The 48470-nt window shown below is 70.2% G+C and carries 56 protein-coding genes and 1 pseudogene; 48 read left to right on the top strand and 9 right to left on the bottom strand.

The window, feature by feature from the left end:
• Positions 1-58 precede the first annotated feature (58 nt).
• The 31 genes from AOK08_RS14860 to AOK08_RS14710 all read left to right on the top strand — a co-directional run bounded on the left by AOK08_RS14860 (position 59) and on the right by AOK08_RS14710 (position 23390).
• A complete protein-coding gene (locus tag AOK08_RS14860; protein ID WP_055526029.1) occupies positions 59-238 on the top strand; it encodes a hypothetical protein in 180 nt (59 codons plus the stop codon).
• Between the two features lie 148 nt (positions 239-386).
• Positions 387-806 carry a hypothetical protein gene (locus AOK08_RS14855; RefSeq protein WP_055526028.1) on the top strand — a complete coding sequence of 140 codons (420 nt, stop codon included), beginning with the start codon at positions 387-389 and terminating at the stop codon, positions 804-806.
• Between the two features lie 173 nt (positions 807-979).
• A complete protein-coding gene (locus AOK08_RS14850; RefSeq protein ID WP_055526027.1) occupies positions 980-1234 on the top strand; it encodes a MerR family DNA-binding transcriptional regulator in 255 nt (84 codons plus the stop codon).
• A 1-nt stretch (position 1235) separates the two neighbouring features.
• Positions 1236-1526, top strand: coding sequence for an HNH endonuclease (locus AOK08_RS14845; RefSeq protein ID WP_055526026.1), 291 nt, complete (start codon positions 1236-1238; stop codon positions 1524-1526).
• Positions 1527-1528: 2 nt separating this feature from the next.
• Entirely contained in the window at positions 1529-1813 is a 285-nt protein-coding gene (locus AOK08_RS14840; RefSeq protein ID WP_055526025.1) for a hypothetical protein, read from the top strand.
• Positions 1810-2037, top strand: a complete 228-nt coding sequence (locus AOK08_RS14835) for a hypothetical protein (RefSeq protein ID WP_055526024.1) — start codon at positions 1810-1812, stop codon at positions 2035-2037. The genes AOK08_RS14840 and AOK08_RS14835 overlap by 4 nt, the downstream gene beginning before the upstream one ends.
• Before the next feature lie 47 nt (positions 2038-2084).
• Positions 2085-2342 (top strand): hypothetical protein, encoded by a 258-nt coding sequence (locus tag AOK08_RS14830; protein ID WP_055526023.1) that lies wholly within the window; start codon positions 2085-2087, stop codon positions 2340-2342.
• Positions 2343-2345: 3 nt separating this feature from the next.
• Positions 2346-2540, top strand: a complete 195-nt coding sequence (locus AOK08_RS14825) for a hypothetical protein (RefSeq protein ID WP_055526022.1) — start codon at positions 2346-2348, stop codon at positions 2538-2540.
• A gap of 5 nt (positions 2541-2545) precedes the next feature.
• Positions 2546-2743: a hypothetical protein gene (locus tag AOK08_RS14820; RefSeq protein WP_157876678.1), complete on the top strand. Its 198-nt coding sequence runs from the start codon at positions 2546-2548 to the stop codon at positions 2741-2743.
• 14 nt (positions 2744-2757) lie between these two features.
• A complete protein-coding gene (locus AOK08_RS14815) occupies positions 2758-3033 on the top strand; it encodes a DUF4873 domain-containing protein (protein ID WP_055526020.1) in 276 nt (91 codons plus the stop codon).
• 35 nt (positions 3034-3068) lie between these two features.
• Positions 3069-3509: an AAA family ATPase gene (locus AOK08_RS14810; RefSeq protein WP_055526019.1), complete on the top strand. Its 441-nt coding sequence runs from the start codon at positions 3069-3071 to the stop codon at positions 3507-3509.
• A 303-nt stretch (positions 3510-3812) separates the two neighbouring features.
• A complete protein-coding gene (locus AOK08_RS14805) occupies positions 3813-4094 on the top strand; it encodes a hypothetical protein (RefSeq protein WP_055526018.1) in 282 nt (93 codons plus the stop codon).
• Positions 4057-5646, top strand: a complete 1590-nt coding sequence (locus tag AOK08_RS14800) for a terminase (protein WP_241826952.1) — start codon at positions 4057-4059, stop codon at positions 5644-5646. The genes AOK08_RS14805 and AOK08_RS14800 overlap by 38 nt, the downstream gene beginning before the upstream one ends.
• A complete protein-coding gene (locus tag AOK08_RS14795) occupies positions 5640-5873 on the top strand; it encodes a hypothetical protein (protein ID WP_055526016.1) in 234 nt (77 codons plus the stop codon). Before AOK08_RS14800 ends, AOK08_RS14795 begins: the two co-directional genes overlap by 7 nt.
• Positions 5870-7198, top strand: coding sequence for a phage portal protein (locus AOK08_RS14790; protein WP_055526015.1), 1329 nt, complete (start codon positions 5870-5872; stop codon positions 7196-7198). The genes AOK08_RS14795 and AOK08_RS14790 overlap by 4 nt, the downstream gene beginning before the upstream one ends.
• Positions 7195-8094, top strand: coding sequence for an HK97 family phage prohead protease (locus tag AOK08_RS14785; RefSeq protein ID WP_055526014.1), 900 nt, complete (start codon positions 7195-7197; stop codon positions 8092-8094). The genes AOK08_RS14790 and AOK08_RS14785 overlap by 4 nt, the downstream gene beginning before the upstream one ends.
• 66 nt (positions 8095-8160) lie before the next feature.
• On the top strand, positions 8161-9405 hold the full coding sequence (locus tag AOK08_RS14780) for a phage major capsid protein (RefSeq protein WP_055526013.1): 1245 nt from the start codon (positions 8161-8163) through the stop codon (positions 9403-9405).
• 68 nt (positions 9406-9473) lie between these two features.
• Positions 9474-9878 carry a hypothetical protein gene (locus AOK08_RS14775; protein ID WP_055526012.1) on the top strand — a complete coding sequence of 135 codons (405 nt, stop codon included), beginning with the start codon at positions 9474-9476 and terminating at the stop codon, positions 9876-9878.
• Complete coding sequence (locus AOK08_RS14770; protein WP_055526011.1) at positions 9878-10528, top strand: hypothetical protein; 651 nt, start codon at positions 9878-9880, stop codon at positions 10526-10528. Before AOK08_RS14775 ends, AOK08_RS14770 begins: the two co-directional genes overlap by 1 nt.
• Before the next feature lie 10 nt (positions 10529-10538).
• A complete protein-coding gene (locus AOK08_RS14765; protein ID WP_055526010.1) occupies positions 10539-11357 on the top strand; it encodes a hypothetical protein in 819 nt (272 codons plus the stop codon).
• Positions 11358-11855 carry a hypothetical protein gene (locus tag AOK08_RS14760; RefSeq protein WP_055526009.1) on the top strand — a complete coding sequence of 166 codons (498 nt, stop codon included), beginning with the start codon at positions 11358-11360 and terminating at the stop codon, positions 11853-11855.
• A gap of 14 nt (positions 11856-11869) precedes the next feature.
• The gene (locus AOK08_RS14755) at positions 11870-12085 is read left to right on the top strand and encodes a hypothetical protein (protein WP_055526008.1); all 216 of its coding nucleotides are present in this window, start codon (positions 11870-11872) and stop codon (positions 12083-12085) included.
• A gap of 3 nt (positions 12086-12088) precedes the next feature.
• Positions 12089-13075 (top strand): phage tail tube protein, encoded by a 987-nt coding sequence (locus AOK08_RS14750; protein ID WP_055526007.1) that lies wholly within the window; start codon positions 12089-12091, stop codon positions 13073-13075.
• Positions 13076-13083: 8 nt separating this feature from the next.
• Positions 13084-13599, top strand: coding sequence for a hypothetical protein (locus AOK08_RS14745; protein ID WP_055526006.1), 516 nt, complete (start codon positions 13084-13086; stop codon positions 13597-13599).
• Positions 13600-13606: 7 nt separating this feature from the next.
• Entirely contained in the window at positions 13607-14209 is a 603-nt protein-coding gene (locus AOK08_RS45730; RefSeq protein ID WP_055526005.1) for a hypothetical protein, read from the top strand.
• A gap of 52 nt (positions 14210-14261) precedes the next feature.
• Positions 14262-17999: a hypothetical protein gene (locus AOK08_RS14735; RefSeq protein ID WP_063794055.1), complete on the top strand. Its 3738-nt coding sequence runs from the start codon at positions 14262-14264 to the stop codon at positions 17997-17999.
• Positions 18000-18013: 14 nt separating this feature from the next.
• Entirely contained in the window at positions 18014-20326 is a 2313-nt protein-coding gene (locus AOK08_RS14730) for a carbohydrate binding domain-containing protein (protein ID WP_157876677.1), read from the top strand.
• A 2-nt stretch (positions 20327-20328) separates the two neighbouring features.
• Positions 20329-20769 carry a hypothetical protein gene (locus AOK08_RS14725; protein ID WP_055526003.1) on the top strand — a complete coding sequence of 147 codons (441 nt, stop codon included), beginning with the start codon at positions 20329-20331 and terminating at the stop codon, positions 20767-20769.
• Positions 20769-21362, top strand: coding sequence for a hypothetical protein (locus AOK08_RS14720; RefSeq protein WP_055526002.1), 594 nt, complete (start codon positions 20769-20771; stop codon positions 21360-21362). The genes AOK08_RS14725 and AOK08_RS14720 overlap by 1 nt, the downstream gene beginning before the upstream one ends.
• 11 nt (positions 21363-21373) lie before the next feature.
• Positions 21374-22444 carry a sialidase family protein gene (locus tag AOK08_RS14715; RefSeq protein WP_055526001.1) on the top strand — a complete coding sequence of 357 codons (1071 nt, stop codon included), beginning with the start codon at positions 21374-21376 and terminating at the stop codon, positions 22442-22444.
• Positions 22445-22520: 76 nt separating this feature from the next.
• Positions 22521-23390, top strand: a complete 870-nt coding sequence (locus AOK08_RS14710) for a peptidoglycan-binding protein (RefSeq protein WP_107100944.1) — start codon at positions 22521-22523, stop codon at positions 23388-23390.
• 5 nt (positions 23391-23395) lie between these two features.
• Here AOK08_RS14710 and AOK08_RS14705 read toward each other — a convergent pair whose 3' ends face one another.
• Positions 23396-23584 (bottom strand): hypothetical protein, encoded by a 189-nt coding sequence (locus AOK08_RS14705; protein ID WP_055526000.1) that lies wholly within the window; start codon positions 23582-23584, stop codon positions 23396-23398.
• Between the two features lie 204 nt (positions 23585-23788).
• On the opposite strand from AOK08_RS14705, the gene AOK08_RS14700 reads away from it, so the two are divergent.
• Positions 23789-24034, top strand: coding sequence for a holin (locus tag AOK08_RS14700; protein WP_198539268.1), 246 nt, complete (start codon positions 23789-23791; stop codon positions 24032-24034).
• 9 nt (positions 24035-24043) lie between these two features.
• A complete protein-coding gene (locus tag AOK08_RS46440; protein ID WP_055525998.1) occupies positions 24044-24310 on the top strand; it encodes a hypothetical protein in 267 nt (88 codons plus the stop codon).
• A gap of 25 nt (positions 24311-24335) precedes the next feature.
• Here the strand turns inward: AOK08_RS46440 and AOK08_RS48410 are convergent, their stop codons facing one another.
• Positions 24336-24458, bottom strand: coding sequence for a hypothetical protein (locus AOK08_RS48410; RefSeq protein WP_277816022.1), 123 nt, complete (start codon positions 24456-24458; stop codon positions 24336-24338).
• A gap of 548 nt (positions 24459-25006) precedes the next feature.
• Here AOK08_RS48410 and AOK08_RS14690 point away from each other — a divergent pair.
• The gene (locus AOK08_RS14690; protein ID WP_157876676.1) at positions 25007-26173 is read left to right on the top strand and encodes a hypothetical protein; all 1167 of its coding nucleotides are present in this window, start codon (positions 25007-25009) and stop codon (positions 26171-26173) included.
• A 61-nt stretch (positions 26174-26234) separates the two neighbouring features.
• On the opposite strand, the gene AOK08_RS14685 is transcribed toward AOK08_RS14690, so the two are convergent.
• Positions 26235-26780 (bottom strand): flavoprotein, encoded by a 546-nt coding sequence (locus AOK08_RS14685; protein WP_055525996.1) that lies wholly within the window; start codon positions 26778-26780, stop codon positions 26235-26237.
• A 133-nt stretch (positions 26781-26913) separates the two neighbouring features.
• On the opposite strand from AOK08_RS14685, the gene AOK08_RS14680 reads away from it, so the two are divergent.
• The 3 genes from AOK08_RS14680 (at position 26914) to AOK08_RS14670 (ending at position 29571) form a co-directional block, all read left to right on the top strand.
• Entirely contained in the window at positions 26914-28098 is a 1185-nt protein-coding gene (locus tag AOK08_RS14680) for a helix-turn-helix domain-containing protein (RefSeq protein ID WP_055525995.1), read from the top strand.
• 65 nt (positions 28099-28163) lie between these two features.
• Positions 28164-28802 carry a hypothetical protein gene (locus AOK08_RS14675; protein WP_157876675.1) on the top strand — a complete coding sequence of 213 codons (639 nt, stop codon included), beginning with the start codon at positions 28164-28166 and terminating at the stop codon, positions 28800-28802.
• Positions 28803-28962: 160 nt separating this feature from the next.
• The gene (locus tag AOK08_RS14670) at positions 28963-29571 is read left to right on the top strand and encodes a hypothetical protein (RefSeq protein ID WP_055525993.1); all 609 of its coding nucleotides are present in this window, start codon (positions 28963-28965) and stop codon (positions 29569-29571) included.
• A gap of 122 nt (positions 29572-29693) precedes the next feature.
• Here AOK08_RS14670 and AOK08_RS14665 read toward each other — a convergent pair whose 3' ends face one another.
• The 3 genes from AOK08_RS14665 to AOK08_RS14655 all read right to left on the bottom strand — a co-directional run bounded on the left by AOK08_RS14665 (position 29694) and on the right by AOK08_RS14655 (position 32332).
• Positions 29694-29939: a helix-turn-helix domain-containing protein gene (locus tag AOK08_RS14665; RefSeq protein ID WP_241826951.1), complete on the bottom strand. Its 246-nt coding sequence runs from the start codon at positions 29937-29939 to the stop codon at positions 29694-29696.
• 443 nt (positions 29940-30382) lie between these two features.
• Complete coding sequence (locus AOK08_RS14660; RefSeq protein WP_055525992.1) at positions 30383-31177, bottom strand: hypothetical protein; 795 nt, start codon at positions 31175-31177, stop codon at positions 30383-30385.
• 99 nt (positions 31178-31276) lie between these two features.
• Positions 31277-32332 (bottom strand): LacI family DNA-binding transcriptional regulator, encoded by a 1056-nt coding sequence (locus AOK08_RS14655; protein ID WP_055525991.1) that lies wholly within the window; start codon positions 32330-32332, stop codon positions 31277-31279.
• 435 nt (positions 32333-32767) lie between these two features.
• On the opposite strand from AOK08_RS14655, the gene AOK08_RS14650 reads away from it, so the two are divergent.
• The 4 genes from AOK08_RS14650 (at position 32768) to AOK08_RS14635 (ending at position 37614) form a co-directional block, all read left to right on the top strand.
• Positions 32768-34099 carry an ABC transporter substrate-binding protein gene (locus tag AOK08_RS14650; protein WP_055525990.1) on the top strand — a complete coding sequence of 444 codons (1332 nt, stop codon included), beginning with the start codon at positions 32768-32770 and terminating at the stop codon, positions 34097-34099.
• Positions 34096-35121 carry a carbohydrate ABC transporter permease gene (locus AOK08_RS14645; protein ID WP_055525989.1) on the top strand — a complete coding sequence of 342 codons (1026 nt, stop codon included), beginning with the start codon at positions 34096-34098 and terminating at the stop codon, positions 35119-35121. Before AOK08_RS14650 ends, AOK08_RS14645 begins: the two co-directional genes overlap by 4 nt.
• Positions 35118-36032 (top strand): carbohydrate ABC transporter permease, encoded by a 915-nt coding sequence (locus AOK08_RS14640; RefSeq protein ID WP_198539267.1) that lies wholly within the window; start codon positions 35118-35120, stop codon positions 36030-36032. Before AOK08_RS14645 ends, AOK08_RS14640 begins: the two co-directional genes overlap by 4 nt.
• Before the next feature lie 154 nt (positions 36033-36186).
• Positions 36187-37614: a GH1 family beta-glucosidase gene (locus AOK08_RS14635; RefSeq protein WP_055525988.1), complete on the top strand. Its 1428-nt coding sequence runs from the start codon at positions 36187-36189 to the stop codon at positions 37612-37614.
• 426 nt (positions 37615-38040) lie between these two features.
• On the opposite strand, the gene AOK08_RS14630 is transcribed toward AOK08_RS14635, so the two are convergent.
• Entirely contained in the window at positions 38041-38910 is an 870-nt protein-coding gene (locus AOK08_RS14630; RefSeq protein ID WP_055525987.1) for a spermidine synthase, read from the bottom strand.
• Between the two features lie 34 nt (positions 38911-38944).
• Positions 38945-39421: a hypothetical protein gene (locus tag AOK08_RS14625; RefSeq protein ID WP_241826950.1), complete on the bottom strand. Its 477-nt coding sequence runs from the start codon at positions 39419-39421 to the stop codon at positions 38945-38947.
• Between the two features lie 289 nt (positions 39422-39710).
• Between AOK08_RS14625 and AOK08_RS14620 the strand changes: the two genes are divergently transcribed.
• A complete protein-coding gene (locus AOK08_RS14620; protein WP_055525986.1) occupies positions 39711-41183 on the top strand; it encodes an NsdA family TPR-like regulatory protein in 1473 nt (490 codons plus the stop codon).
• A gap of 200 nt (positions 41184-41383) precedes the next feature.
• Here the strand turns inward: AOK08_RS14620 and AOK08_RS14615 are convergent, their stop codons facing one another.
• Positions 41384-41980: a histidine phosphatase family protein gene (locus tag AOK08_RS14615; protein ID WP_055525985.1), complete on the bottom strand. Its 597-nt coding sequence runs from the start codon at positions 41978-41980 to the stop codon at positions 41384-41386.
• Positions 41981-42285: 305 nt separating this feature from the next.
• On the opposite strand from AOK08_RS14615, the gene AOK08_RS14610 reads away from it, so the two are divergent.
• The 6 genes and pseudogenes from AOK08_RS14610 to AOK08_RS14585 all read left to right on the top strand — a co-directional run.
• The gene (locus tag AOK08_RS14610) at positions 42286-43284 is read left to right on the top strand and encodes a phosphatase PAP2 family protein (RefSeq protein ID WP_055525984.1); all 999 of its coding nucleotides are present in this window, start codon (positions 42286-42288) and stop codon (positions 43282-43284) included.
• The gene (locus AOK08_RS14605; RefSeq protein ID WP_055525983.1) at positions 43235-44446 is read left to right on the top strand and encodes a hypothetical protein; all 1212 of its coding nucleotides are present in this window, start codon (positions 43235-43237) and stop codon (positions 44444-44446) included. The genes AOK08_RS14610 and AOK08_RS14605 overlap by 50 nt, the downstream gene beginning before the upstream one ends.
• Positions 44437-46053: a hypothetical protein gene (locus tag AOK08_RS14600; protein WP_055525982.1), complete on the top strand. Its 1617-nt coding sequence runs from the start codon at positions 44437-44439 to the stop codon at positions 46051-46053. The genes AOK08_RS14605 and AOK08_RS14600 overlap by 10 nt, the downstream gene beginning before the upstream one ends.
• Complete coding sequence (locus AOK08_RS14595) at positions 46050-47405, top strand: AAA domain-containing protein (protein WP_055525981.1); 1356 nt, start codon at positions 46050-46052, stop codon at positions 47403-47405. The genes AOK08_RS14600 and AOK08_RS14595 overlap by 4 nt, the downstream gene beginning before the upstream one ends.
• Positions 47406-47572: 167 nt before the next feature.
• Positions 47573-47971 (top strand): hypothetical protein, encoded by a 399-nt coding sequence (locus AOK08_RS14590; RefSeq protein WP_055525980.1) that lies wholly within the window; start codon positions 47573-47575, stop codon positions 47969-47971.
• A 155-nt stretch (positions 47972-48126) separates the two neighbouring features.
• Positions 48127-48470 (top strand): annotated as a pseudogene (locus tag AOK08_RS14585) (hypothetical protein); the annotation flags it as partial.

The following is a 48470-nucleotide window of genomic DNA, read 5'->3' as shown; positions in this document are numbered from 1 at the left end:
CCCAGGCCCCGCCCGCGAACCCCACCCGCAGCGGGGCCCCGTACCCCATCCTGGACCCATGCCTGCCGCACTCAAGTTCACTGGGGAAGACAAAGACCTCACCCTCGACGAGCTCGCCGCCTTCGTCGACGCCGCCCGCAAAGCCGCCGTACCCGGCGACAACCCCATCAGGGCCCACGTCTCAACGAGCGGGAAGATCAAAGCAGTTGAGATCGCCCTCGCCCAGGACGACGACTAACCCCGCCTGCCACACCGAAGGACCACGCTGGGTAACGCCCTGTACCCGGGAGCTCCGCCGCGCCCCGTCGCGGTGGGGCTGCCCTATTCTCGCCCGCAGCGTCGGTGCCGACCGCTACGATCCGCGCACCGATGTCCTTGGGGGGACCATGCGCCGCACCACCACCGCACTACTCGCCGCCTGCCTGCTCGTCGTCGGGACGGTCGGCTGCTCGAAGTCCGGCGACGAGACCGCCAAGGACTGCGGCGCCGCACTCACCGAAAGGACCGGAGGCGAGTCCGGGGACAAGCCGACTGTCAGCGAAGCGGAGGAGCGTGTCGACGCGTTCGACAAGACGCTTGCAGCCATGGTCCGGTCCGGGTACGAGAGCGTGGCCAAGGACGCGTTCGACACGGTGGACAAGAAGACCAAGGAGGGCGGGGAAAGCAGGCCGGAGGCGTGTGAGCCGCTCTCGGAGCACGACTACACCGCGCTGCTGGCGGCCAAGGCGATCGATGGTCTGGGCTGGACGGACAAGGACGGCCAGTTCGACAAGCTCAAGATGCTGGACGGTCTGCGGGACAACTAGCGCTGGACACGTTCGTGACACCCCACGCCACGCCCGCAGCCAGCCGCAGGGGCTTCCTCCTGGACACGGAGACGATCAGCACTGCATAATCCGATGCCAACAGCACACCTGTGCCCACACACCACATAGACCCCGCCTCTGAGCGGGGTTTCCGCATGTCAGGGGGTACGCACATGCCCCAAGACGCAGAACGCGCACCCTCCCACGGCCGCGAAACCAACGACGGCACCATCTGGTTCACCATCCGCCAAGCCGCCGCCTTCATCGGCGGCAGCCCCCAGACCATCTACTCCTGGGAACGCCGCGGCCACCTCGCCAACCCCCAACACGACGAGCACGGCCGGCGCATCTACACCCAGCAGCAGATCGCCGCCGCCCACCGCCAGGCCCGCCTCAACACCGCCGCCGTACGACGCGTCGCCGCCTGACATGGCCGCCAACCCGCGCAACGGCCGCCCCTACCGCCGCCTCTGCACCAAGCAACGCGCCCTCCGCCTTCCCTGCTGGTGGTGCGGCGAAGACATCCGCTACGACATCACCGGCCCCCTTGCCGGCCGCCACCGCGACGCCTTCACCCTCGACCACGCCACCCCCCTCAGCCGAGGCGGCGACCTCCTCGATCCCGCCAACGCCCGCAGCGCACACCGCCGCTGCAACAGCGCCCGCGGCAACCGCACCGACCAGCAACGCCAGCCCGTACGCGCATCACGGAGGTGGTGACCATGGCGATCCCCAAGCGCGGCACCCCCGAGTACAAGTGGCACCTGGCGGGCGCCCTCGACGAAGCGGAAGCCCGCCGCGAGGGACGCAGCAAGGACGCCCTGGACGTCCGCTCCTACGTCGACGCCATCGCCAAGCACCACCGCGACCACGACCACGTTGACATCGCCCTCGACGTCTTCAGCGCCTTCGCCCTCGTCGGCCAGCCCCTGCGGGCGCGCCTCAGGTTCGCGCTCTGGGTCCTACGAGATGGCAAAGGCCGAGCACGCCGGAGGCCACGCAGATGACCAGCCCGAGCAGCAGCCTCCCCACACCCCAGCAGGTCGTCGTCACCGAGCTGAGGCGCGTCGACCTGATCGCCCTCGTCTTCCACCGGGACGAGATCGCCAACCAGCTACTCACAGCCATCGCCGACCGCATGCGGGCCGAGCTCGGCCCGCGCGACTGCGGCTGCGGCGGCTGCGACTCCTGTGCCCAACACGCCCTCGTGGACTGGATCGACCCGGGATAACACACCAGACGCGCCCAGACAGTGCGAGCCTCCAGGAAGCGGTGACCATGAGCTACGAGGACGACTACGAAGCCGCCCGCGCCCGCGTCGCCCACATCGTCGAACGCGGCCAACTCCACGTCCTGACACCCCGCAACACCAGATGGACAGCAAGACGCCCCGGCAGCCTCACATGGTGGCTCGGCTACGCCCTCCACCAGCCCCGCGAGTTCGCCTACGTTGCGCCACGCCGCATCGCCTGCCGCCTCGGCCAGCACAATCCCACCTGCATCGGCAGGGCCGCACCACACCCACGAAGGTGGTGAACAGTGTCCAAGGAGCTACGCGACTTCACGGTCGCGGCCACCGTGCACAGCCCGGACAACCTGCCCCACAAGGACGGCGAGCAGATGTACGCCGACGACGTGGTCGAGGAAATGCGAGACGCCGTCACCGCCGCCCTCGACGAGTGGTACCAACGGCGCGGACACGAACTGCTTGCCTGTGAACCCCTCGTCGGGTGACACACATGGCTACAGACCGCGTCACGGTCCGCCTGGACAACCGCGACGCCCGCTTCACGCCGTCACAGTCGCCCGAGGACGACGAACAGCAGGTGCAGTGCTGGCACATCGAACCCGGCACACCCTGTGACTGGAACATCTGCCGCCAGCCCGAGCGCCTCGCCGCCGGCGATCGCGGAATCGACCCGGCATCCCACGCCTGAGCCATGATGGCGCCATGACGACATACGACGGGCCCGCCACGGTCACGACAGACGACGCCGAGTACCAGGTCACCGCCCAGCTCACCCTGACCTCGGACGGCACGCTGAAGGAGTGGTACGGCTCCCTCGAAGCCCAGGACGAAGAAACAGCCTGGAACATCTTCGAGGCCGGCGTCACCAAGCTGCGCATCGGTGACGGCCGCGAAGGCACCTTCATGGCCGTGCGCTCCGGGGCAGCCCTGACTGGGCTGGACATCCAAGGCAGCGGACCGGCGCCCTTCGGGGACTGACCAGCCGCACGCGGGCCCAGAGGCGGTGACGCACCGTGCTGTATGTCGTCACCGGCCCGCCAGCCGCTGGTAAGTCCAGTTGGATCGACGCCCGGGCCAAGTCCACGGACATCGTGATCGACCTGGACCGCATCACCCGCGCCCTCACCGGCCCCGGCGCACCGGCATGGAGCCAGGACGCGATCCACCTACGCGTCGCCCACAAGGCCCGCTTCGCCGCCATGAACGAGGCGTTCGAGGTGCGCGACCAGGTCGACGTCTACCTCATCCACACCATGCCCAGCGACACCTGGCGCGCCCGCTACCAGCGTCTGGGTGCCGAGATCGTCACCGTCGACCCGGGCGAGCAAGTGGTCCGCGAGCGCGTGCGAGCGATGCGATCGAGCGCGATGAACCGCGTGGTCACCCGCTGGTACCGGCAGCACCGGGCCAGCGGAGCGGCGCCGGCCCCGGTGCAGTCGTCGCGCGACTGGTGACCCCCGGGACACCCCGCCGCACCCCCGTTACGGACTGCTACACCGAGCCCGTCGGCGGGCCGCCGCTCGCCCTGATCATGATCGGTCTCGGCCGGGCGGGAGAGAGTGGATCAAAACTTGCGGAGGAGACCGGGCGACCCAAAACGCCCTTGTCGCCCGGATCTCTCCCCGAGCCGATCACTAATCACCGTGAACCGAGTTCGGCCCAATTAGCGACCATGATCACCACTCCGGCGCCCGTCACTCTCCGTCATGATCGCCGTTCGTCACCGTCTGTGATGGTGCGTCAGATCGGAGTCGATCATGGGCGAGCCCGGAGCCAAGCGAGTCCGCGCGGGCGCCGTCGCGAAAGCGACCCAGGCCGAGCTATCTGACCTGGGTGTCTCCCCCGAGAACAACGCCTCGGCCGCCGCGTCCCTGCGCCTCGCCAAGCTCATGGACTCCACCCAGGACCCCAAGGAGGTGGCAGCCGCCGCCCGGGAGCTCCGCCAGCACATGAACGCTGTGCGAGCGCTGGCGCCTCCGAAGAACAGGGGGGACAAGATCGATGAGCTTGCTGCTCGACGCCCCCGCCACACCGCGTAACAGCCCTGACCCGATCGGCTGCCAGAGCCCGCGGATCATCTCCACCCCGCACTACCGGCGCATCGAGACCGGCCGCTGGGCCGGTGCCGAGGACCAGGCCGCCCTCGACTTCCGTTCCCCGGCCGGCCAGGAGGCCATCGAGCTCGCGGCGGACGCCGGGCTGATGCTCGATCCGTGGCAGCAGCTCGGGCTGCACCACTCGCTCGCCGAGGACGGCGAGGGCCGGTGGACATCGTTCGAGGTCGTCCAGAACGTCACCCGCCAGAACGGCAAGGGCGGATACCTCGAGGCCCGCCAGGTCGCTGGCGTCATGCTGTTCGGCGACAAGCTCGTCGTCCACACGGCGCACGAATTCAAGACTGCCCGCGAGTCCTTCCGCCGCCTGGACCAGATGATCGAGGGCTCCTACGCCCTCAGCCGCCGCGTCAAGCGCGTCGTCCGCGCGCACGGCGAGGAGGGCTTCGAGTTCCACAACGGGGCCCGCATCCTGTTCCTGGCTAGAACCGGCAGCTCAGGTCGTGGTTTCTCCGGGGACCTCGTGGTGATGGACGAGGCGATGTCGCTGCGCGCGGCGCCGATCGGCGCGCTGCTGCCCATCATGTCGGCGCGGCGCAACCCGCAGCTCGTCTACACGTGCAGCGCCGGTATCGGGGCGGAGAGCGAGCAACTGGCGCTGCTGCGGGCGCGGGCGCTGGCGGACAGTCCGTTGCCGGACGAGTCGCTGACGTACCTGGAGTGGTCCGCGGATCTGCACAAGCGGGAGTGCCCGAGGGACGAGAACCGCCGGATCGTGTGCGACGAGCACGACGACCGGGCGGACGTACGGACGTGGCAGCGGGTCAACCCCGCGCTGGGGATCCGGATCCGGGTGCAGGCCGTACGGCGGGAGCTGGCGACGATGCGGGCTGATCTGTTCAACCGTGAGCGGCTCGGTGAGGGTGACTACCCGGCGCAGGCCGAGGAGACGTGGCAGGTCATCGCGGAGGCCCCGTGGCGGGCGCTGAGGGTCCGCGAGTCGGACCTGGCGGATCCGGTGGCGTTCTCCATCGACACGAACCCTGAGCGGACCTGGTCGTCGATCAGCGTGGCCGGGCGTACGGGCGACGACGGCCGGCACATCGAGGTGGTGCAGCACCGGCCGGGTACGGACTGGGTGATCGACTGGGCGGCCGAGCGGGACGAGAAGTGGTCACCGTGCGTGTGGGTGATCGACGAGGGCGGCCCGGCCGGATCGCTGGCCCCGCTGCTGCGGAAGCGCCTTGAGGGCCGGGGCCGGGATCACCTGGTGGTGGCGCCGAAGGTCCGCGAACTCACCCAGGCGTGCGGCCAGTTCTACGACCGCGTGCAGAGCCAGAACCTCCAGCACCTGGACCAGGCGCCCATGGCGGTCGCCCTGGCCGGGGCGACCAAGCGTGAAGTGGGCGACGCGTGGCTGTGGTCCCGCCGTAACGACGGCGTGGACGTGTCCCCGCTGGTGTCGTCCACGTACGCGCTGTGGGGCTGGGAGCAGTACCACGACGTCGAGCCGGAAGGGGCGCCGAACCTGTGGTGAAGGACGAGCCGGAAGCAAGCCAGGGGCCCGGGGCGGACCGGTGGCTGGTGGTCCTGGAGACGCTGTTCGTCCTGGTCGTCGTCGTGGGTCTGGCGTTGTGGAGTGTGGCGGCCGGGCTGGTGGTGGGCGGGGTGCTGGGTGTGCTGGCGTGCGAGCGCGCGTCGGCTGACAGGCGTGCCGCTGCGGGGCGGCATGGCGGGGATACGGCGGGGGGTGAGCGGCAGTGACGGGACTGTTCGGCCTGTTCGGCGGGCGGACGAGCAGGAGCCTGGAGAGTCCGGCGCAGCCGCTCACCTCCGCCGCCCTGGCGGAGTTTCTCGGCGGTGTGCGGTCGGATGCCGGGATGTCGGTGTCGGAGACGTCGGCGCTGCGGATGCCGGCGGTGTGGCGTGCGGTCGCGGTGATCGCGGGGGTGTCGTCGGCGCTGCCGTTGCCGACGTACAAGGAAGGCACGAGGCAACGGGCGCCGTTCGAGCTGCTGCGGAATCCGCATCCGGATCTGACGCCGGTGGAGCTGTGGCGGTTCGCGTACCTGTACCGGGTGTTGTGGGGCAACGCGTACGTGCAGAAGGTGCGTAACGGGGGCGGGCAGATCCGGGAGCTGTGGCCGGTGTCCTCGGACCGTGTGCAGGTGGAGCGGGAGCCGCCGAGCGAGGGCAACCCGACGGGCAAGTGGTTCTGGATCACGGACGACTGGGGCGTCACCCACCGCAGGACGTCCTACGAGATCATGCATATCCCCGGGCTGGGGTACGACGGGCTGACCGGCTGCTCGCCGGTCCGGCTGGCGACGCAGGGCATCGGGCTGGCGCAGGCCGCGGAGAAGTCCGCGGCGCGGCTGTTCGGCTCGGGGAACATGGTCGGCGGCGTGTTGCAGACGGAGCAGCGCCTCGAACCGGACCAGGCCGAACGCCTGAAGGCCCGGTGGAAAGCCAAGATGAGCGGCGTCCACAACAGCCACGAGATCGCCGTGCTCGACTCCGGGGCCAGCTTCAAGCCCGTGACCATGCCGAACACGGACGCGCAGTTCCTCGAGTCGCGGCAGTTCCAAGTCACCGAGGTCTCACGCATGTTCGGCGTCCCCCCGTTCCTGCTGATGGCCACGGAGAAAAGCACGTCGTGGGGCACGGGGCTGGAGCAGCAGGCGCAGGGCTGGGTGACGTTCGACCTGAACCCGACGTGGCTAACACCGACCGAGCAGCGAATCACCAAGGAGCTGCTGCCGCCGTCGCTGTACGCGAACTACCAGATGGGCGGCCTGCTGCGAGGCGACTCGCAGGCGAGGGCGACCTACTACCGGGCGATGCGGGATGTCGGGGCGTACAGCGCGGACGACGTGAGGGCGCTCGAGGAGATGCCGCCGCTGCCTGCGGGCCAGGGCGGTGACGTCTACCTGCAGCCCATGTACATGGCGCCGCTCGGCTCCAACCCGCTGGCCCCGAACGAGGGTCAGCCGGCGGGAGCGGGTTCGAACCGGGCGCGGGCGGCCTCGCTCATGGCGGAGGCGCAGCGGCTGTTGCAGACACCGGACGAGACTGAGGAAGGCTCATGAGGACGCTGACGAGGACGACGGCCGAGGAGCGCCGCCATCTGCCGTTGTCCACGGCAGGGGTCGCGATCCGGGCCGCCGAGGGGGACACGGTCGCCGCCGGTGGTGAGCGGTTCATCGGGTACGCGGCGAAGTTCAACTCGCGTACGGCGATCGGGAATCCCCTGAAGTGGGGGTTCTATGAGGAGATCGCCCCGGGCGCATTCACCAAAACCCTCCAAGAGGGCGACGCCCGGATGCTCATCGACCACGACTCGTACTACGTGGTCTCCCGGGTATCGGCCGGCACCCTCGCGCTGGCCGAGGACGCCCTGGGCCTGCCCGTCGACTCGGCCCTCGACATAGGCCTGTCGTACGTGTCGGACCTGAAGGCGAACGTCCGGAACAAGAACATCACCGGCATGTCGTTCGGGTTCTACGTGGTCAAGGACGACTGGGCGCTGGAGGACGTCGAGCTCAACGGGCAGACCGCCCAGGTCGAGGTCCGGCGGATCCTGGAGGTCCGTCTCATCGAGGTCAGCGCGGTGACGTTCCCGGCGTACGAGGACACCGAGGCGGAGCTCGCCAGCGTGGCTTCCGCGCTCGTCAGCCGCGGCGACCAGGCCGCGATCGAGAAGCGCGCGAAGTTCCGGCCGGAGCTTCGGGATCTCCTGCGGCTCGTCGGCAAGGACATCGCGGACCCCGACGTCGTCGTGCCGGCGGCGCGGGAGGCACCAGAACTCATGCAGGTCGAGGGCGAGCCGGGTGAGTCCACTCGCGAGACCAGCACACCGGAGACCGCGCCCGCAGACGCGGACGGTACCGAGCCGGCAGAGACCACTCGGACCGGCCAGGAGCCGCGCGTACTCCGCATGAGGGGACTGGCCGCACGCTACGGCCTGCAGCGCAGCTCCTCATAACCCGTATCCACCTCGAGACCCCGGCCGGGCGGCTGGGGTCTCTCGCATGCCTGGAAAGGAACAGACATGCCCGCACAGCTCACCCGGCTCGTCGAAGAGCAGAACAAGACGTGGCAGCGGATGCAGGACATCCAGGACCTCGCCGAGCGCGAGGGCCGCGACTGGACTGCCGAGGAGCGCGCCAACTGGGACGCGGCCGAGGCACGGCTCACCGAGGTCTCGAAGGACATCGAGCGCCTGAACAAGATGGCCTCGCTCGACAAGATCGACCGGTCCGGGATCATCACCACCACCGGTGACCCCGAGGGCCGCAAGGGCGGTGACGCCGAGGAGCAGGCCAAGCGGTACGAAGAGGCGTTCGGCCGCTACCTGCGTGGCGGCATGGACCGGCTCACGCCGGACCAGCGGAACATGATGATGGACCACGAGGTCGACCTGCGCGCGATGGGCGCGGGCATCGACACGGCTGGCGGGTTCACCGTGCCGGACGAGTTCCGCAACATCATGACCGAGACGATGAAGGCCTTCGGTGGCCTGCTCGGACTGGCCGACGTCATCACCACGTCGACGGGCGCGGACCTGAAGTGGCCGTCGAACGACGACACCGGCAACGAGGGCGAGATCCTCGGCGAGAACATCGCCGCAGGCGAGCAGGACATCGCGCTCGGCGGGAAGACCCTGAAGGCGCACATCTTCTCGTCCAAGCAGGTGCGGCTGTCGCTGTCGCTGCTGCAGGACTCCGCGTTCGGGCTGGAGACCTGGGTGCCGAAGAAGCTCGGCGAGCGCATCGGGCGCCGTGCGGCCCGCGCGTGGACCACGGGCACCGGCGTCGACCAGCCCGAGGGACTCACCGTCGGCGGCACGGTCGGCAAGACCGGCGCCGGCGGCCAGGTCACGTCGATCATCTACGACGACCTGATCGACCTCGAGCACTCCGTCGACAGCGCGTACCGGCCCAACGGCCGGTACCTGATGCACGACTCGATGCTGAAGGTCATCCGCAAGCTGAAGGACACGCAGGGCCGACCGCTGTGGGTGCCGATCCCGGCCCCGGGGTTCCCGTCCACGATCAACGGGTTCGAGTACACCCTCGACAACTCGATGCCCGTCCCGGCCGCATCCGCCAAGACCATCGCGTTCGGCGACTTCAAGGCGGGCTACGTCATCCGCCAGGTCCAGGCCGTGCAGACGCTGCGCCTGGTGGAGCGGTACGCCGAGTACCTGCAGGTCGGGTTCCTCGGGTTCTCCCGCATGGACGGCGGGATCCAGGACTCGTCCGCGATCCGCCTGTACGCGCACCCCGCCAGCTGACCAATTCCGCTCACGGGCCCGGGGCTTGATGCTCTGGGCCCGTCGGCATTGACAGGAAGGAGCGCGTCGTGAGGGACGCGTACAGCAACATCACCGTGCGGGCCACCCTGGCGATCGCCACCCGCACCGCCTCGGCGAACGGCACGGGCGTGGACCGGTACCTGAACGGTGCCGCGTTCCAGGACGCCATGGTCGTCGTGCACACCGGGACGATCACCGACGGCACGCACGCCGTCGACGTGCAGGAGTCCGACGACAACACCACGTTCACCTCGGTGGCGGCCTCCGAGCTGCAGGGCACGGAGCCGTCCATCGTGGCGGCCGACGACGACAAGATGTTCGTCATCGGCTACAAGGGCCTCAAGCGCTACCTGCGCGTCGCGGTGACCGCGTCCGGTACGACGTCGGGCGGCACGTACGGGGCGCACGTCGTGCTGGCGAACCCGCGTACCGCGCCGGTGGTGCACCCCTGATGGCACGCATCAGAGTGCTGGAGGCGATCGCCGGGGCCGACTTCTCCTGGGCCCCCGGCGACGTCGTCGACGTCAGCGACGAGGAAGCGGCCAGTTGGGCCGACGGGCACCGCGCCGTCCTCGCCGACGAGGACGGTGACCGGTTGGTGGAGGTGCGGTACGCCGCCGAGGACCGGGCGCCAGTGGTGGTCGGCGAGGACGGCCAGGAGCTCGAGGTCATCGACGCCCAGGTCGAGGAGGCCGAGCCGCCGGACGGCGAGGACGACGGCCTGTCCTGGTCACGCTGGCGGGTCACCGTACGCCTGCCCGCACCGCCGACGGACGGCGGCGTACCGGCCGGGCAGCGGGATCCGGCGGACCTGGAGAACCAGGACCCCGAGGAGCCGGACGTGCTGTTCAACCCCGACGAGCACAGCAACCGCGAGGTGCTCGCCTACCTCGACACCGTCGGAGAGCAGGAGGCGCTGCGCGTGCTGGACACCGAGGCGGCAGGACAGAACCGGGCCGGGATCGCCAAGAACCGCGACCAGGTCCTCGATGCCGCGCGGGCCCGCGACGCCGCAGCCGGCGGCGTGGCCGGGGCTGAGAGGGCGGCGGACTTCTCGCGGGGCGGTGGCGGGGAGCCGGCGCCCGAGACCCGCGACTGGTAGGGGGTGAGCGGTGCCGTACGACCTCGGCGCGACCGCGCGCCTGACCGCGGAGTGCCGCAGCCCGGCCGGCACCCTCGTCACCGCCACCGCCGCGGTGGTGACGGTGACCCTGCCCGACGGCACCACCGCCACCCCCACCGTGTCGGAGACCGACACCGGCAGCTACCGGGCCGACTACGTCACCACCCAGGCCGGACGGCACACCGTCCGCTGGGTGTTCACCGGACCGGCGCATGCGTACACCGACATCGTCGATGTCCGCGAGGCGGCACTCACCTGGGTGTTCTCCCTGGCCGACGCGAAGAACCACATCAAGCTCGCCACCGCGTCGCAGGACGAGGAGGTGCGCCGCTGGATCGGCGCCACCACGAAGTGCGTCGAGTGGTTCGTCGGCCCGGTCGCACCCCGCACGGTGACCGAGGATCACAACGTTCGCCAGGCGGAGGCCCTGGCGCTGCGGAAGATCCCGGCGCTGTCGCTGACCACGGTGGCGGCCGTCCTCGACGGCGGCACCTCGTACGAGGTGGGAGGTCTGGACCTGGACGGTGCGGACGGCATCGTGCGCCGGAAGAACGGCGGCCTTTTCTACGGGCCGCTGCGCGTCACCTACCGGGCCGGACGCCTCATCGTCACCGAGAACATCAGCTCCGCCGCTGAGCTGATCTTCCAGCACCTGTGGCGGACACGGCTGGGGCCGGGGCGTACGCAGCAGCGTGGGGGCGGCGACGACTACGACGTCACCGAGCCCATCCCCGGCCTGGGATATGCGATTCCGAACCGGGCGATGCAACTGCTCAGTCCGGACCAACTACCTCCAGGGACGGCATAGGTGGCGACGTCCGCAGTACCCAACGCGATCACCCAGCTCCTGGCGATCCTGCGCGCGCGGCCGGAGCTGCAGCCCGGTGTGGAGGGCCCTGACAGTCCGCCGGGCGTCCAGGTCATCGACGGGCCGCCGACCGACGACATCTCCCGGGACGACCTGATCGCCGTCGGGTGGTCCTTCGACGGCGACCAGGCCGTCGAGATCGCCCAGGACTTCAACGCCGCCGGCGCCCGCACCAGGAACGAGAACTTCGCGATCACCGGGGTGATCGACGTCTGGTCGGGCGACGACAGCGTCGCCGCCGCCCGGGACCGCGTGTTCGAACTGTTCGGCGTCCTGGAGATGGCGGTCCGCGCGTCGGGGTCCAACCCGGACGCGCCGAACCTGAACGGCGCCGTGCTGTGGGCGCACATCACCCGGGGCGTCCTGCGCCAGTCCTACACCGACCAGGGCGTACGGGCCGGCCTGGCGTTCACGGTGACCTGCCACGCCCGCATCTGAACAAGGGAGTTGTCATGGCGCGTGTGCGCTACCTGGGCCCGGAGCCGGTGACCGTGCCCGAGCTGGGCCGGACCGTCGAGCCGGACGAGGTCGTCGAGGTCCCGGACGCGAGGTTCGAGGGCTACGTCTGCCAGACCACGAACTGGGAGCCGGTCGAAGAGCCGAAGGCCGAAGCGGCCGTACCTGTGAGGAAGACGAGCGCGGCCAGGCCGCAGAAGGCTGAGGGCTGATCCATGGGGATCGGATCCGGGCTCGGCGCCCAACTCGGCATCAGCGCCGAGTCCACATACGGCACGTTCGTGGCGCCGTCCAAATTCATCGAGTTCACCAAGGAATCGCTGGTCCTGAAGAAGACGACCGCCCAGTCTGCGGGCATCGCGGCCGGCCGTCTCCTGGCGCTGTCGTCGCGCCGTGTGATCACGCGGAAGGAAGCCGGCGGGGCCGTCGACCTGGAGATCGTCAACAAGGGCATGGGCCTGCTCATCCAGGCTCTGATGGGGACAACGGTCACACCGGTGCAGCAGGGCGCGACGGCCGCGTACCTGCAGACGCACACTCTGGCGGACACGGCGGGCAAAAGCCTGACGATCCAGAAGGGGGTGCCTCTCACCAGTGGAACTGTCACGGACAAGACGTTCGTGGGCTGCAAGGTCACGTCGGGCGAGTTCTCGTGCGGGGTGGGCGAGATGCTCACCGGGTCCTTCGAGATCGACGGCAAGGACTGCGACGAAGGCCAGACCCTGGCCGCAGCCTCCTACTCGAACATGGCGCCGTTCCACTTCGGGCAGATGGCGCTGAAAACAGGCACGTTCGGTGCGGAGGCGGCGCTCGATGGCATCCGCAAGGTGTCCTGCAAGATCGAACGGCCCCAGGACACCGAACGTTTCTACGCCAACCAGTCGGCGCTGAAGAAAGAACCCATCAGCAACGACCAGGTGAAAATCAGCGGCAGCCTGGATTCCGACTACGTCGCGACCACCCTCGACGACCTGCATACCTCCGACGGCGCGACCAGCATGGTGTGGGAGTTCGTCGGCCCCCTGATCGCCAGCACGTTTTTCGAAACGTTCCGCATCACCCTCCCCGCGATCCGCCTCAACGAAGGCCCGCCGAGCGTCGACGGGTTCGGTGTGGTGAAGCCGACGTTTCAGTACGAGGGGCTCTTCGACGGCACCAACCAGCCCAAGATCGAGATCATCTCGACGGACGTCACGCTGTGAGGTGAGCTGTGGTCCGCGATGTTCGCATCCTCGGTACCGGCCAGCTACTCGAACTGCAGCGGCAGCTCCGGGCAGCGGGCCACGAGAATCTCCGGGCCAGCATGCAGCGCCGCACCCGGCGCGCCGCTGAGCCGCTGCGTGACGACCTGCAGGACACCGTGCGGAGGCTGGTCATCACCTCGCAGGGACGAGGGTCCGGAAAGCGTGGCGGGCCGTCCCCGACACGACGGCCGCTGCGGGCGGCGATCGCCGAGGCCATCCGGATCAGCGTGCGCACCACGAGCGGATCGGCCGGCGCCCGCGTGTGGATCGACCGGAGCCTGCTGCCGCCCGACCTTCCCATGGCAGTGGTCAACCGCCTCCACGAAGGCAGGCTGCGTCACCCGGTGTTCCGTAACCGGCGCCGATGGGCGCAGCAGACAACGACCCCGCTGTGGTGGGACAGGACCGTCCGTGCACATCAGGCGCGTATCACCGGCGAGGTGGAGCGGGTCCTGGACGACGTGCGGCGGCAACTCGAATAGGAGCAACATGATCATCGTCTACACGCCGGGCGGCGGGGAGCCCGAGCACTACGACGCGTCCAGCCTGAAGGTGTCGGAGGCGTCGATCGTGCAGCGCACGGTCGATATGAAGTGGCAGGACATCCTTGCCGGGCTGGGGCGCGATGACTTGGACGCGATGCGCGGCATCGTCTGGGTCATCAAGAAGCGGAGCCAGCCGTCGCTGCGGTTCGGGGAGTTCGATCCCGGGGTCACGGAGATGACCTCCCGGATGGACAACGCCGAGATCGAGCGGTGGCTCGACACCGCGCTGGCCAAGGCGGACGAGATGGACGACGGGGACGAGCCGCTGGACTGGGAGGTCATCGAGGGCATCATCAGCGCGCGTCTGGACGAAACAGCCCTTGATCCCGAGCACGCGCGCCAGCTCCTCGCGGCCCGGGCTCCTTCCCCAAAAGAGACCCCGGCCGAGGAGGACCCCGCCCCGCAGACGCCGCCGGAGGCGGAGGGTTCGAGCCCGGCCCCGACATCGAGCGAGCCCGGGACGAGTACCTCGCCCTCTTCGCTCACCTCCTCCACATCCCTCCCGCAGCCGTCGACGACCTCACCGTCACTGACTTCTACGGCCTGACCGCCTGGATCTGGCGGCACCAGGAATCCCAGCGCACGGAGGGGAGTACCTGATGCCGTCCTTGGATTTCCTCCTTACCGCACGGGATGGGATGTCCCGGGTCCTGGACCGTGCCGGTGACGCGGCCAACCGCTTCGGCCGCCGCCTCACCGCCGCCGCGAACGACGGCGACGGGGCGCTGACCGGGCTGACGCGGTCTGCGGACGGGCAACTGCGGGATGTGCGGGGTCGGTTCGTCGCGACGGGCGACGCGGCCGGCATGATGTCGGCCCAGTTCTCTGCCGCCCAGCGCAAGGGGCAGGAGTTCGCGTCGGGGCTGAAGAAGGGCCTGCTGTCGCTGGCCCCGGCGGCGGTGCCGGCTGCGGCGTCGCTGGCGCCTGTGGTGGCGTCGGTCGCGGCGGGCGGTGTGGCGGTCGCGGCGTTCGGGGCGGCGGTCGTTCCGCAGATCCAGGCCCTGTCGGAGGCGTCCCAGGCGAACAAGAAGTACCAGGACGCGGTCAAGAAAACGGGCGAGCGGTCGCAGGCCGCGGTCACGGCGCAGGCCGAGTACCAGCGGATGCTGGCCGAGATGCCGCCCGCCGCGCGTGAGGCGACGGTCGCGGTGTCCGGGCTGAAGGACGAGTACCAGGACTGGTCTAACGGGCTGGCCGGGGACACCATGCCCGTCGTCACCAAGTCGATGGCCCTGTTCACCGGCCTGTTGCCGAAGACGTCCGGCCTGGTGCGTGGTACGTCCCATGAGCTGAGCCGTCTGATGACCGTTGCGGCGGGGGGGATGCAGACTCCCGGCTTCGACGGGTTCATGCAGCGGTTGGAGAAGTTCTCGACCGGTGTGGTGCACCGGGCGGTCGACGGGATCGTGCACCTGTCCCGTGCGGGCAAGGGCAGCGAGGTCGGCTCGAACGTCGCGAAGTTCATGGACTACGCGCGTGCGCAGGGGCCAGCGGTCGGGGAGACCCTGCGCGACCTCACGACGGCGTTGACGCATCTGCTGCTGTCGGCGTCGGACGTCGGTGTCGGCATGCTCGACATCGTCAACGCGCTCGCGGGGCTCGCGGCTGCCGTGCCGTCGGGTCTGCTGACCACGCTGTTCCAGCTCGCGGTGGCTCTGAAGGCGATCCGTCTGGCCGGGACAGGGATGGCGTCGGTCGCCCTGGGGATCGCAGGAGTCCGCACCCAGATCATCCTGGCCGGCAGCGCGGCGGCCGGGGCGACCGGCCGCGTGGCCAAGGTGACCGCCGCGATCGGTGCCCTGTCCCGTGGGGCGAAGCTGGCGATGGCGGGCACGGGGATCGGGCTGCTGATCCTCGCGCTCGGTGAGCTGTCCTCCCGGGGGAAGCAGGCGCCCCCGGACGTCGACAAGCTGACCAGTTCGCTGCAGCGTCTGGGCCGGGACGGATCCGTTTCCGGCGAGGCCGCGCGGGCGTTCGGGAAGAACCTCGAAGGCCTGCACGGCAAGGTGCGTGCGCTCACCGACCCGAGCACTACGGACAAGATCCAGCAGTTCGTGGTGAGTATCGGGGGTCTGGCCGACTGGGACTCGACTCCGGTCGCGGACGCTAAGGCCAACATCGACGCCATCGACAAGGCTTTGGCCGGGATGGTGTCGAACGGCCAGGCGGACCTGGCCGCTGCCGCCGTGAAGCGGCTGACGGCCGAGTACGGCAAGGGCGGCCGGGACACCCGCGAGTTCACGCGCGAGCTGGGCGACTACCGGGACGCGATCGCCGACTCCAAGTTCGAGCAGGAACTCGCCGCGGAAAGCCAAGGGCTTTTCGGGGCACAGGCCCAGAAGACCCGGGCCGCCCTCGCCGCGCAGAAGCAGAGCGCGGACGGACTGAGGCAGTCGATCGTCGCGCTGAACGACGTCAACCGGCAGGGCCTGTCGGGGATGATCGGGTTCGAGGCGTCCATCGACGCGGCAGCGAAAGCCGCGCGGGAGAACGCCGGCGTCCTCACCATGCAGGGCGGCAAGCTCAACCTGGCGGGGGAGAAATCCCGGGCGGCGGCGACCGCGCTGAACGACCTGGCCGCGAAGACCGACGAGGCGACCGCGTCCGCGCGGGAGTCCGGGGCGTCGTGGCAGGCCGTCAACGGCATCTACACCAGGGGCCGTAACGCGCTGATCAAGACCGCTCAGGCGATGGGCCTGACCAAGGCCGAAGCCAGGTCTCTCGCCGACCAGATCCTCAAGACCCCGGACAAGACCGCCCGACTGAAGGGGAACATCGAGGACCTGGAAGCGAAGGTCGCCGCGGCGAAGAAGCGCCTCGGCTCGGTCCCGCCGTCGAGGAAGGCGTTCGTACGGGGCGACATCTCCAACCTGGAGTACGAGATCTCGCGCGCCCAGCAGCGCCTGCGCGACATCGACGGAAAGACCGCCGTCACCTATGTGCTGATGAAGACGAAGACGTCGAACGCGGGCACCGTCTTCCACGAGGGCGGCAACTACGCGACCGGCGGCCCGATCGGATTCCCGCGCGGCGGCCCGATCAGCGGCCCGGGAACCAGCACTTCAGACGACATCCCGATCATGGCCTCCAACGGCGAGTACATGATCAACGCCCGCTCGTACGCCAAGCACCGGGCCCTGGTCGAGGCCATCAACGCCGACAAGCTCGGCACAGGTCACGGCATGGGCGGCGCCGGGGCAGCGGTCGCGCAGGGTCTCGCCGGCGGGATGGCCGGATCGTCCGGCCTCGTCAAGGCGGGCGCCCGGCGGATGGCGGCCGAGGTCACGGCCGGCGTCCGGGAAGAGCTGGAGATCCGGTCGCCGTCGAAGAAGACGATCGCGCTCGCGAAAGACGCCGGGCGAGGTCTGATCGTGGGGCTGACCGGGTCCCGCGACAAGATCAGGTCGACGGCCGCCGACCTCGCGAACGACATCCGGAAGGCGTTCTCCGGCCGCAAGGAGAGCGGCCTCGTCCGCATGGTCACGGCGCAGACGAACCGGCTGATGTCGCTGGCGGCGCGGCGGGACAGGATCGCCGCACGGATCGCCGAGGCCAAGAGCTATGCGCGCGAGGTGACAACCAACGCCCGCGGCAGCGCCCAGCTCGGCAACCTCGGCCTCGAGGTCGTGACCGGCAGAACCATCAAGGCGGCCCTGGGCAACAAGCTGGCCAGGATCAAACGGTTCACGGCGTACATCAAGAAGTTGGCGGCGCGTGGGCTGCACAAGAGCCTGCTGCGGCAGGTCCTCGACATGGGCCCCGAGCAGGGCCTCGCGTACGCGGCGGCGCTGGCCGAGGCCGACAAGGCGACCCTGTCCGGCATCAACAAGACCGAGAGCGGGCTGGAATCGGCGACGAAGGGCCTGGGCGAGATAGGCGCGGACCGCCTGTACGACGCGGGCAAGAACGCGTCGAAGGGGTTCCTGAAGGGACTGGAGTCCCAGCAGAAAGCCCTTGAGCGCGTGATGCAGAGGATCGCCCTGGCGATGCAGAAGGCGCTCCGTAAGGCTCTCGGGATCGCGAGCCCCGCGAAGAAGATGATCCCCGACGGCATCAACACGGTGAAGGGTGTGGCCGTCGGTGTCCTGCAAGGACTGCCACACATCGACGGCGCCATGCAGGCGGTCGCCGGGCGGATGACCGGGCGGGCCGTCGCGATGCGTCCCGTCGCCGGGCGCCAGGCCGTCGCCGCCGGCACCGCGGGCGCGGGGCCGGTGGAGATCCACATCCATGTCGACGGCACGGTGCTGGATCCGGTCGCGGTCGGCCGGCAGATCCAGACGGTGTTGCTGGAGTTCAAGCGGGCCCGTGGGGGCGCCGCCCTCGGACTGGCGTAGAGGAGGGCGGGGCTGTGACGCGGTGTGCGGTAGAGGTGGGGTTCGGGAACACGATCACCGACAGCAGCATTACCTGGACCGACATCACCCAGTACGCCGACATCATCAAGTCGGGTATCAGGATCGACAACCGGGGTGCGCAGGACGAGCAGTCGGAGACCCAGCCCACCACCTGTTCCCTGGTGCTGGACAACTCCGACGGGCGTTTCACCCCGTCGCGCAGCAGCAGCCCGTACTTCCCGAACGTCAGGAAGAACACGCCGCTCCGGGTGTCGGTCGTCACGGTGTCCAAGAACTTCATGACGAACCCGAGCTTCGAGTCGGGGGTGTCGGAGTGGGTGAGCTCCGGGACGCCGACCCGGGTCACGGACGCGACGCACGTCCAGGACGCCGCGACCGCCATGAAGATCACGTGGGGTGCGGTGGCGTCCCAGACGATGACCTCCCCGGTCATCTACGGCCTCGACATCGGCGTCAGGTACACGTTCTCCGCCTATGTGTGGGTGCCGTCCGGTGACGCGCCCGTGCGGCTGACCGTCGCGGATGTGACGACCGGCGCACAGAACACGACCTTCGACGCGTTCCAGCGGCTGACCGTGTCCTGGACGGCGACGTCGACATCCCATCAGGTGCGGGTCGGGGCGATCGGCACACCCACCGCCGGGGACGTCGTGTGGGTGGATGCGGCGCAGATCGAGGCGGGTAGCAGCGCCACCACATTCGACAGCAACGGCGCCGTACTCCATCCCCGGTTCTTCGGCATGGTCAACGAATGGCCGACCCGGTGGGCTGGTCTGTCCTCGACGGTGTCGATCACCTGCACGGACATTTTCAAGCGGTTGTCCCGTACGCCGGCGCTGCGGCCGATGCTCATTCAGGAGGTGTTGCTGGACGGGCCGCTCGCCTACTACCCGATGGGCGAGACGTCCGAATCGACGAGTGCCGGCGATGAGTCCGGGGTCGTCGGGTCCAGCTCGCTGACGATCCAGCAGAAGGGGTCGGGTGGCACTCTGGTGTTCGGCACCAGCGGCGGCCCGGCTGACACGTTGTCCTCGCCGACGTTCACGCCGGACGACAGCGCCAACGGCAAGTACCTGCGGGCCACCTTGGGGCAGGCGTTCACGGATGCCAGCCTGACGAACTTCGTGATGGTCGAAGCCTGGTTCAACACGATCACCCGGGGCCGGAACATTCTGACGGTGTTCACGTCCGACGAGGGCCGCTACATCATCTTCTACCTCGCGGGGGCCACTGGCTTTCTCACCGTCGAGACCCGTCACCCGACCTCGGGCGGGGCGGTCACCACGACGGTCGGCGCCGTGGACTTGGCCGATGGCGCCGTGCACCACCTGATCTACGACTCGGAGACCAAGGAGGTCCTGGTCGACGGGGTCAGCCTGGGCACGTTCTCCGCGATCCTCACCCTGGTCAACCTGGACACCCTGCATGTCGGGGCGAGCCAGAACGGGTTCCAGCTCTGGCAGGGCTCGGTCAGCCACGTGGCCCTGTATGCGACGACGTCGCTGACGACGGCGACCCTGGCCACCCACTACACCACCGGGTTGAACAACCACACCGGGGAGACCGCAGACCTGCGAGTCACACGCCTCGCGTCGTACGTGGGCATGACCGTCCTCGCGCAGGGCAGCGGGTTCAGCCCGATCGTGCGGCAGGCCGGCCTCGGCTCCAGCGCCCTGGACCACATGCGGGAGGTGGAACGCACCGAGGCCGGGCGCCTCATCTCCTCGCGCTCGTCAGCGCAGCTCGTGTTCCAGGGCCGCTCCCTGCGAGCGAACCCCGTCCCGGCGTTCTCCATCGCGTACGCGGACCTGGAGACGGGCGACGTCGAGCTCGCGGACGACGACCAGAAGATGGTCAACACGCTGCTCCTGTCCCGGCCGACGGGGTCGCAGACGCGGATCGCCAACGCGGCGGCGCGTGCCGCGTACGGGCCGTACGAGCAGACGCTCGAGCTGTTCACCATGACCGATGACGCCATGGTTGACCGGGGGAACTGGATCGTCTCCCGGTATGCGGACCCACCGCCGGAACTGCGGACCGTGCCCCTGGAGGCCTCCACTCTGGGGCTGAGCACGTACCGGTCGGTCCTCGGCTCCGACGTCTCCAGTGCGTTCACAATCACCTCGCTGCCCGCCGAGGCGCCGGCGTCGTCTCTGACCTGCACCATCGAGGGCTACTCGGAGACCATCACCCAGAACCAGCACCACTTCGGGCTGTTCGCTTCGCGGACTGACCTCGACACCCGCTGGGTCCTCGACGACTCCACCTACTCGGTGCTCGGCACCACTACGAGACTGGGGTTTTGATCATGGCCGTCGTGTTGCGTGCCGAGACGTTCTACCTGCCGCCGCCCACGATGCCCGCCGACGCCTGGGACCGTCTGCCAGCGGGCGAGCGGGCCCTGCGGTGGACCGAGGTCCATGCCCAGCGGCGCCTGCCCGACATCCCGCGCGAGGAGACCGCCGAGCCGCTGTACGCCCGGGTCGACGCAGGCAGGTGGCTCGCCGAATGCGGGTGCGGGTGCGCGCACGTCGTCAGCCCCACGGACCCGCACATGCTGTGCACCGTCTGCCTCGACGGCTGGCACCCGGTCACCTTCCCGCCGGACCCCGCAGCCGTCGAGGAAGAGGTCGTCCACCAGCCGCGGCGGCACCAGTTCTGGTACCACCCCTGCGACGTCCGCTGGCAGGCCGAACGGCTCTTCCTCGCGGAGCAGATCGCAGCCCAGGCGCAGGAAGGGGATGGCTGATGGGGATCCTTGCAGTGCCCCGGACCTGGGTTGCCGGGGAGGTCGTCACCGCGGCCCTCGTCAACGCCGAGCTGCGCGACCAGTTCCAGGCACTCCGCAACGCCGTCAACTCCTCGGCCAGCACCACCGTCGCCAACACGACCACCGAGACCGTCGTGGCCGTCTACTCGATCCCCGCCGCGCAGGCCGCCGTCGGGTCCATCTACCGCATCACCGCCTTCGGGAACATCAGCTTCTTGGCGTCCGCACAGATCACATGGCGGCTACGGATCGGCGGGGTCACCGGCACCACGCTGGCCACCATGGGCCCGACCACCGCGTCCGGCACGGGCCAGACGTTCAAAGAGCTCCACGTCCGGGGCAACGTGGTCTGTCTGTCCACCGGCGGTAGCGGCACCTGGTACGCGGACTTCCACGAGCTCCGCAACTGGACGCAGGCCGGCTCGGTGGGCGAGGTGCAGTTGGCGTCCAGCGACGGCGCCATCACGCGTGACACCACCGCCGCGAACGACCTGGTGATCACCGCCCAGTGGGCTGCGGCCAGCGCATCCAACACCCTCACCGCCCGCCAGCTCGTCGAGCGGTTCGTCTGAGAGGACACCCTGTGTCGGTCCCGTTCACCGCAGGATCCGGCGGCTACGCCGCCTACCGCATCCCCGTCCTCACCCTCGCCCCCGACGGCACGCTCCTCGCGATCGCCGAAGGCCGGAAGGCCAGCAGCGCCGACAGCGGCGAGACCGACATCGTGTCCCGCCGGTCCGCCGACGGCGGCACCACCTGGGGCCCGCTCACCGTGGTCACCAGCCACGGCGCCAACACCGCCGGCAACCCGGCCGTGGTCACCGACCCGGAGTCCGGGGACCTCGTCCTCGTGTCGTGCGGGCACGCGGGCACCGTCACCGAGGCGGACATCATGAAGGGCCTGGCCGTCAGGCAGGTATACGTCCAGCGCAGTGCGGACAGCGGCGCCACCTGGACGGCGCCCGTCGACATCACCGCCCAGGCCAAGGCCAGTTGGATGCGCTGGTACGCGACCGGGCCCGGCCGGGGCGTCGCGGTCACCGGCGGCGCCCACCCGGGGCGGCTCGTCATCCCCGCCAACCACTCCCGCAGCCCCTCGTCGGGGAGCACGGACACCGGGGCGGAGTCGCGATATCTGGGGGCGCACGCCCTGGTCTCGGACGACGGCGGCCACACCTGGAAAGTCCCGTTCACCTCGTCGAATCCGACGGGCGCCCTCAACGAAAACGAATCCGCAGTCGCGGAACTGCCTGATGGGCGGCTGTACTTCAACTGCCGCGACCAGGGCGGCACGGTACCGGGCACCCGGGCGGATGCCTACTCCGTCGACGGGGCCAGCACGCTGCAATCCGCGTACCGGGTCCAGGGGACGATCACCACGCCGGTCGTCCACGGCAGCCTGCTCCAGGTCCCGGGCGGACCGCTGCTGTACGCGGGGCCCGAGCATCCGGACGGGCGCATCGCCATGTCGATCCGCCGATCCGACGACGGCGGCCGGACCTGGTGGACCTGCCGCCGGATCTCGGGCCTGCACGCGGCGTACTCCTCGATGGCGCTGCTCGACACCACCACCGTCGGCCTGCTCTACGAGACCGGCGACTGGACAGCCTCCGACCGCATCGAGTTCACCACCGTGCCCGTCACCGAACTCTGACGGGTCGCCACCCCTGCCCCACCCACGCAGCCCTGGCCGTACGGCGCAGGGCTTTCTTCATGCCCTGGAGGCACACATGGCCGAGCTGTGGATGCCGGGCGCGACCCGGCTGGATATAGGTGATCACGCGCCGCTCGACGGCGGGCCCGCGAAGGCGATCGGGCACATCACGTGGGACCGCAACGCGACCGTCGTCAGGCCGCTCCCACTGGTGTCGTACGAGACGCTCGTGCAGTACTTCGGGCGGAACCCCACAGGGAAGGCGGTGGCTCCCCACGTCCTCTGGGACCCGTTCACCGGCCGGGTGACGCAGTTCCTCCCAGCCGACTCCCGCTCCAAGTCCCTAGCCGACGCGCCGGGCGGGACGCGGACGAACCGTGCGGGAAGCGTGGTCATCCAGGTCGAGGCGCTGTTCTTCCCGCACTGCCAGGTCGACGGCAAGACTTACGCGCGCCTCGTCGACACCCCGTGCAAAGGCTGGCCCGAGCTGCACGCCTGGGTGAAGTCCTGGGGAGTCCCGGACGTGTGGCCGAACGGGTGGCCGGAGAACTGCACGCGCGACGAGCGCACGTGGGAGACCAAGGCGGGTTGGTATCCGCACAAGGGCACCCCCGAGAACGACCACGGCGACCCGCTGTCCTGGCCGGCGTTCCCGACCGCGCCGAGGCCGACTCAGCCTGCGACACCTCCGGTCACGAAGCCGCGGTACGAGCCGTTCCCTGGCGCGGACTGGTTCACGACGGGTCGCAAGAGCCCGATCGTCGCCGCTATGCATGACCGGCTCGTGGCGGTGGGCTGCAACCGCTACCAGTCCTCGAGGAACAAGGACGTGATCGGCCCCGGAGACGAGGACAGCTATGAGGCCTGGCAGCGTAAGTGCGGCTTCCCGGGCGACTGGCCGCCCGGGCGGGCGAGCTGGGACCTGCTCAAGGTCCCCAACGTCTGACCTGTTCAGGGAGCGGTGCGGGCCAGGACGTCCGTCATGCCGTCGGCCGCTGCGGACAGCTCGGCTGACTGCTCTGGGTCGGTGGCTGCCTCGCGCCCAGCGCAGAAGTGCAGATGCCGGACCGCTTGCTGCAGAGCGGCCCGCAGATCGGCGATGTGCTGGTCGCGGGGGTCGGCAGTTTCGGCGGGGGCCATCGGATCTCCTCGGGGTGCGCACGCGGCCAGCAGCGGACTGGGGCTGAGTCAGCGCTTTCGCTCTCGGTCCGCCCACCACCAAGCTATCGAGCCTCGTACCGGGGCTCTGAAGAACAGGCGCTTTCACTCCGTCCGTGAACTCTTCACGACGGAGGCTGACGAAGCCTCACTCGTCCACTCTGACCTGCACTGATGAAGGGATTCATGATGCTGACTCGTGCTTTCTGGAAGGCCACCGCCGAGCGGATGGTCCGTACGTTCGCCCAGGCCGAGGTCGCGCTCCTCAGCGGTGAGGGCCTGGGCCTCCTCGACGTCGACTGGCCCGCGACGCTGTCGATCAGCGGCATGGCTGCGGTGCTCGCGCTGCTCACCGCCGTCGCTACGAGCGGCGGTACGCAGGGCCCGGGCATCACCGAGACCGTCGCCCCGTCACGGCCGCGCCTTCCCTAAGGAGCCGCATTGGACCTCACCACCCTCGGCGCCCTCCTGGTGGGCGTGGGCGCGGTCGTCGGCGGCGTGGTGACGTACCTGGGGAAGCGGGGCGAGAACGCCATCACCGGCTACACCTCGCTCACCGGCGACCTCCAGGAGGAGCGTGCCGAGCTGAAGGTCGAGCGGGCCGAGCTGAAGGCGGAGCGGGCGGTGCTCGCCGCGCAGCACGCTACGGATCAGGCCGAGATCGCCCGGCTGAGGAGCCTCGTCATTCAACTCGGAGGACAACCGTGACCCGGACTGAACGGGTGTTCGCAGATCACTGGCGCTGGATGACGGTGTTCTGCTGGCTGGTCGTGTTGACCGGGGCGGCCGTGATCGGCTGGTCCTGGTACAGCCAGCTCGCCGACGAAGCCGACCGGCGGGGTGCCGCCGTGAGCACCCTCGCGGGAGACGTCCGGGTGCTGCGCGCGCAGGTTGAGGCGTCGGGCGGGACTCCGAAAGCGCCGGACCCGAGCCAGGCCGTGGAGGATCTCGACGAGCGGACTCGGGTGCCGGTCCCGATACCTGGGCCGCGGGGGCCGGCGGGGGATCCGGGTTCGCCCGGGCCGTCGGGTTCCCCGGGGTCGCCGGGCCGGGCAGGGGCTGACGGGGTGGACGGTACGGCGGGGCAGCCCGGGAGTGCCGGTGCCACCGGACCGCCCGGCACGGCCGGCTTGGCAGGACCCGCCGGTCCTGCCGGACCTCAGGGCGACCCGGGCCCGGGGGGACCGGCGGGTGAGCAGGGGCCGGAAGGTCCACGGGGTGACGTCGGCCCGGCGGGCCCGTCCTGTCCGGACGGGTATGCGCTGCAGGCGCCGGCCTGGGATCCGGATGCTCTGGTGTGCCGTCGCGACAGCACGCCGTCGGACAGCGGGAGTTCGCCGTCGAGTCCGCTCGCGGCCGGGCTTGACCCGAGTCGCCGCCAGTACCCGTAGGAGGGATGACTAGATGCCACTGCCTGTGGGTGTGGAGACGGTGACCGTGTCGGCAGGCGTTCCGCTGACCGGGTTCGACGGGGCCCTCGCGAAAGGCCGGTTGCTCTTCTCGGGGCCGGACCTGGTGACGATCGGCGAGGACGATGTGATCCTCGGCGGTACGGCCGAGGCCGTCCTCGAGGACGGCCTGTTCAGTAAGACGCTGGTGGCGACGGATGCTTCGGGGATGTCGCCATCGGGGTGGACGTACCGGGTGGAGGCGGTGCTGACGAACGGACCCAACTGGGTCCGGTACATCAGCCTGCCGAAGGCGACGCCGACCGTGAAGCTCGCCGACGTCCTGGTCCCGGATCCGGTCGCCGGCACGTACACGGTCCTCGTCGACGGGTCGACGCTGCTGGCCAAGGCCGCGAACCTGTCCGACCTCCCGGACCCGGCCACCGCCCGTACGAGCCTCGAACTCGGCAACGCCGCGACCTGCAGCGTAGGTGCGACGTCCGGGACGGTGGCAGCCGGTGACGACTCCCGCCTGTCGAATGCTCGGACACCTACCGGTGCGGCCGGCGGGGACCTGTCCGGCACCTACCCCGACCCGGCCGTCGCGAAGGTCAACGGCGTCACAGTGAGCGGGACACCGTCGGCGGGGAAGGTGCTGACGGCGACCTCGCCAAGCGCGGCCACCTGGCAGACCCCGTCGGGCGGCGGGGGTGGCGCGCAGATCCGTACGGCCCGTGTGCGGATCATTGACGATGACCTGAGTGGTCTGCCCGGGGCCGCGTCGTGGGCGATCGTGCAGACCAGCGGGGGCACCAAGCTGCAGTGGTCGATTGCCGCCAGTGCGGGCGACCGGATCCGGGTGTGCCCCAACTTCCTGTACCTCGGCTCGCACTTCCTGGACTGGGTACTCCTCGACTCTGGTGGGGCGATCGCCGAGTACGCGACGTCGGAGGGGGCCACACCGCCGGGTGAGGGCAACCCGGGGATGTACCCGACCCTGACCATCAGCAAGAACGCGTCGCCGGAGATGTTCACCGTCGGGCCCGGACACATCAACGCGGGACTCGTGACGATCGCGCTCGCCCACCAGGGGCTGGCGACCGGGCCCGGCAACAGGGTCTACGCCCACGCCACATATCCATGGCGGCTGCGCCTGGAGAACATCTACGCCGAACCAGCATGAACCCAGCAGCATCGGCCCTCACCGCCTTCGGGCGGTGAGGGCCGCTTCGTCGTGTCCGGGGTCAGTCCGTATGGACGAGCCGCTCAGCCGCATCGAGGACCTGATGCCACGGGTACTCCTTCGGCTTCCCCTGGCCGGGCTGGTTCGGTACGAAGCCGCCCTCGCCGTACAGGACTCGGATCCCCATCTCACGCAGCTCGGCGACGCTCCGCTCGAATTGACGGTGCTGCACGTACGCGGCGTTCACGCACGGCATCACCACCATCGGGATCCGCTTGCCGATTCCCTCAGCGACCACACCGATCACGAAGTCGTGAGTCAGCCCGAGAGCCCACGAGTTGACGCTGTTGAAGGTGGCCGGCGCGAACACGATGGCGTCGGCCTTCGGCCATACGTCGGGCTCGCCCGGTGTCTTGTACTCCGAGCGCACTGGGTGCCCGGTCAGCTCCGCCAGGTCATCGAGGTCGGCGGCGAGCCAGCGTGCCGCCGTCGGCGTCAACCCGAGGCACACGTCGAAGCCGCGCTGCTGCGCTTGCTCGATCACGGTCGCGACGTCGAAGACGGGGGGTGCTGCTGAGCCAAACAGATACAGGGTCCGAGGGGTCATGTCCTCATACCACCCTGGCCGATGGATCACATGCAACCGCCCCCGCTCCAGGAGGAGTCGGGGGCGGACGCCTGCCCCGCACCGGTGAGCGCGGGTACCGTTCCAAGTGGCTGCAAGGAACGAGGAGACCAGTATGCCCTCACCCGACGACGACCACACCGGCACCCGCATCAAGGAACAGCGGAGATTGGCCAGGCTCACACAGCGTGGGCTGGCCGCCCGCATCCCCTACTCGTACAGCCTGTTGAACCAGGTGGAATGCGGTGCGCGCCCCGCGACCTCGACGTTCGTCGCCGCGGTTGCTCATGCCCTGGGCATCGACGTCACCGTCCTGACGGGACAGCCCTACGTGACCGAATTGCAGCGGGACCGGCTCGCCGAACTGGTGCGTCCGATCCGCGAGGCCCTCGACCTGTACGACCTCGGCGCGAACCCGGACCTCGTCGCGCGGTCGGCCACCGAGCTGGTGACTGCGGCGGACCACCTGTGTGCCGAGGTCCGCGCGACCCACATCCGCAACGCGGCCCGTGCGCTGCCCGGAACGATCGCCGAGCTGACGCACACCGCCTGGTCGACGCCGTCCACGGAGCTGTGGCAGGCGCTCGCGTCCACGTACCGCACGGCGCACGACATCACGGTGAAGCTCGGCTACTACGACCTGTCTGCCGTGGCCCTGGACCGGATGGCGTGGGCGGCGGAGCGTGCCTCCGATCCGTGCCTGGGCGCGGTCCGTCAGTACATGCGCGCGCTCGTCTACTTCAGGGAGGGCGAGTACACCATCGGGCAGCGGCTGGTGGCGTCCGGGCACGGCATCGTCGGGCAGGCCGAGCCGACCAGGGAAGTGCTCGCCGTCACCGGGCAGCTGCACCTCGGGGCGTCCGTCATCTGCGCACGTGCGGAGGACCAGGCCGCCGTCGACCGCCACATCAAGGAGGCACGCGACCTGGCCAAGCGGACCGGCGACGCCTCCGATGTGCACTGGCTGTCGTTCGGCCCCACCAACGTGGCGTTACACCGGATGTCCGCGGCCGTCGAGATGGGCCAGTACGACGAGGCTCTCACGCAGGCCCGCAAGATCAGACTGCCCGCGTCGCTCGCGACGTCGCGCCGCGCGCACTTCCTGATCGACCGGGCACGGACGGAGATGGAAACGGGGCTGACCGACAAGGCGCTTGAGCATCTAGTGGAGGCGAGGAAAGCCGCGCCCGAGCAGACCCGCTACCACCCCGGAGCCCGGGAAACGATCCGCGGCCTGGTGCATTTGTCCCGCCAGACGCCGGACACGCTGACCCACATGGCCTCCTGGGTCGGCCTGTAAGGCGCTCACAACGCTCACAGAATCTGTGAGCGTTCCTGCCTCTACGCGTCCGTACGGTCACTGGTGTGAGACAGATCACCGGGACCATGGAGGCGTGGGCGATGGCGCATGGACCAGCCGAGCAGGGGAGCGCGGCGCCGGAGGAACCACTGCCCCCGGACGGCGAGACGACACACGGCAGCGGGGCCCCGTCGGCCGCCGACTGGCTCCTCGGCGCCACGGAGTCCCGCGACCGGTCTCGTACGGAGTGGCAGGCCCACGGCGTCACCATGCTGATGGCCGGCGTTGTCTTCTCCGCGATCCGCATGTCGGCGCGCCTCATCCAGGCAGCCGCGGGCACCGACGACATCAAGGACGTCGACCACTACCTGACCCGGGCGCTCGTCGGCGGACCGGTCATCCATGACCCTCGCCGCTGCCGGTACTACGCGCTCGTGCCCGCCGACAGCCGCCACCCGTGGGAGCCGACCCGGGACCTGGAACCCCTCGGGCCCGGCGCCTACGTCGGGGTTCCCCGGCCCGGACTGAACGCGCCTACCGGTTCGGGCGCCTCGTACTGGGCGGTGCCCATGACGGTCGCAGGGACTCTCTGCGCGCCAAGCGTCGTCGCCGTGCTCGTCGAGATCGGCCGCTACCGGCTGGCCAGCCAGCCGCCGGTCGCGGACGACCAGGTCTCCCCGCTCCCCATGAGGGGGCACCGATGAGCGCGCACCAGCCGCCCGCTGTCTCCGTTGACGAGCGGTATCGGGCCCTCCTGATCCACTGCGATACGTGCTCCGAGTGCAAGGCTGACACGACCCGCTCCTGCCCGGAAGCTGCCCGACTGCGGCGTACGTGGTCCCGGGCTCGACGAGGAGTGACCACGTGACCCACAGCATCGCGGAGTTGGACGTCGTCCGGCACATCAACGTCTTCGAGGTCCCCGCCTACTTGGCCGTCGAGCAGGCCGCCGGCGACACGTGCGTCTGGTGCAGCACACCCCTGACCCAGGGCGTTCTCCGCGTCGACCTTGGGGGCTCGCTCGACTGGCGCCCGCACGGCTGCACGCCCTGCTACGAGGGGCGCCGGGCATGGGTGGAGACGTACCACGGCTGGCTCGGTCACATGCCGGGCTGTCCGCTGTGCGCGTGCGCGGCCCAGTGCGACGCCGCGGACGACTGGCGGGCCCGACTCCTGGACGCGGTACAGCGGGCAGGCAAGCCTGCGGTGGCCTGTGGGCAGTGCCACCAGGAGGTGCAGCCAGGGGAGAGGTTCGAGCCGCTGCTCTGGGACGGCAACTCGGCCCCGCGGTTCGAGTACACGCACATCGCGCTGTGCCTCCGGCCGCGGTACTGCCAGTGCTGCGGGCTGCTGATAGCGGAGGGCGAGAAGGTCACGAAGTACGAGCACTCGTCGGCGTCGGCGGGCGGCATCACCGTGTACCTCCACGCCGAGCCGTGCAAGAAGTCACGCTCCCAGACCTACCCCCGCTGAGCCCCCGCCGCCGGTGCGCGCCGATTGCGTCGGCGGCGGGATGAACCGGCCGTCCCCAACGCCCGTACGGGGCGGCCATGGTGGCCCGCCATAGCGCATCCCCTGAGCTGCGGCGGGCCATCTCACCGGACAAGGTCCTTGAGTGGCACATCCAGGACGTAGGCGATGCGGAGGAGGGTCGTAGCCGTGGGATTGCTGCGGCCGGCCTCAATCTCCTGGAGGGTCCAGCGGCTGATTCCGGCGGCCAGGTGCAGGCGTTCTTGGGTCACGTTCTGATGGATGCGCTCGGCTCGGATCCGGGCACCGATGCCTCTGAGCTGGTCAAGGAGCCAGTCATCGTCATCGGGCGGCGCATGCACCAGGTACACGCTGGGCGTACGGTGCCCTTTAGTCAGCCAGGTTTACCAGGCATTGTGTGATCTTGAACTGGCCGGGGCATCAAAGATCACGTACAGCCCCCACCCATAGACGCCCTCCCTGGCAGCCCCCCAGGACTACAGGAGAGGGCAGCAGCGCCCCCGCTCAGGCGGGGGCGCTGTGGCGTTCAGGGGATATCGGTAACGTCGTTTTGCACTCACTCGGCAGCCGCCCTGCGGGATCTTCGGACCCCCCTGTTCCCTCGGGAACACGACCCCTCTTCGAGAGGCATCGAGCGACATCCAGCGTCATCGAATGTGTCCCATTCGACCCTAGATTCCGCATCGTCGCAGGTCAGATGTGTAACAAAATCAGGTTCAAGTCCCGTCACTCACCCTGATCGACTGAGGGCCGACCCGTGAAAGCGGGTCGGCCCTCAGTCGTAGGGCCCGTCCTACGACTGAACCCCGTCGGCCGCCCGCCAGGCCGCCACGAACTCCCCCACCCCTGTGAACCGTTCCCCGGGGTCCTCCCGGGTCGCCCGTTCCACGACCGCCAACTGCCCGGCCGTACCCCGCCACTGGCGCTCCTCGGTGCCCGCGTCGAGCAGGAGGCGGACGGCGCGGCCGAGGACGTGGACGGTCGTACGGATGTCGATGACCGCGCCCCGCCGCCACTCCTCCGGAGCCATGAACCGGGCGGATCCCGGCAGCCGGTCCTCCTGGAGCACGAACGGGCCCGGGCGGTACTCGTCCAGGTCGATCAACTGGACGGCGTCGCCCTCGAAGTCGTAGAGGAACGCGCCGTCGTAGAGGTCGACGGCGACCTGTCCTGCGGCCTCCACGGCGAGATGGGCGTCCAGGACGCTGTCGACCGCCCGGAGGACCGTCGGGACGGGCAGCGCGCGGAAGCGGGTCATCGGGGCGTCCGGCCCTGCCAGGCGCCCCTGGTACAGGTTCTCGCCCGGCCGCCAGGGCAGCACCGCCGCCGTACGGCCGTCCCCCACCGCGAACCGGTGCACCTGCGGGACGATCACCGGATGGCGCACCCGGCGGTGGAACGCCCAGGCCCGGTCCAGGGAGTCCTGCGCCGGCCCGGTGACCGCCTCCTTGACGAACCAGCGTTCCCCGTCCGGGAGTCGGACCCCGTAGCCGACGCAACCGGAGTCCTGGTCCCCGAACACCCGGAACACCTCCCCCACCTTCCGCAGACAGGGCTCGACCTCGGCGACCTCCACGGCCGACAGCAACGGGTGGGAGTGGGCATGGGAATGGGAATGGGAATGGGCATTTGCACGGGCACGGGCACGGGCATGGGAATCCATGGGACCAGGGTCCTCCCCCGGCCCTCAGGACGACGTACGTGTCATCAGTTCCGTGGGAAGTACCAGCCGGCGGCGTTCCAGGACGCGGGAGGCCGTCGGGCGGCGGTCGGCGATCTCGTCCAGGAGGAGGTGGATCATCGCGCGGCCCATCTCCACGATCGGCTGGCGGACGCTCGTCAGGGGCGGGTCCATGTGGCGGGCGATGGCCGAGTCGTCGTAGCCGACGAGGGCCACGTCCTCGGGTATGCGGCGGCCCTGTTCGCGCAGGACCTGGCGGGCGCCCGCCGCCGTCACGTCCGAGCCGGCGAAGACCGCGTCCAGGTCGGGGCAGCGGGACAGCAGGGCGGCCATCGCCCGGCGGCCGCCCTCCTCGGTGAAGTCGCCCGGTTCGATCAGGGCCTCGTCCACCTCGTGGCCCGCGGCCTCCAGGGCTTCGCGGTAGCCGTCGACGCGGCGCTGGGCGCCGTACACGTCCAGGCGGCCCGTGATGTGGGCTATCTTGCGCCGGCCCCGGGAGAGCAGGTGTTCGACCGCCTGTCGGCCGCCGCCGTAGTTGTCCGCGTCGACCGAGGTGAGGGTCTCCGCCTCGGACCTCGGGCCGCTGATCACCGCCGGTATCTCCAACTGGGCCAGCAGGTCGGGGAGCGGGTCGTCCGCGTGGGTCGAGACCAGCAGGACGCCGTCGACCCGGTGGGCGGCCAGGTACTGGGCGAGGCGTTCGCGCTCCCGGTCGCTGCCCGCGAAGATCAGCAGGAGCTGCATCTCCGTGTCCGAAATCGCACTGCCGACACCACGCAGCATGTCGGAGAAGTACGGTTCCGCGAAGAAACGGGTCTCGGGCTCGGGAACGACCAGCGCGATCGCGTCCGTGCGGTTCGCGGCGAGGGCACGGGCGGCGGTGTTCGGTACGTAGCCGAGTTCGGCGACCGCCGCCTCGACCGCCGTACGGGTCGCCTCACTGACCCTCGGGGAGCCGTTGATCACCCGGGAGACCGTGCCGCGGCCCACTCCGGCGCGCACGGCGACCTCTTCCAAGGTCGGCCGGCCACCACTGCGGCCCCGCGCTCCGTGGCTTGCCATGGGGCTCCGCCCTTCCGCTGTCATCACCCTGGCCTGGAATCTAACAGTCCCGCCTGAGCGCACCCGCCACCACCGGGACGCCCGGCCGCCGGGCAGGCCCCGGTGGGGGCCCGGTTTCCATCCGGTTCCCGCCCGGCCCCACCTCAGTCCCACTCGCTGGCCGATCTTCACCGGTTCGCGTCCCGTTCCCAGTGTCCCGCCGGATTAGTTAACGGGCGGATAACTGAACGCGCCTCCACCCGTCATCGCCCTTGACACCCCCGCCCGGACAGACGAACCTTCAACACATCACCGATGGGAGCGCTCCCACGGTACCTGACACATACACATCCCGCACGTTCCCCGCCCGAGCCGCAGCGCTGAAACAAGACGAACTAACGGGCCCAACAATGCAGTTGGCCGGGGGGTCGGCACGTCAGGCAACAGGAGGACGCAATGCGCACGAGTACCCGCGGGTCCCGCAGAATGATGACCCTCGCGGTCGTCGCCACACTGACGACGGGGCTGCTGGCCGGCTGCGCCGACGACTCGGGCGACAGCACGCCGAACAACGGCGGTGGCAACGGCGGAGGCGGTGGTGGCAAGACCGCGCTGACCATCGGCACCTTCGGTGTCTTCGGTTACAAGCAGGCCGGTCTCTACGACGAGTACATGAAACTGCACCCGGACGTCAGCATCACGGAGAACGTCACCACCAAGACCGACGTGTACTGGCCCAAGACGATCACCCGTCTGCAGGCCGGTTCCGGTGTCGACGACATCCAGGCGATCGAGATCGGCAACGTCGCCGAGGCCGTGCAGACGCAGGCGGACAAGTTCGTCGACCTCGGCAAGGAGGTCGACAAGTCCCAGTGGCTGGACTGGAAGAACGCGCAGGCCACCACCAAGGACGGCAAGCAGATCGGGCTCGGCACCGACATCGGCCCGATGGCGATCTGCTACCGCAAGGACCTGTTCAAGGAGGCCGGTCTTGAGACGGACCGCACCAAGCTCGCCGCGGAGTGGAAGGGCGACTGGTCGAAGTTCGTCGATGTCGGCAAGAACTACATGAAGAAGGCGCCGAGCGGCACCAAGTTCGTGGACTCCGCCTCCTCGGTCTACAACGCGGCGCTGGGTGGCGCGAGCGAGCGCTACTACGACAAGGACGGCAACCCCATCTGGGACAAGTCCAAGGGTGTGAAGGCCGCCTGGAACTCCGCGATGGAGGTCGCGACCAGCGACATGTCGGCGAAACTGAAGCAGTTCGAGAAGCCGTGGGACCAGGCACTCGCGAACGCCAAGTTCGCGACCGTGGCCTGCCCCGCATGGATGATCGGCTACATCCAGGAGAAGTCCGGTGAGGCCGGCAAGGGCAACTGGGACGTGGCGGCGGCACCGACCGCGGCAAACTGGGGCGGCGCGTTCATCGGCGTACCGACGGCCGGCAAGCACCAGAAGGAGGCCATCGCGCTCGCCAAGTGGCTGACGGCCCCCGAGCAGCAGGCGAAGGTCTTCGCCAAGCAGGCGAGCTTCCCGTCGGCCCCGGCGGCGTACGCGACCCTGAAGCCGCAGGCCGCCACCGTCGAGTACTTCTCGAACGCTCCGATCGCCGAGATCTACGCGGCTTCGGCCAAGACCATCCCGGTCCAGTACTTCGGCGTCAAGGACCAGCCGATCGGCACCGCGATCGCGGACGTCGGCATCCTGCAGGTCGAGCAGAAGGGCAAGACCCCTGAGCAGGGCTGGGACGCGGCCAAGAACGAGATCAAGGACGTGCTCGGCCAGTGACCAGCTCCAAGCAGGCTCTCGCGCATCCCGCGTCGAGTGCCGAGACCGCGCCCGGCGACCAGCCGGGCGCGGTCCGGGGCGCTCAAGGTCGAGGTAGGCCGCCAACGGCCCCGGGCTCGGGCTCGTGGCGCAGTCGGCTGTACCGCTGGGACATGAAGGCGTCGCCATACGCGTTCATCACCCCCTTCTTCCTGGTCTTCGGGGCCTTCGGACTGGTCCCGCTCCTCTACACGGGCTGGTACTCGCTGCACAGCGTGCAGCTGTCCTCGCTGGACAAGCAGACCTGGGTGGGCCTGGAGAACTACAAGAACCTGTGGTCCTCGGACTTCTTCTGGAACGCCCTGAAGAACACCTTCACCATCGGTCTGATCTCGACCGTGCCGCAGCTGCTCCTGGCGCTCGGCATCGCGCACCTGCTCAACTACAAGCTGCGCGGCTCAACCCTGTGGCGGGTGGTCATGCTCACCCCGTACGCCACCTCGGTGGCGGCGGCGACGCTGGTCTTCACATTGCTGTACTCGTGGGACGGCGGCATGATCAACTGGCTGCTGCACTTCGTCGGGGTCGACCCGATCAACTGGCGCGAGTCCGACTGGGGCGGGCAGTTCGCCGTCTCCAGCATCGTGATCTGGCGATGGACCGGCTACAACGCGCTGATCTACCTCGCGGCGATGCAGGCGATCCCCGCCGACCTGTACGAATCGACGGCTCTCGACGGCGCGAACCGCTGGCAGCAGTTCCGCCACGTCACGATTCCGATGCTCCGGCCGACGATCCTGTTCACCGTGGTCGTTTCCACCATCGGCGCGACCCAGCTCTTCGGTGAGCCCCTGCTGTTCGGCGGGTCCAAGGGCGGCTCCGAGCACCAGTACCAGACGCTCGGTCTGTACATGTACGACCAGGGTTGGATCATCGGCAACCTCGGCAAGGCGTCCGCGATCGCGTGGTCGATGTTCCTGATCCTGCTGATCGTCGCTGCGGTCAACATGCTGGTCAACCGACGTCTGAGGAAATCGCAATGACCACAAGTGATCTGACGCTGCCTCAGGTGGACCCGGCGCCGAAGCCGAAGGGCGACAGGGGCTCCCGACGTCCTCGGATGATCGGCGCGGGCAGGCAACTGCACGCGGGCCCGATCACCTACGTCGTCCTGGCTGTCTTCTCGCTGATCTCGCTGGCCCCGCTGCTGTGGACAGCCATCGCGGCGTCCCGCGACAACACCCGGCTCGCCCAGACGCCGCCGCCGCTGTGGTTCGGCGCGAACCTGTTCAAGAACATGCAGGCCGCGTGGGACGAGGTGGGACTCGGGACAGCGATGCTCAACAGCACGCTCGTTGCCGGCACCATCACGATCAGTACGGTGCTGTTCTCGACGCTGGCGGGATTCGCCTTCGCCAAGCTGCGGTTCAAGTTCTCCAGCGCGCTGCTGCTGCTGACCATCGGCACGATGATGATCCCGCCGCAGCTCGCCGTCGTGCCGCTGTACCTGTGGATGGCCGACCTCGGCTGGTCCAACCAGTTGCAGACTGTGATCCTGCCGACGCTGGTCACCGCGTTCGGTACGTTCTTCATGCGCCAGTACCTGGTGCAGGCGCTGCCCACCGAGCTGATCGAGGCCGCGCGGATGGACGGCGCGAACAGCCTGCGCGTGGTGTGGCACGTGGTGTTCCCGGCGGCGCGGCCCGCGATGGCCGTGCTCGGCCTGCTGACCTTCGTGTTCGCCTGGAACGACTTCCTGTGGCCGATCATCGCCCTGAACCAGCAGAACCCGACGGTCCAGGTCGCCCTGAACGGCCTCGGCACAGGTTACGTCCCCGACCAGGCAGTGATCATGGCGGGCGCGCTGCTGGGCACGCTGCCGCTGCTCATCGCCTTTCTCCTGTTCGGCAAGCAGATCGTGGGCGGCATCATGAACGGCGCGATCAAGGGCTGACCCGCACAGGAACTTCGTACGGGACTTTCGTCAGGGACTTTTCGTACGGGAACTCTCGGGGGCCGGGTCACCGCCGCCTCGGCCCCTTCGCACTCTCCCACCGCTTCCCTCATTCCTACCCGTCTGTCTCCACGACTCCCATGGGAGCGCTTCCATGTCTGAACCCATTACGCCGGTGACCTTCCCTCCCGCCTTCCTCTGGGGCGCGGCGACCTCCGCGTACCAGATCGAGGGGGCGGTGCGGGAGGACGGCCGCACCCCCTCGATCTGGGACACATTCAGCCATACTCCGGGCAAAACGGCCGATGGTGACCACGGTGACATCGCTGTCGACCACTTCCACCGCTACCGGGACGACGTACGGATGATGGCCGACCTCGGCCTGACCGCGTACCGCTTCTCCGTCTCCTGGTCGCGGGTGCAGCCGACGGGCCGGGGGCCGGCCGTCCAGCGCGGTCTGGACTTCTACCGGCGCCTGGTGGACGAGCTGCTGGAGCACAACATCAAGCCCTCGCTCACCCTCTACCACTGGGATCTCCCGCAGGAGCTGGAGGACGCGGGCGGCTGGCCGGAGCGGGAGACCGCGCTGCGGTTCGCCGAGTACGCCCAGATCATGGGCGCGGCGCTGGGCGACCGCGTCGAGCAGTGGACCACGCTCAACGAGCCCTGGTGCAGCGCCTTCCTGGGCTACGCCTCCGGTGTGCACGCCCCCGGCCGGACCGAGCCGCTGGCCTCACTCCGCGCTGCGCATCACCTCAACCTGGCGCACGGGCTGGGCACTTCGGCGTTGCGCGCGGCGATGCCGGCCCGCAACACGGTCTCGGTGAGCCTCAACTCGTCGGTGGTCAGGCCGCTTTCGCAGTCCCCCGAGGACCTGGCCGCGGTCCGGAAGATCGACGACCTGGCCAACGGCGTCTTCCACGGCCCGATGCTGCACGGCGCCTATCCGGAGAGCCTGTTCGCCGCGACCGCGTCGGTCACGGACTGGTCGTACGTCCTCGACGGCGATCTCGCGCTGATCAACCAGCCGTTGGACGCGCTGGGTCTCAACTACTACACCCCGGCGCTGGTTTCGGCGGCCGCGGAGAAGCCGAGCGGTCCGCGTGCGGACGGTCACGGGGCGAGCGACTTCTCGCCGTGGCCGGGGGCGGAGGACGTGCTCTTCCACCAGTCGCCGGGCGAGCGTACGGAGATGGGCTGGTCGATCGATCCGACGGGGCTGCACGACCTGATCATGCGGTACACGAGGGAGGCTCCGGGCCTGCCGATCTACATCACCGAGAACGGCGCCGCCTACGACGACAAGCCCGAGTCCGACGGCAGCGTCCACGACCCCGAGCGCATCGCCTACCTGCACAGCCATCTGCGGGCGGTCCGGCGCGCGATCGCCGAGGGCGCGGACGTCCGTGGCTACTACCTGTGGTCCCTGATGGACAACTTCGAGTGGGCCTACGGCTACGGCAAGCGCTTCGGCGCGGTGTACGTCGACTACGCGACCCTGACCCGCACCCCGAAGTCGAGCGCCCTCTGGTACAGCCGCGCGGCCCGCACGGGTGCGCTGCCGCCGGCGAACGGGGGGTGAGCGGCGCTCCGCTGACGGGGGCTGGTCGCGCAGTTCCCCGCGCCCCTGAACGGGGGGTTGAGCGGCGCTCCGCCGGTGGGGGCTGGTCGCGCAGTTCCGCGCCCCTGAACGGGGGGTTGAGCGGCGCTCCGCCGGTGGGGGCTGGTCGCGCAGTTCCCCGCGCCCCTGAACGGGGCGCGTTCCGCGCCGCCTCCCCCGTGGCCGGGGGACCTGCGAGGTTCAGCCCCGGGCTCAGGGCCGAACTCAACTCCGCGCGCGGTCGCTTGAGTGTCGGCTCGTCGAGGGAGACCAGGGCTCCGCCCAGGTCGAGGCGGATGGGTGGCCGGAGGGGGCCGGAGGCCGGGACGCGGCACCTGAGGGGGGTGCCGCGCCTCGGCGGGGGCCTGTCCGGGCGGTCCGGGCGGTCCGGGCGGTCCGGGCGGTCGGTCAGCGGAACACCGATGGTGGTGGTGTCGGTGAGGCGGTCGCCGTCGTGTCCGTGACCGGGACCGCTCCGCCGGTGAAGTCCGTGAGGGTGCGGCCGTGTTCGACTCGGGCGGGTTGGGAGTCGGAGGCGGCGCGGCGGGTCAGTTCGGTGATGGGCAGCGGGTGCGCGGAGCCGACGAGGACCGCGTTGCCGAAGCGTTTCCCGCGCAGCACCGTCGGGTCGGCGATCAGGGCCAGCTCGGGGAAGACCACCCCCGCGGTGGCGATCTGGCCGCGCAGATGGGCGAGCGGCGGCCCGTCGGTGAGGTTGGCGGCGTAACAGCCGGCGTCGTTCACGACCCTGCGTACGTCCGTGAGGAACTCGACCGACGTCAGATGGGCCGGGGTGCGGGCCCCGCTGAACACGTCCGCGATGACGAGGTCGGCCCAGCCGTCGGGGATCTTCGCGAGCCCTTCGCGGGCGTCGGTCGAACGCACTCGGATACGGGCGTTCGGGTCCAAGGGCAGCTCGCGCCGGACCAGTTGGACGAGGCGCGCGTCCCGTTCGACGGCCTGCTGGGTGGACCGGGGTCGCGTCGCGGCGACGTACCGGGCCAGGGTGAGGGCGCCGCCGCCGAGGTGCACGACCTGTACGGGCTTGCCGGGCGGGGCGACGAGGTCGATCACATGACCGAGGCGGCGCTGGTACTCGAAGGAGAGGTACGCCGGGTCGTCGAGGTCGACATGGGACTGCGGGGCGCCGTCGATGAGCAGTGTCCAGGCGCGCGCCCGGTCCCGGTCGGGGATCAGCTCGGCGAGCCCGCCGTCGACCGTCTCCACGACGGCCTCGGCGGCCGACTGTCCGCGCCGCGCGTTTCTGGACTTTCCCATGGCCTCATTATCGGGGCCCGGCGTCCGTGCCTGGTCAGCGGCGGTTGTCGGCGGCCTCGATGAGCCGGGCCGCCTCGCCGAGGGCCGCGCGGAGCACCGCCGGGTCGGTGGCCAGGTCCGCGTCGCCGGGCGGGAGCAGCCAGTCCGAGCCCTCGACGGGGGGTACGGGATCGGGCACCGCGAGGCTCAGACCACGCCCGTTGGTCTCCGTACAGGTGCTGCCGGGGACGTCCCAGGCAGCGGCGGTGCCGGGCGGCACCAGGAAGCCCAGGGTGTCGCAGCCGTCGTCGTGCAGTACGGGGCCGACCCCGTCCCCGGCACCCCGGCGCAGGATGTCGACCGCCTCCAGCCCCTGTCGCGCCGGAACCGTCACCAGATCGCAGATGTGCGCCGCGTTCGACGCGGACAGCGCGGACGGCACGGACACCGCGGGCAACGCGGGTGATGCGAGCGCTCCGAACCGCGTACAAGGATCGGCGCTCTGACTGATCTCCATCCCGGCCTCCACCACGGAACCCCTCCTGAAACGAACGGGTCGGGAGTTCGGGTGGCTCCCGGTCCAGCAGGTTCAACGCGCCAGAGCGTCAACGGCTACGGCACAAGACCGCCGCAAAGGATGGCAGTTCATGGCAGATCGTGGATGAGATATCCGGTTTGTAGCCAAACCCCGCGTGCCGGGTCGTGCACAGCGGGTACGTTCTTGCCCGCCGGAAACAGGACGTCCGATGGATAACTGTTCCAACTCTTTCAACTCGTCATGAATCCGGCACGGTTCGACGGTTCGCAGAGAGGGCCCGGCCATGACGTCGTCAACAGTGACCTCGTCGCAGTCCCCCCGGCCGCCACGGCCGAACCTCGCCTTCCGGCAGTTGCGCGGGCAGCGCTCTCCGGGCGAGTTCGCTGCGGCGGTACGGCGGGCCGCCCGCGACATCGGGGAGCGAGTCAGCTGTGACGCGCGTTACGTCGGTCGGGTCGAGGCGGGTGAGATCCGCTGCCCCAACTACGCGTACGAACGGGTGTTCCTGCACATGTTCCCCGGCCGGACGCTGGCCGACCTGGGGTTCGCGCCCCGCTCGTCGGTACGCGGACGCGGGGCGCGCGACACGGAGGACACGCCCCCCGTGCACACCGCGACCCCGGCGTACGGCACCGGTGAGACGCCGGGGGCGTACGAGCCGTATGACACGCAGGACGCGCAGGACCCGCAGGACCCGCAGGACCCGTACGAAACGCACGACAACTACGAGGAGAGCGACGTGCTGCGTCGCGCATTCATGACGGGCGGTGCCACTGCGGCAGCCGCCTCCCTGAACCCCTTCGGGTTCATGTACGAGGCCTCGGCCTCGGCCGCGGGACGTCCCACGCGCCGCGTCGGGGCCGGCGAGGCGGGAGCCCTGGAGGAGGCCGTCCGCCGCATCAGACTGCTCGACGACCGGCACGGCGCCGACGGCCTGTACCGGCGCGCGGCGGCACCGCTGCGGGCCGCCTACGAACTGCTCGACGCGGGCGCGGTACGGCAGACCACCGCGGACCGGCTGCACTCGGGCGCCGGTGAACTCGCCATCTCCGTCGGCTGGCTGGCGCACGACTCGGGCCGCTTCGACGACGCCCGCTCGCACTACGCGGAGGCGCTGGCGACCGCCCGGGTGGCCGGGGACGCGGCCCTTGAGGCGCACGCCTTCTGCAACACCGCGTTCCTCGCGCGCGATTCGGGGCGCCCACGCGAGGCGGTCAGGGCGGCGCAGGCGGCGCAGCGGGTGGCCCGGCCGCTGGGTTCGCCGCGCCTGATGTCACTGCTCGCGCTGCGCGAGGCGGGCGGCTGGGCGGGGCTCGCCGACCGCGCGGGCTGCGAACAGGCGCTGGCGCGGGCCCAGTCGCTGTACGAACGCGGGCCCTCCGAGGCCGATCCCGAGTGGATGAGCTTCTACGGCGAGGCCGAGTTGGAGGGGCTGGAGGCACAGTGCTGGTCGACGCTGGGCGACTGGCCGCGCGCGGCGCGGCACGCGCGGCGTGCGGCGCATCTCCAGAATCCGCACTTCACCCGGAACATCGCGCTGTACACGGCCGAACTGACCGATGATCTGGCCCGGGGTGGGCATCCGGACGAGGCCGCTGTGGCGGGGATGCGGGTTCTTGATCTGCTGGACGAGGTTCAGTCGTCGCGTATTCAGACGATGTTGGCGGCTACCGCGCGCGTGCTGTTGCCTCACCGGCGGGCTTCGGGGGTGTCCGCGTTTCTGGAACGCCATGCGAGTGTGCCGCGCACGGCTTAGCAGGGGGTTCAGGGGCTCGCTGCCTGGCTGCGGGTCCGGTGGGGGTTGATCGCGCAGTTCCCCGCGCCCCTGAAAGCGCCGTGGTCGGCCGCGGGTCCGGTGGGGGCTGGTCGCGCCCACGCGGCGGAGCCGCATATCGATACAGCCCCGCGCCCCTGAAGGGGCGCTCCAGCCGGCCCGCGTTTGCAAGTCGCGGCCTGCTACGTGGTCAAGTGGCCCTGGTCGTTCCAACTCTCAATCGCCGGCTCGCCGTAGGCCCAGCCCAGGATCGACAGGGATGTCGGGTTCAGTCTGATTCGGGACGCGAAGTCGAGGGGGAGGCCCAGCCAGCGGGCGCCGATGGAGCGGAGGATGTGGCCGTGGGCGAAGACCAGGACGTCGCGGTTCTGTGAGCGGGCCCACTCGACCACCTCGTCCGCGCGCGCGGTGACCGCCTCAAGGGGCTCGCCGCCGGGCACGCCGTCCCGCCAGATCAGCCATCCGGGCCGTACGGCCTGGATCTGTGCCGGGGTCATGCCCTCGTACGCGCCGTAGTCCCACTCCATGAGCGTGTCCCACTCGGTCGCGCGCTCACCGAACCCGGCGATCTCGCACGTCTCACGCGCGCGTGCCAGCGGGCTTGTGCGCACCTCGACCCCGGCCAGCCCGTCGAAGGGCGCCCGGTGCAGCCGTTCGCCGAGCAGCTTGGCGCCGCGCCGCCCCTCGTCGAGGAGGGGGATGTCCGTCCTGCCCGTGTGCTTGCCGGACAGGGACCACTCCGTCTGCCCGTGCCGGGCCAGCAGGATGCGCGATGCCATGAGGACCCCTTCCGGGGGTGGAGACGGTGTGCGTGGCAAATCAGGTGAGAGGCGAATGAAAAGGAACGGTTAAGCGAATCAGAGGTACCGATTAGCGGAAAAGCGGGGCGGAACCCCTCCATCATCGCGCACGCTGTCCAAGGGCAACCGGGGGGTCGATCTTTGCGTCTTGTGGGACGGGGGCGACGCGTGGGGCGTTCACGTACATCGTAAAATCGGACGAACCGTAGGCCACCGACGACCGGAGGCACAGCTCAACAGGGCACGGAGTGCTCAACAGGGCAGAGAGTGGGAGAGACGATCGGATGCCGCGGACCGATAGCGCACGGACCGGGGCGATACCGCCCACCCGCCTCCGCTGGTGGACAGAGCTGCCACTGCTCCTGCTGGTCTACGGGTGCTACTCGGCCGGACGCCTGCTGGCGCGGGGCACCGAGTCGACCGCCGTCGAGCACGGCCTGGCGATCCTCAGGTTCGAGAAGTCCTTCTGGCTGAACGCCGAGCACCCGCTCAACCGCCTGTTCACCCGCGAACCCTGGCTCGGCATACCGGCCGACTTCTGGTACGCGTCGCTGCACTATCTCGTCACCCCGGCCATCCTGATCTGGCTGTTCCGGTCCCGCGCCGTCCACTTCCGGGCGGCCCGCACCTGGCTGATGACGTCGACCTTCATCGGCCTGATCGGCTTCACCCTGATGCCCACCTGCCCGCCCCGGCTGCTGGCCGCCGGCCACGGCTTCGTGGACACGATGGCCCAGTACAGCTCGTACGGCTGGTGGGCCGGCCAGGCCAGCGCCCCGCGCGGGCTCGGCGCCATGACGAACCAGTACGCGGCGATGCCGAGCCTGCATGTCGGCTGGTCCCTGTGGTGCGGCGTGATGCTCTGGCGGTTCGGCGGCAACCGGATCAGCAAGGTCCTCGCCGTCGCCTACCCGCTGATCACCACGATCGTGGTGATGGGCACCGCCAACCACTACTTCCTCGACGCCGCCGCCGGCGCCGCCGTGATGGGCGTCGGGCTGCTGCTGGCACCGTTCGTCATGCGGACCCTGGACCGGGCGCGGGCGTGGGTCACGGACCGCTTCGTACCCGTCGAACCCGTCGCAGCGCGCTCTCACGGCGCGGAAGCCCCGATTGTCAGTGGTGAATGCCAGACTGCCCCGCGTGAGCGAATTCCAAGGCAGCGCGAGTCCGACTTCGGGCCGGTTCCCGGATCAGGGGCCGGATCAGGGGCCGGACCAGGAGCCGAGCCGGGTGCCGCTTCCGCGGACGCGGGGGACGGCGCTGCGGCAGCGGCTCGCTGAGCTGCGCGGTCCCGCAGTCCCGCCGAAGGCCCTGGACGCGCGTGCCCTGGCGGCGCTCGCCGCCAACCCCGGGTGCAGCCGGCGCGCGATCCTGGACGGCGCGGGGGTGAACAAGGCGACGCTGGCGAGCGCCCTGGGCTCGCCCTCCGCCTTCGGGCAGTCCCAGTTCGCCCTGGCGCGCGGCAACACCTTCGAGGCCCGGGTCAAGGCCGACGGCGGCGCGGAACTGCTCCGGCTGGTGCACGAGAAGCTCGACCCGGGCGCCGTGGCACCGACGAAGGCCGACGTCCCCGACCTCACGGCGACCGGGCCGGAGGGTCGCACCGCGCGGACCGCGCTGGCCCTCCGTGAAGCCACAGCGACAACGAGAACCATCAGTACCGGTACCGACGGGTGGACCCTTCTCGACCATCCCATGCTCGCCCTCGATGTAGCGGGCTCGCCGGCCTTCCTGGAGCCGGACGCGGTGGTCGTGCACCCGGACGGCAGTTGGACGGTCGTGGAGATCAAGTCCTTCCCGATGCTGGACGGTTCGGCGGACCCCGCGAAGGTGGGCGCGGCGGCCCGCCAGGCCGCGGTGTACGTACTGGCGCTGGAGCAGGTCGCCGCCCGGCTCGGCCAGGACGGCAATCCGGCGCCGGTCGTGCGCCACCGCGTACTGCTGGTCTGCCCGAAGGACTTCTCCAACCTCCCGGCGGCGTCCGCCGTCGACGTCCGCAAGCAGCGCGCGGTGACCGGCCGCCAGTTGTCGCGCCTGACCCGTATCGAGGACATCGCCGACGCCCTCCCCGAGGGCATCTGCTTCGACCCGGATCTGCCGGCCGCCGAACTGACCGAGGCGGTCGAGTCGGTCCCCGCGCAGTACGCGCCGGAGTGCCTGTCCGCGTGCGAGCTGGCCTTCCACTGCCGGAACGCTTCCCGCGCGCGGGGCGCGGTGACGTCCCTGGGCCGTTCCGTACGGGCCGAGCTGGGCGCCCTGACCACGGTCGACGCCGTGCTGTCGGCGGCCCACGGCCACTCCGGCGACCCCCAGGACCCGACGGTGGCCGCGCTCCGGAGGGCAGCCGCCCTGCGGGCGGAGGCACTGCGCGACGCCGGACTCTCCGCTTCCAGCGCCTCTTCGACCGCTTCTCCGGAGCCGGAGGGCGCCGTATGTCGTTGATCGCCACGCTTGCCCGCCTCGAAGCCGTCAGCACCGGGCGCGCCCAGCCCGCCGCCACCGTCCGGCACCGCCATCTGTCCGCGCGGCCCCTCGTCCTCGTACCGCTCACCACCGCCGGTGAGGCCGGGGCGCCATTGGGCGCGCTGGTCGGCGACGACCGGGACGCGCCGCGCCTGCTCGTCGTACCGCAGCCGCGCGACCGCGATCTCCGGTTCGCGTTCCTCGCCGAACTGGCCGATGTCGTCCTGCCGTTCATCGACTCCTACGCCGACACGGTGGAGGCCGCGGAGCGCAGCGAGACCGACCCGGAGACCGGCAAGCGCGTCAAGGTCGAGGTCGAACTGTGCGCGGACGCGCCGCAGTTGATCGTCCCGAGCCGCGCCGGCCTCGATTTCGTACGGCTGTTGGGGCGCTCGATGCGTTTTCGGCGTACGGCGGAACAGGACCCGGAGACGCCGTATCCCGCGCCGCCCCGGGTGCCGTTGCTGGGCCGCTGGTTCACGCACTACGGGGAGCGGGCCCGGGTCCCCGGCTCCGCTCTGCTCCTTGCGCTGACGGACGTACTGTCGCGGCACTGGGCCACCGGGCAGTCCACGCTGGAGGACCAGCACTTGGGCGCGCTGCTCGCCTGGATCGATCCGCCGGACGGTGAATCGGGCGCGGAGGCGGCGATGCGGGCCGAGTTGGCGCGGGACGCGCAGGGTCAGTTGCTGTGGCCGCCGGCCGGTCCGGCGACCGATCCCGCGTTCGACAACAAGCTGCTCGCGCCCGCGATCGAGAAGTACGACCGCGCGCGGACGGCACTCGCCGCCGCCGAGGACGGCGAGTCGGCGGACGACCGGCTCGGTGAACTCACCGCCGCCGAGCGGGAGATCCGCGCCCTCGTCGAGAGCCGTACGCGGCCCACCTGGGACGCCGTGTGGCGCGGCCTCGACCTGCTGGGGACGCTGCCGGAGGGCGCCCACGCGGCCGACCGGTGGACGCGCGACCGCTGGTCGTTCACCGGCCACCGCGACCGGGTCGTCGCCGGCGAGCCCCCGCAGCCGCGCCGCGACGACGCGGTGACGGCGGCGAACAAACTGGCCACGCGTGAGCGTGAACAGGCCCGGCTGGAGGCCCAGGAGGCCCTGGACGACCCGCTGGTGATGGCGGGCAGGCGGCTGTCCGGGGAGGCGTTCGCGGGCGAGGTCACGGATGTCGTCATGGCGTACAGCGAGGGCAAGCGCCCCAGCCCGCGCCCGCTGGTCACCGTACGAACAGACGACCGCCCGCAGCTCGGCGAGCGGGTGAAGGTGTACCGCTCGCTGGGCGGCAAACCGCAGGCGGCGGAGTTCGTGGGACACGAGGACAGTCCTGGAACGGACGGTTCGTCGATCGTCGTTCTTCGGGTGGTCGACAAGATGGGCCGGGGCAAGGAGCCCGAGGCCGGGTCGGTGCCGGAGAGGGGGGACCTGGTCTGCTTCACGCTCTTCGAGCACGAGCAGCGGGGCGGCGCGAAGCTTCCCGACGCGGACCAGACCCCGTGGACCCACGGCGGACCGCCAGGTGAGGAGGCGGCACCGGCGCTTCCGGCGGCCGACCCGGTGACCGAGGAGGACGTGCTGTGAACACCGCCCACACCCAGCAGGCCGCCGTCTTCGATCCCGGGGCCGCCGCAGGCCGGACCACCGACGCGATCCTCCACGACACGCTGCACGGCACCCATCGCGGAGTCGTCGTCGACTCGCCGCCCGGGGCCGGGAAGTCCACGCTCGTGGTCCGGGCCGCGCTCGAACTGGCCGAGGCCGGACGCCCGTTGATGGTCATCGCGCAGACGAACGCCCAGGTCGACGACCTTGTCGTGCGCCTCGCCGAGAAGAACCCCGAGCTGCCGGTGGGCCGCCTGCACAGCAGCGACTCCGACCCGTACGACAAGGCGCTGGACGAGCTGACGAACGTACGGAAGTCCGCGAAGGCGGCCGAGCTGGCAGGCCTGGACGTGGTGATCTCCACGGCCGCCAAGTGGGCCCACGTCAAGGTCGACGAGCCGTGGCGGCACGCGATCGTGGACGAGGCGTACCAGATGCGCTCGGACGCGCTGCTCGCCGTCGCCGGACTGTTCGAGCGGGCCCTGTTCGTGGGCGACCCGGGCCAGCTTGACCCCTTCTCGATCGTCGGCGCGGAGCAGTGGGCGGGCCTGTCGTACGACCCGTCGGCCTCGGCGGTCACGACACTGCTGGCCCACAACCCCGAGCTGCCCCAGCACCGGCTGCCGGTGTCCTGGCGGCTCCCGGCCTCGGCCGCGCCGCTCGTCTCGGCCGCGTTCTACCCGTACACCCCGTTCCGCAGCGGCACCGGCCACGGCGACCGGAAGCTCGCCTTCGCGGTCCCGTCGGACGGCTCGGGCCCGGACCGGGTGCTCGACGAGGCCGCCGAATCGGGCTGGGGCCTGCTGGAACTCCCCGCCCGGCACACTCCTCGTACGGACCCCGAGGCGGTACGCGCGGTCGCCATGGTCGTACGCCGCATGCTGGACCGGGGCGGCGCGGCCACCTCGGAGCGCGGCCCCGAACCGACGCCCCTGACCGCCGACCGGATCGCGGTCGGCACCGCGCACCGGGACCAGGCGGCGGCGGTCCGGGCGGCGCTCGCCGAGCTGGGCGTCGCGGACGTCACCGTGGACACGGCGAACCGGCTCCAGGGGCGCGAGTTCGACGTGACGGTGGTCCTGCACCCCCTCTCCGGCCGCCCCGACGCCACCGCCTTCCACCTGGAGACGGGCCGCCTGTGCGTCCTGGCCTCCAGACACCGGCACGCGTGCGTGGTGGTGTGCCGGGCGGGCGTGACGGACCTCCTGGACGACCACCCGTCGACGGAGCCGGTGCAGCTCGGAGTGACGGTGAAGTTCCCGGACGGCTGGGAGGCGAACCACGCGGTGCTGTCGCATCTGGCGGAGCACCGGGTCGCCTGGCGGCCGTAGGAGCGGGTCAGGTGCCCTGTCGGGCGGACCCCGGGCCCACTTGCGCGGGCAGGGGACAATGGACGGTGGCCCGGCTCGACGGCTGGGCTTTTCGACCGTGTGCCGTACATGCCGTGGCGCATGGAGGGTACGTACGAACGGTGCGGACCGTACGAGGAGGAGAAGACATGGCGGAGCCCACGCCGCGTCGCAACGAACCGCGGCTACGCCCCGCGCCCCTGCTCTTCGAGCCCACGCAGGTGGCCGCCGACCCCGAACACTTCTTCGACCTGGAGTCGATCGACGACCCCCGCGCGCTGCTGACCCGCGCCACGGAGCTGACCCTCGCGTTCCGCGCCGCGACCGACCGTGCGGTCGAGTACCAGGCGATGGCGGCGGCCCAGCTCGCCGACCCGCGCCGCTTCGACCGGCTGACCACGGCCGACATCGCGGAGCGGGCGCAGTGGACCGAGGACTACGCGACAAAGATGGTCGAGTACGGCCGCGAGCTGCTGCGCGACGGCGCGGAGAACACCAGCGGCGGACAGAACCAGGGTCAGGGCCAGGGGCACGTCGACCCGGTCTGATCCAGTCCGAGCGGCCCCTCTCGCCCGGTCCGGGCCGGCGTCGAAAGTCCGTGCGGCATATTCCGGGGGGCAAGGTACTCCACCTCGCCCCCTCCCGTCCCGGTTTCGGGCAACCCTCGGAGAGCGTGCGGTCACTGCCGGTACATCTGGATGCCATGAGCAGCACACACCATGACATCTCGGGAGTCACCTCGGAGGGCGCCGTCTGGCTCGCCTCCGCAGGAACGTATCCGCGCAGCACGCTCTCGCTCTGGGCCGAGCGGCCCACCGCACCGCTCGTCCTGCCCTGCGGCACCGTGTTCGATGTCGTCAGCGTGCCCGCCGTCTTCGGCCGCAGAATGCTCGACCGCCTCTGGGGCGACGGGCCCGGCTCCGGCCCGGTGGCGGCGTACCGGGGCCGGATCCTCCTGTTCGCGGCGCTGGGTACGGCCCAGCGGCTCCCGTCGCTGCTGAGGTGGGAGGAGTGGGGCTCGGCCGGCGGGAGCCGCTGGGCCGTACC

The sequence above is a fragment of the Streptomyces graminilatus genome (assembly GCF_001418565.1).
GTDB classification, from domain to species: Bacteria; Actinomycetota; Actinomycetes; order Streptomycetales; family Streptomycetaceae; genus Streptomyces; species Streptomyces graminilatus.
This window is presented reverse-complemented; position numbering and strand designations above follow the sequence as displayed.

What these genes read in the sequence shown, in the direction of transcription:
- AOK08_RS14860 (WP_055526029.1), top strand. Translation starts at nt 59, where the DNA reads ATGCCTGCCGCACTCAAGTTCACTGGGGAAGACAAAGACCTCACCCTC.
- AOK08_RS14855 (WP_055526028.1), top strand. Translation starts at nt 387, where the DNA reads ATGCGCCGCACCACCACCGCACTACTCGCCGCCTGCCTGCTCGTCGTC.
- AOK08_RS14850 (WP_055526027.1), top strand. Translation starts at nt 980, where the DNA reads ATGCCCCAAGACGCAGAACGCGCACCCTCCCACGGCCGCGAAACCAAC.
- AOK08_RS14845 (WP_055526026.1), top strand. Translation starts at nt 1,236, where the DNA reads ATGGCCGCCAACCCGCGCAACGGCCGCCCCTACCGCCGCCTCTGCACC.
- AOK08_RS14840 (WP_055526025.1), top strand. Translation starts at nt 1,529, where the DNA reads ATGGCGATCCCCAAGCGCGGCACCCCCGAGTACAAGTGGCACCTGGCG.
- AOK08_RS14835 (WP_055526024.1), top strand. Translation starts at nt 1,810, where the DNA reads ATGACCAGCCCGAGCAGCAGCCTCCCCACACCCCAGCAGGTCGTCGTC.
- AOK08_RS14830 (WP_055526023.1), top strand. Translation starts at nt 2,085, where the DNA reads ATGAGCTACGAGGACGACTACGAAGCCGCCCGCGCCCGCGTCGCCCAC.
- AOK08_RS14820 (WP_157876678.1), top strand. Translation starts at nt 2,546, where the DNA reads ATGGCTACAGACCGCGTCACGGTCCGCCTGGACAACCGCGACGCCCGC.
- AOK08_RS14815 (WP_055526020.1), top strand. Translation starts at nt 2,758, where the DNA reads ATGACGACATACGACGGGCCCGCCACGGTCACGACAGACGACGCCGAG.
- AOK08_RS14805 (WP_055526018.1), top strand. Translation starts at nt 3,813, where the DNA reads ATGGGCGAGCCCGGAGCCAAGCGAGTCCGCGCGGGCGCCGTCGCGAAA.
- AOK08_RS14800 (WP_241826952.1), top strand. Translation starts at nt 4,057, where the DNA reads ATGAGCTTGCTGCTCGACGCCCCCGCCACACCGCGTAACAGCCCTGAC.
- AOK08_RS14785 (WP_055526014.1), top strand. Translation starts at nt 7,195, where the DNA reads ATGAGGACGCTGACGAGGACGACGGCCGAGGAGCGCCGCCATCTGCCG.
- AOK08_RS14780 (WP_055526013.1), top strand. Translation starts at nt 8,161, where the DNA reads ATGCCCGCACAGCTCACCCGGCTCGTCGAAGAGCAGAACAAGACGTGG.
- AOK08_RS14770 (WP_055526011.1), top strand. Translation starts at nt 9,878, where the DNA reads ATGGCACGCATCAGAGTGCTGGAGGCGATCGCCGGGGCCGACTTCTCC.
- AOK08_RS14755 (WP_055526008.1), top strand. Translation starts at nt 11,870, where the DNA reads ATGGCGCGTGTGCGCTACCTGGGCCCGGAGCCGGTGACCGTGCCCGAG.
- AOK08_RS14750 (WP_055526007.1), top strand. Translation starts at nt 12,089, where the DNA reads ATGGGGATCGGATCCGGGCTCGGCGCCCAACTCGGCATCAGCGCCGAG.
- AOK08_RS45730 (WP_055526005.1), top strand. Translation starts at nt 13,607, where the DNA reads ATGATCATCGTCTACACGCCGGGCGGCGGGGAGCCCGAGCACTACGAC.
- AOK08_RS14735 (WP_063794055.1), top strand. Translation starts at nt 14,262, where the DNA reads ATGCCGTCCTTGGATTTCCTCCTTACCGCACGGGATGGGATGTCCCGG.
- AOK08_RS14725 (WP_055526003.1), top strand. Translation starts at nt 20,329, where the DNA reads ATGGCCGTCGTGTTGCGTGCCGAGACGTTCTACCTGCCGCCGCCCACG.
- AOK08_RS14720 (WP_055526002.1), top strand. Translation starts at nt 20,769, where the DNA reads ATGGGGATCCTTGCAGTGCCCCGGACCTGGGTTGCCGGGGAGGTCGTC.
- AOK08_RS14710 (WP_107100944.1), top strand. Translation starts at nt 22,521, where the DNA reads ATGGCCGAGCTGTGGATGCCGGGCGCGACCCGGCTGGATATAGGTGAT.
- AOK08_RS14705 (WP_055526000.1), bottom strand. Translation starts at nt 23,584, where the DNA reads ATGGCCCCCGCCGAAACTGCCGACCCCCGCGACCAGCACATCGCCGAT.
- AOK08_RS14700 (WP_198539268.1), top strand. Translation starts at nt 23,789, where the DNA reads ATGATGCTGACTCGTGCTTTCTGGAAGGCCACCGCCGAGCGGATGGTC.
- AOK08_RS14690 (WP_157876676.1), top strand. Translation starts at nt 25,007, where the DNA reads ATGCCACTGCCTGTGGGTGTGGAGACGGTGACCGTGTCGGCAGGCGTT.
- AOK08_RS14685 (WP_055525996.1), bottom strand. Translation starts at nt 26,780, where the DNA reads ATGACCCCTCGGACCCTGTATCTGTTTGGCTCAGCAGCACCCCCCGTC.
- AOK08_RS14680 (WP_055525995.1), top strand. Translation starts at nt 26,914, where the DNA reads ATGCCCTCACCCGACGACGACCACACCGGCACCCGCATCAAGGAACAG.
- AOK08_RS14655 (WP_055525991.1), bottom strand. Translation starts at nt 32,332, where the DNA reads ATGGCAAGCCACGGAGCGCGGGGCCGCAGTGGTGGCCGGCCGACCTTG.
- AOK08_RS14650 (WP_055525990.1), top strand. Translation starts at nt 32,768, where the DNA reads ATGCGCACGAGTACCCGCGGGTCCCGCAGAATGATGACCCTCGCGGTC.
- AOK08_RS14640 (WP_198539267.1), top strand. Translation starts at nt 35,118, where the DNA reads ATGACCACAAGTGATCTGACGCTGCCTCAGGTGGACCCGGCGCCGAAG.
- AOK08_RS14635 (WP_055525988.1), top strand. Translation starts at nt 36,187, where the DNA reads ATGTCTGAACCCATTACGCCGGTGACCTTCCCTCCCGCCTTCCTCTGG.
- AOK08_RS14630 (WP_055525987.1), bottom strand. Translation starts at nt 38,910, where the DNA reads ATGGGAAAGTCCAGAAACGCGCGGCGCGGACAGTCGGCCGCCGAGGCC.
- AOK08_RS14620 (WP_055525986.1), top strand. Translation starts at nt 39,711, where the DNA reads ATGACGTCGTCAACAGTGACCTCGTCGCAGTCCCCCCGGCCGCCACGG.
- AOK08_RS14615 (WP_055525985.1), bottom strand. Translation starts at nt 41,980, where the DNA reads ATGGCATCGCGCATCCTGCTGGCCCGGCACGGGCAGACGGAGTGGTCC.
- AOK08_RS14610 (WP_055525984.1), top strand. Translation starts at nt 42,286, where the DNA reads ATGCCGCGGACCGATAGCGCACGGACCGGGGCGATACCGCCCACCCGC.
- AOK08_RS14600 (WP_055525982.1), top strand. Translation starts at nt 44,437, where the DNA reads ATGTCGTTGATCGCCACGCTTGCCCGCCTCGAAGCCGTCAGCACCGGG.
- AOK08_RS14590 (WP_055525980.1), top strand. Translation starts at nt 47,573, where the DNA reads ATGGCGGAGCCCACGCCGCGTCGCAACGAACCGCGGCTACGCCCCGCG.